The 41,936-nt window shown below is 67.5% G+C and carries 40 protein-coding genes and 1 pseudogene (1 of these 41 only partly in view); 20 read left to right on the top strand and 21 right to left on the bottom strand.

Annotation, left to right across the window (positions count from 1 at the left end; genetic code table 11):
- Positions 1 to 250: 250 nt before the first annotated feature.
- The gene (glnA, locus tag A5724_RS08570) at positions 251 to 1,687 is read right to left on the bottom strand and encodes a type I glutamate--ammonia ligase (protein ID WP_067799250.1); all 1,437 of its coding nucleotides are present in this window, start codon (positions 1,685 to 1,687) and stop codon (positions 251 to 253) included.
- A 159-nt stretch (positions 1,688 to 1,846) separates the two neighbouring features.
- Between glnA and A5724_RS08565 the strand changes: the two genes are divergently transcribed.
- The gene (locus A5724_RS08565; protein WP_067799249.1) at positions 1,847 to 2,320 is read left to right on the top strand and encodes an RDD family protein; all 474 of its coding nucleotides are present in this window, start codon (positions 1,847 to 1,849) and stop codon (positions 2,318 to 2,320) included.
- Here A5724_RS08565 and A5724_RS08560 read toward each other — a convergent pair whose 3' ends face one another.
- Genes A5724_RS08560 through sucB form a run of 5 tightly spaced genes read right to left on the bottom strand, consistent with a single transcriptional unit; the run spans position 2,321 to position 7,424 of the window.
- Entirely contained in the window at positions 2,321 to 3,073 is a 753-nt protein-coding gene (locus A5724_RS08560; RefSeq protein ID WP_067799247.1) for a DUF4191 domain-containing protein, read from the bottom strand.
- A gap of 4 nt (positions 3,074 to 3,077) precedes the next feature.
- Positions 3,078 to 4,037: a lipoyl synthase gene (gene lipA, locus A5724_RS08555; protein WP_067799244.1), complete on the bottom strand. Its 960-nt coding sequence runs from the start codon at positions 4,035 to 4,037 to the stop codon at positions 3,078 to 3,080.
- Positions 4,037 to 4,711 carry a lipoyl(octanoyl) transferase LipB gene (gene lipB, locus A5724_RS08550; protein WP_067799242.1) on the bottom strand — a complete coding sequence of 225 codons (675 nt, stop codon included), beginning with the start codon at positions 4,709 to 4,711 and terminating at the stop codon, positions 4,037 to 4,039. The genes lipA and lipB overlap by 1 nt, the downstream gene beginning before the upstream one ends.
- A 10-nt stretch (positions 4,712 to 4,721) precedes the next feature.
- A complete protein-coding gene (locus tag A5724_RS08545) occupies positions 4,722 to 5,633 on the bottom strand; it encodes a TIGR01777 family oxidoreductase (protein WP_067799240.1) in 912 nt (303 codons plus the stop codon).
- 6 nt (positions 5,634 to 5,639) lie between these two features.
- Positions 5,640 to 7,424 (bottom strand): 2-oxoglutarate dehydrogenase, E2 component, dihydrolipoamide succinyltransferase, encoded by a 1,785-nt coding sequence (gene sucB, locus A5724_RS08540; protein ID WP_067799237.1) that lies wholly within the window; start codon positions 7,422 to 7,424, stop codon positions 5,640 to 5,642.
- A 139-nt stretch (positions 7,425 to 7,563) separates the two neighbouring features.
- On the opposite strand from sucB, the gene A5724_RS08535 reads away from it, so the two are divergent.
- Positions 7,564 to 7,917 carry an oxidoreductase gene (locus tag A5724_RS08535; protein WP_067799230.1) on the top strand — a complete coding sequence of 118 codons (354 nt, stop codon included), beginning with the start codon at positions 7,564 to 7,566 and terminating at the stop codon, positions 7,915 to 7,917.
- A 46-nt stretch (positions 7,918 to 7,963) separates the two neighbouring features.
- Complete coding sequence (locus A5724_RS08530; protein WP_067799227.1) at positions 7,964 to 9,730, top strand: SDR family oxidoreductase; 1,767 nt, start codon at positions 7,964 to 7,966, stop codon at positions 9,728 to 9,730.
- Position 9,731: 1 nt separating this feature from the next.
- Here the strand turns inward: A5724_RS08530 and A5724_RS08525 are convergent, their stop codons facing one another.
- Together A5724_RS08525 and A5724_RS08520 are read right to left on the bottom strand one after the other, a co-directional pair.
- Positions 9,732 to 11,255, bottom strand: a complete 1,524-nt coding sequence (locus tag A5724_RS08525) for a leucyl aminopeptidase (RefSeq protein WP_067799224.1) — start codon at positions 11,253 to 11,255, stop codon at positions 9,732 to 9,734.
- Positions 11,256 to 11,273: 18 nt separating this feature from the next.
- Complete coding sequence (locus A5724_RS08520; RefSeq protein ID WP_067799221.1) at positions 11,274 to 12,359, bottom strand: adenylate/guanylate cyclase domain-containing protein; 1,086 nt, start codon at positions 12,357 to 12,359, stop codon at positions 11,274 to 11,276.
- A gap of 46 nt (positions 12,360 to 12,405) precedes the next feature.
- Here A5724_RS08520 and gcvT point away from each other — a divergent pair, with 46 nt between their 5' ends.
- Both gcvT and A5724_RS08510 read left to right on the top strand, forming a co-directional pair.
- Complete coding sequence (gene gcvT, locus A5724_RS08515; RefSeq protein WP_067799218.1) at positions 12,406 to 13,509, top strand: glycine cleavage system aminomethyltransferase GcvT; 1,104 nt, start codon at positions 12,406 to 12,408, stop codon at positions 13,507 to 13,509.
- Positions 13,510 to 13,531: 22 nt separating this feature from the next.
- Positions 13,532 to 14,638, top strand: a complete 1,107-nt coding sequence (locus A5724_RS08510) for a branched-chain amino acid aminotransferase (RefSeq protein WP_067799215.1) — start codon at positions 13,532 to 13,534, stop codon at positions 14,636 to 14,638.
- Between the two features lie 64 nt (positions 14,639 to 14,702).
- Here the strand turns inward: A5724_RS08510 and A5724_RS08505 are convergent, their stop codons facing one another.
- The 5 genes from A5724_RS08505 to A5724_RS08485 are packed head-to-tail and all read right to left on the bottom strand — an operon-like array spanning position 14,703 to position 18,999.
- The gene (locus tag A5724_RS08505; RefSeq protein WP_067799212.1) at positions 14,703 to 16,013 is read right to left on the bottom strand and encodes a DUF1254 domain-containing protein; all 1,311 of its coding nucleotides are present in this window, start codon (positions 16,011 to 16,013) and stop codon (positions 14,703 to 14,705) included.
- Between the two features lie 18 nt (positions 16,014 to 16,031).
- Entirely contained in the window at positions 16,032 to 16,763 is a 732-nt protein-coding gene (locus A5724_RS08500; RefSeq protein ID WP_067799209.1) for an adenosylcobinamide-GDP ribazoletransferase, read from the bottom strand.
- A complete protein-coding gene (gene cobT / locus A5724_RS08495) occupies positions 16,760 to 17,797 on the bottom strand; it encodes a nicotinate-nucleotide--dimethylbenzimidazole phosphoribosyltransferase (protein WP_067799206.1) in 1,038 nt (345 codons plus the stop codon). The genes A5724_RS08500 and cobT overlap by 4 nt, the downstream gene beginning before the upstream one ends.
- Positions 17,794 to 18,327 (bottom strand): bifunctional adenosylcobinamide kinase/adenosylcobinamide-phosphate guanylyltransferase, encoded by a 534-nt coding sequence (locus A5724_RS08490; protein WP_067799203.1) that lies wholly within the window; start codon positions 18,325 to 18,327, stop codon positions 17,794 to 17,796. The genes cobT and A5724_RS08490 overlap by 4 nt, the downstream gene beginning before the upstream one ends.
- A 6-nt stretch (positions 18,328 to 18,333) precedes the next feature.
- Complete coding sequence (locus tag A5724_RS08485) at positions 18,334 to 18,999, bottom strand: DUF3043 domain-containing protein (RefSeq protein ID WP_067799200.1); 666 nt, start codon at positions 18,997 to 18,999, stop codon at positions 18,334 to 18,336.
- Positions 19,000 to 19,022: 23 nt separating this feature from the next.
- Between A5724_RS08485 and A5724_RS08480 the strand changes: the two genes are divergently transcribed.
- Positions 19,023 to 20,078, top strand: coding sequence for a glycerate kinase (locus A5724_RS08480; RefSeq protein ID WP_067799284.1), 1,056 nt, complete (start codon positions 19,023 to 19,025; stop codon positions 20,076 to 20,078).
- Between the two features lie 81 nt (positions 20,079 to 20,159).
- Complete coding sequence (locus A5724_RS08475) at positions 20,160 to 20,516, top strand: iron-sulfur cluster assembly accessory protein (RefSeq protein WP_067799197.1); 357 nt, start codon at positions 20,160 to 20,162, stop codon at positions 20,514 to 20,516.
- A 1-nt stretch (position 20,517) separates the two neighbouring features.
- On the opposite strand, the gene A5724_RS08470 is transcribed toward A5724_RS08475, so the two are convergent.
- Positions 20,518 to 21,150, bottom strand: a complete 633-nt coding sequence (locus tag A5724_RS08470) for a hypothetical protein (protein WP_067799194.1) — start codon at positions 21,148 to 21,150, stop codon at positions 20,518 to 20,520.
- Positions 21,151 to 21,293: 143 nt separating this feature from the next.
- Between A5724_RS08470 and A5724_RS08465 the strand changes: the two genes are divergently transcribed.
- The gene (locus A5724_RS08465) at positions 21,294 to 22,277 is read left to right on the top strand and encodes a carbohydrate kinase family protein (protein ID WP_067799191.1); all 984 of its coding nucleotides are present in this window, start codon (positions 21,294 to 21,296) and stop codon (positions 22,275 to 22,277) included.
- 16 nt (positions 22,278 to 22,293) lie between these two features.
- Here the strand turns inward: A5724_RS08465 and asnB are convergent, their stop codons facing one another.
- Entirely contained in the window at positions 22,294 to 24,225 is a 1,932-nt protein-coding gene (asnB, locus tag A5724_RS08460) for an asparagine synthase (glutamine-hydrolyzing) (protein ID WP_067799188.1), read from the bottom strand.
- 160 nt (positions 24,226 to 24,385) lie between these two features.
- Here asnB and A5724_RS08455 point away from each other — a divergent pair, with 160 nt between their 5' ends.
- The 4 genes from A5724_RS08455 to A5724_RS08440 all read left to right on the top strand — a co-directional run bounded on the left by A5724_RS08455 (position 24,386) and on the right by A5724_RS08440 (position 27,441).
- Complete coding sequence (locus tag A5724_RS08455) at positions 24,386 to 25,384, top strand: cytochrome c oxidase subunit II (protein WP_067799283.1); 999 nt, start codon at positions 24,386 to 24,388, stop codon at positions 25,382 to 25,384.
- A 9-nt stretch (positions 25,385 to 25,393) separates the two neighbouring features.
- Complete coding sequence (locus A5724_RS08450; RefSeq protein WP_067799185.1) at positions 25,394 to 25,813, top strand: cytochrome c oxidase subunit 4; 420 nt, start codon at positions 25,394 to 25,396, stop codon at positions 25,811 to 25,813.
- A gap of 135 nt (positions 25,814 to 25,948) precedes the next feature.
- On the top strand, positions 25,949 to 26,815 hold the full coding sequence (locus A5724_RS08445) for an MmpS family transport accessory protein (RefSeq protein WP_067799182.1): 867 nt from the start codon (positions 25,949 to 25,951) through the stop codon (positions 26,813 to 26,815).
- Positions 26,815 to 27,441, top strand: coding sequence for a DUF2561 family protein (locus A5724_RS08440; protein ID WP_067799179.1), 627 nt, complete (start codon positions 26,815 to 26,817; stop codon positions 27,439 to 27,441). Before A5724_RS08445 ends, A5724_RS08440 begins: the two co-directional genes overlap by 1 nt.
- A gap of 87 nt (positions 27,442 to 27,528) precedes the next feature.
- On the opposite strand, the gene A5724_RS08435 is transcribed toward A5724_RS08440, so the two are convergent.
- From A5724_RS08435 to A5724_RS08420, 4 genes are read right to left on the bottom strand one after another with little or no spacing between them, the layout of a single operon-like run.
- Positions 27,529 to 29,217, bottom strand: coding sequence for a cytochrome bc complex cytochrome b subunit (locus A5724_RS08435; RefSeq protein WP_067799176.1), 1,689 nt, complete (start codon positions 29,215 to 29,217; stop codon positions 27,529 to 27,531).
- A complete protein-coding gene (locus tag A5724_RS08430; RefSeq protein ID WP_067799173.1) occupies positions 29,214 to 30,419 on the bottom strand; it encodes a ubiquinol-cytochrome c reductase iron-sulfur subunit in 1,206 nt (401 codons plus the stop codon). Before A5724_RS08430 ends, A5724_RS08435 begins: the two co-directional genes overlap by 4 nt.
- Positions 30,416 to 31,252 carry a c-type cytochrome gene (locus A5724_RS08425; protein ID WP_067799169.1) on the bottom strand — a complete coding sequence of 279 codons (837 nt, stop codon included), beginning with the start codon at positions 31,250 to 31,252 and terminating at the stop codon, positions 30,416 to 30,418. The genes A5724_RS08430 and A5724_RS08425 overlap by 4 nt, the downstream gene beginning before the upstream one ends.
- 11 nt (positions 31,253 to 31,263) lie before the next feature.
- A complete protein-coding gene (locus A5724_RS08420; RefSeq protein WP_067799166.1) occupies positions 31,264 to 31,875 on the bottom strand; it encodes a heme-copper oxidase subunit III in 612 nt (203 codons plus the stop codon).
- A 50-nt stretch (positions 31,876 to 31,925) separates the two neighbouring features.
- Between A5724_RS08420 and trpD the strand changes: the two genes are divergently transcribed.
- On the top strand, positions 31,926 to 33,002 hold the full coding sequence (gene trpD / locus A5724_RS32950; RefSeq protein WP_232004749.1) for an anthranilate phosphoribosyltransferase: 1,077 nt from the start codon (positions 31,926 to 31,928) through the stop codon (positions 33,000 to 33,002).
- Here the strand turns inward: trpD and A5724_RS08405 are convergent.
- A pseudogene (locus A5724_RS08405) lies at positions 32,940 to 34,721 on the bottom strand (DEDD exonuclease domain-containing protein); the annotation flags it as partial. The gene trpD and the pseudogene A5724_RS08405 sit on opposite strands and share 63 nt — an antisense overlap.
- Before the next feature lie 107 nt (positions 34,722 to 34,828).
- Between A5724_RS08405 and A5724_RS08400 the strand changes: the two are divergent.
- The 4 genes from A5724_RS08400 (at position 34,829) to A5724_RS08385 (ending at position 38,257) form a co-directional block, all read left to right on the top strand.
- Positions 34,829 to 35,044, top strand: a complete 216-nt coding sequence (locus tag A5724_RS08400) for a hypothetical protein (protein WP_067799153.1) — start codon at positions 34,829 to 34,831, stop codon at positions 35,042 to 35,044.
- Positions 35,045 to 35,197: 153 nt separating this feature from the next.
- A complete protein-coding gene (ripC, locus tag A5724_RS08395; RefSeq protein ID WP_369830616.1) occupies positions 35,198 to 36,334 on the top strand; it encodes a peptidoglycan hydrolase RipC in 1,137 nt (378 codons plus the stop codon).
- The gene (locus A5724_RS08390) at positions 36,303 to 37,133 is read left to right on the top strand and encodes a peptidase (protein ID WP_067799150.1); all 831 of its coding nucleotides are present in this window, start codon (positions 36,303 to 36,305) and stop codon (positions 37,131 to 37,133) included. The genes ripC and A5724_RS08390 overlap by 32 nt, the downstream gene beginning before the upstream one ends.
- A complete protein-coding gene (locus A5724_RS08385) occupies positions 37,130 to 38,257 on the top strand; it encodes a glycosyltransferase family 4 protein (protein ID WP_067799147.1) in 1,128 nt (375 codons plus the stop codon). Before A5724_RS08390 ends, A5724_RS08385 begins: the two co-directional genes overlap by 4 nt.
- On the opposite strand, the gene A5724_RS08380 is transcribed toward A5724_RS08385, so the two are convergent.
- Positions 38,254 to 40,050 carry a long-chain fatty acid--CoA ligase gene (locus tag A5724_RS08380; RefSeq protein ID WP_067799144.1) on the bottom strand — a complete coding sequence of 599 codons (1,797 nt, stop codon included), beginning with the start codon at positions 40,048 to 40,050 and terminating at the stop codon, positions 38,254 to 38,256. The genes A5724_RS08385 and A5724_RS08380 overlap by 4 nt on opposite strands.
- A gap of 96 nt (positions 40,051 to 40,146) precedes the next feature.
- Between A5724_RS08380 and A5724_RS08375 the strand changes: the two genes are divergently transcribed.
- The 3 genes in view from A5724_RS08375 to A5724_RS08365 are tightly spaced (at most 40 nt apart) and all read left to right on the top strand, a layout consistent with a single transcriptional unit that may run on beyond the window.
- The gene (locus tag A5724_RS08375; protein WP_067799279.1) at positions 40,147 to 40,536 is read left to right on the top strand and encodes a polyketide cyclase / dehydrase and lipid transport; all 390 of its coding nucleotides are present in this window, start codon (positions 40,147 to 40,149) and stop codon (positions 40,534 to 40,536) included.
- A gap of 40 nt (positions 40,537 to 40,576) precedes the next feature.
- A complete protein-coding gene (locus A5724_RS08370) occupies positions 40,577 to 41,014 on the top strand; it encodes an SRPBCC family protein (protein WP_067799140.1) in 438 nt (145 codons plus the stop codon).
- Positions 41,007 to 41,936, top strand: partial view of an ArsA family ATPase gene (locus tag A5724_RS08365; protein ID WP_067799137.1) — the 5' portion only. The gene runs 339 nt beyond the window's last position; 930 of the gene's 1,269 nt are visible here — the first part of the coding sequence; it begins with the start codon at positions 41,007 to 41,009; its stop codon lies off the right edge, out of view. Before A5724_RS08370 ends, A5724_RS08365 begins: the two co-directional genes overlap by 8 nt.

Below are 41,936 nucleotides of genomic sequence, written 5' to 3'. Positions count from 1 at the left end.
GGGAGGGGGGCGCGCCCCCCCCCCGGGGCGGGCCGGGGGGCCGGGGGGGGGCGCCCCCCCCCCCCCCCCCCCCCCCCCCCCCCCCCCCCCCCGCGGCTCCCCCCGAGGAATGACGCTAGGGGTTAGCCGGTCGCGAGGAATCGGGCGTTTCCCTATCTGACAGCATGATTCGTGCCGACAGGTCTTCGCGGATGCAAGCGAAACGCGGGGCGGAGGTGACCCTCCGCCCCGCGTTCGTTGAACCGATTGTCTACACGTCGAAGTACAGCGCGACCTCGTACGGGTGAGGCCGGATCTGCACCGGAAGGATCTCGTTCTCACGCTTGTACGAGATCCAGGTCTCGATCAGGTCCTCGGTGAAAACGCCGCCCTCAGTGAGGTATTCGTGGTCCTCCTCGAGCTTGTCGATCACCGCCGACAGAGACGTGGGCGCCTGCGGGATGTTGGCGGCCTCGTCCGGCGGCAGCTCGTAGAGGTCCTTGTCGACCGGCGCCTGCGGCTCGATCTTCTTCTTGATGCCGTCCAGGCCGGCCATCATCATAGCCGCGAACGCCAGGTACGGGTTGCCCGAGCTGTCCGGGCAACGGAACTCCAGACGCTTGGCCTTCGGGTTGTTGCCGGTGATCGGGATGCGGACGCAGGCGCTGCGGTTCCGCTGGCTGTACACCAGGTTGATCGGGGCTTCGTAACCCGGCACCAGGCGCTTGTAGGAGTTCACCGTCGGGTTGGTGAACGCCAGCAGCGACGGTGCGTGGTGCAGGATGCCGCCGATGTAGTGGCGTGCGGTGTCCGACAGTCCGGCGTAGCCCGACTCGTCGTGGAACAGCGGGCTGCCGTCCTTCCACAATGACTGGTGGCAGTGCATACCCGAACCGTTGTCGCCGAACAGCGGCTTCGGCATGAAGGTGACGGTCTTGCCTGCCTGCCACGCGGTGTTTTTGATGATGTACTTGAACAACAGCAAGTCGTCCGCGGCGTGCAGCAGTGTGTTGAACTTGTAGTTGATCTCGGCCTGGCCCGCGGTGCCCACCTCGTGGTGACCGCGCTCCAGCACGAAGCCCGCGTTCTGCAGGTTGGTGCACATCTCGTCGCGCAGGTCGACGTAGTGGTCGTAGGGTGCGACCGGGAAGTAGCCGCCCTTCGGCCGGACCTTGTAGCCGCGGTTGGCGCTGCCGTCGGACTCGAACGGCTCCCCGGTGTTCCACCATCCTGCCTCGGAGTCGATCTCGTAGAACGTGCCGTTCATCTGCGAATCGAAGGACACCGAGTCGAAAATGTAGAACTCGGCCTCCGCGCCGAAGTACGCGGTGTCGGCGATGCCGGTGCTCGCCAGGTAGTTTTCCGCCTTGCGGGCCACGTTGCGCGGGTCGCGGGAGTACGCCTCACGGGTGAACGGGTCGTGCACGAAGAAGTTGAGGTTCAGCGTCTTGGCGGCGCGGAACGGGTCGATTCGTGCGGTGTCGGGGTCCGGAAGCAGCATCATGTCGGACTCGTGGATCGACTGGAAGCCGCGCACCGACGAGCCGTCGAACGCCAGCCCGTCCTCGAACACGCTCTCGTCGAACACCGAAGCCGGGACCGAGAAGTGCTGGACTACACCGGGCAGATCGCAGAACCGGATGTCGACGTAAGCAACGTCTTCGTCCTTTATCTGCTTGATGATGTCGTCGGCGGTCTTTTCTGCCACTGAGAACTCTCCTTATATCTGGTAAACCCGCGGGTTGACGCTATGGACACGATGTTGCACGGTCGTCAACCGCATGTTGCGCGGACGTTACGCAATTTGCCTGCAGCGGCGGCCGATGGGCCCGCTTCTTCCAACCGGGGCCCCGCTTATCCTGACAGTATGGCTCGCGAGATCGGGTCCTGGCTGTCGGGTCCGTCTTCGGAGGGCGGCAGTCAGGGCCAAGCACCCAGTGAGTATCCGGGCCAGCGGCTGGGTTTGCCGCAATCGGGCCCCAGATCGCTTGCGAGGATGGGCAGGCGGATCGCCGCGCTGTTCGTCGACTGGCTGATCGCCTACGGGCTGGCGGCGCTGGCCATGTCGTTGGGGCTGGTGTCGATGTCGTGGCTGTCGACCGCGGTGTTGATCGTCTGGTTCGTGCTGGGCTCGGTGTCGCTGCGACTGTTCGGCTTCACCCCGGGCCAGTACGCATTGGGGTTGATGGTGGTGCCGGTCGACAACCGTCAGGACGTCGGCTTCGGCCGGGCCCTGGTCCGCGGCGTGCTGATCGCGGTGGTCATCCCGCCGCTGATCACCGACTCCGACCTGCGGGGCCTACAAGACAAGGTGACGAATACGGCCGTCGTGCGGCGATAGTCAGCGTCTGCGCACTGTGCGCTGCACGTTGCGCATCTTGGCCTGCGTCGGCAGCGGACCCTTGGGCATCGCGGCAGGGCCGGCCTTGGTGCCCAGCGCAGCGAGTCGCGACTCGAGTGCGTCCATCTGCTTCACCGTGATGTTCGCGGGCAGCTTCGTGAGGTGCCGTTCGAGCTTGGACAGCGGGACCTCGCCCTCGCCGTTGCCGACCATCACGTCATAGATCGGGGTGTCGCCGATCAGCCGTGCGGTGCGCTTCTTCTCCTGCGCCAGTAGGGGTTTGACGCGCGCGGCCGATCCTTCGCCGACGAAGATCACGCCGGGGCGGCCGATCACCCGGTGCACCGCGTCGAAGTGACCGGTGGCGGCGACACCGGGGGTGACGCGCCACTTACCCCGCAGGTTGTCCAGCGCCCACGCCGCGGCGCCGGTCTGGCCTTCGGCCTTGCGGTAAACCGACTTCTGCGCGCGGCGGCCGAAGATGATGAACGCGACCAGCGCACCGAGCACGATGCCGAGGGGAATCATCATGTAGCCGGTGAGACCGCCCGCGAGCACCCCGAAGGCAGCTGAAGCGCCCACGATCAGCACGAATGCGGCGATCATGTACGGCAGCAGCCGCTTGTCCTCTTTGCGCTGAATCTGAAACGCCTGCCACAACTGGCTGCGCCGCTGTTTGGAGGCCGCCTTGCGCGCCGCCTTGGCCTCGGCCTTGGCGGCCTTGACCTGATCGGGATTGCGGGTTTTCGCCATTACTTCAGGATACGGGCCGGGCCGCGACCGCCTGCGCGTACAGCCTGCCTGCCCGATACGAGGATCGGACCAGGGGGCCGGCGAGCACTCCGGCGAACCCGAGGGCTTTGGCGAAGTCCTCGTGCTCGACGAACTCTTCTGGTTTGACCCAGCGCTCGACGGGGTGGTGGCGCACCGAGGGACGCAGGTACTGGGTGATCGTGACCAGGTCGCAGCCCGCCTGGTGCAGGTCGGCCAGCGCGGTGCGCACCTCCTCGGGCGTCTCACCCATGCCCAGGATCAGGTTGCTCTTGGTGACCAGCCCGGCGTCGCGGGCCGCGGTCAGCACCGCAAGGCTGCGCTCGTAGCGAAACGCCGGACGGATCCGCTTGAAGATGCGCGGCACCGTTTCAACGTTGTGCGCCAACACTTCCGGGCGCGCATCGAACACCTCCTTCAACAGCGCAGGCTCGCCGTTGAAATCCGGGATCAACAACTCCACCCCGGTGTTGGGGTTCAGCGCCTTGATCGCGCGCACCGTCTCGGCGTACAGCCACGCGCCGCCGTCGGGCAGATCATCGCGGGCCACCCCGGTCACCGTCGAATACCGCAACCCCATCGCGGCCACGCTCTCAGCCACCCGCCGCGGTTCGTCACGGTCGAGTTCGGCCGGCTTACCGGTGTCGATCTGGCAGAAGTCGCAGCGCCGGGTGCACTGCTCACCGCCGATCAGGAAGGTGGCCTCGCGGTCCTCCCAGCATTCGAAGATGTTCGGACAACCCGCCTCCTCGCACACCGTGTGCAGGCCCTCACGCTTGACCAGCGCTTTGAGTTCCTGATACTCCGGACCCATCCTGGCGCGGGTCTTGATCCACGGCGGCTTACGCTCGATCGGCGTCTCGGCGTTACGGACCTCGAGACGCAGGAGTTTTCTGCCTTCCGGAGCCGGTGGGCCGGCGACATTGGATTCGGGAGCGACCGTCACTACGTCAACGCTACTACCAGGCGGCCGTCGAGCGCGTCACACACGGCCTCGGCCACCGGGGTCAACACGTCGTCGACGGTCACCCGGCGGCCCAATTCGGCGGTCAACGACGTCACGCCAGCGTCCGAGATGCCGCAGGGCACGATCGCGTCGAAGGCGGACAGATCGCAGTCGCAGTTCAGCGCGAACCCGTGCAACGTAGTCGCGCGCGACACCCGGATGCCGATCGCCGCGATCTTGCGCGCCGGGCGCCGTCCGTCGGCAGGCACCCACACCCCGGAGCGGCCTTCGACGCGGCCGGTGGACAGGCCCAGCCCGGCGCACACCTTGATGATCGATTCTTCAAGGCGCCGAACGAAATTCACCACATCGAGCGGTTCAGCCAAGCCGATGATCGGGTAGCCGACCAGTTGCCCGGGGCCGTGCCAGGTGATCTTGCCGCCGCGGTCGGTGTCGATGACAGGAGTGTCGGGCGCGCTGGGTCTTTCCTCGGGCAGCGTGCGCTTACCAGCCGTGTAGACGAACGGATGCTCCAGCAGCAGCAGGGCGTCGGCGCCCCCGGCCACCCTGGCGTCGGCGAGTTCGCGCTGCAGTTGCCAGGCCGTCTGGTAGTCGACGGTGCCCAGCCGCCGCACCTCGACCGGGGTTGTCGTCGACCGGATCGATGACGCCACGGCATCAACGCTACGCGTCACGGTTCCTCGCCGTCGCGAACGCCAGCGCCTCACCGATCGTGTTGTGCCGGAACTCGAAACCGGCGCGCTCCAGCACCGTCGGAATGGCCCGCTGGCCCGCGAGCAGCCCTTCGTCGGCGAACTCGCCGAACGCTGCGCGCAGCGCGAACCCGGGCGCGATTAACGGCGTCGGCCGGTTCATGGTGCGCCCGAGCGCGGTGGTGAACTCGGCGTTGGTCACGGGTGCCGGTCCGGTCAGGTTCACGGGGCCGGACAGCTCGTCGTGGTCGATCGCGAACAACAGCGCGCGGACCTCGTCCTCGACGCTGATCCACGGCATGTACTGGCGTCCGTCACCGAGGCGCGCGCCGAGCCCGAGCGCGAACAGCGGCTTGATCCGACCCAGCAGACCGCCCGCACGGGCCAGCACCAGCCCGCTGCGGGCCAGCACCAGCCTGGTGCCGTCCTGTTCGGCCACCGCCGTCGCCGCTTCCCAGTCCTGACACAGGCGTGCCATGAAACCTGTTCCGGCAGGCGCGGTTTCGTCGACGACCCGGCCGTTGGTGTCACCGTAATAGCCCACGGCGCTGGCGTTGACCAGCGTCGGGACACCGGCCTCTACCACCGCCGTCGACAGCACCTCCGTCGGCCCGATGCGGCTGTCGCGCAGACTCTGTTTGAACGCGCCCGACCATCGTTTCTCGCCGACGTTGACGCCGCACAGGTTGACGACGGCGTCGACCCCGGTCAGGGCGCTTGAGTCGAACTCACCAGTGTCGGGGTTCCAGAACACCTCGTCGGCATTGGACGGCGCGCGCCGAACGATGCGCATCACCTTGCGGTCGGTGGCCCGCAACGCGTAGACCAAGGCCGACCCGATCAGTCCCGAGGACCCCGCGATCGCGATGACGGCGTTGGTCACGACTGTCTACAGGCCAAGATCGGCCTCGAAGGCGCCCTCTTCGAGGCGACGCTTGATCGTGGTGAGGAAGCGTCCGGCATCGGCCCCGTCGATCAGGCGGTGGTCGTAGGTCAGCGGCAGGTAGCACACCGACCGCACGCCGATCGACTCGTTGCCGTACTCGTCGGAGATCACCCGCGGACGCTTGACGATCGCGCCAGTGCCCAGCATCGCCGCCTGCGGCGGGACCAGGATCGGGGTGTCGAAAAGGGCGCCCTGGCTGCCGATGTTGGTGATCGTGAACGTGCCGCCGGACAGTTCGTCGGGCTTGAGGTTGCCCGACCGGGCCCGCGCCGCGATGTCGGCGATGGCCCGCGCCAGTCCGCCCAGCGACAGGTCGCCGGCATTGTGGATCACCGGAGACAGCAGACCCTGGTCGGTGTCGACTGCGAAGCCGAGGTGCTCGGCGTCGTAGTAGGTGATCTCCTTGGTTTCCTCGTTGTAGCTGGCGTTGACGTTCGGGTGGATCTTGAGCGCATCGATCACCGCGCGGGCGATGAACGGCAGATACGTCAGATTGACGCCTTCGCGTTCGGCGAAGTCGCTCTTGGCCTTTGCGCGCAGCGCCACGATCTTGGTCATGTCGACCTCGTGGGTCTGCGTCAATTGCGCTGTGGCCTGCAGGGATTCGCGGGTCTTCTTCGCGGTGATCTGCCGGATCCGGTTGGCCTTCTGCGTGGTTCCCCGCAGATGCGCCAGGGCGGGTGCAGGCGCCGCCGCGGCAGGCTTGGCGGGTGCGGCGGCGGCCGGTGCTGCCGCGGGTTCCTGGGCGGGAGCCTTCTTGGCTTCGGCGGCGGCGAGCACGTCCTGCTTGCGGATCCGGCCGCCGACGCCGGTGCCCTTGACCGATGCGAGGTCAATGTCGTTCTCCGCGGCAAGCTTTCGCACCAGCGGGGTCACGTACGGGGAGCCGTCACCGGATGGTGCCTGCGCGGCGGCGGGTTTGGGTTCGGGCTTGGGCTCCGGTTTGGGTTCGGGTTTGGGCTCCGGCTTGGGTTCGGGTTTCGGCTCGGGCTTGGCCTCGGCCGCCGGTTCGGGTTTGGGTTCGGGCTTCGGTTCCGGCTTCGGTTCGGGCTTTGGCTCGGGGGCTGCGGCAGCCTCCGCACCCGCCTCACCGACCTTGGCCAGCTCACCGCCGACGGGTACGACATCGTCCTCCTCGGCGGTGATGGACAGCAGCGTGCCTGCGACGGGCGAGGGAATCTCGGTGTCGACCTTGTCGGTGGACACCTCGACCAACGGCTCGTCGACCTCGACCGAATCGCCGACCTTCTTCAGCCACCGCGTCACCGTGCCCTCGGTGACCGACTCGCCGAGTTCGGGCATCTTGACCGAAGTGGCCTCGCCACCGCCGGACGACTGGGCGGCGGGCTTGGCGGGCTCTGGCTCGGGGGCCTCCTGCTCCTCGGGGGCCTCCTGCTCCTCGGCCGCGGGCTCGGGCTGCGCCGCGGGCTCTTCGGCGGGCTTCTCCTGCGCTTCGGCGGCCGGGGCCTCGGCCTGACCGTCTGATTCGCCTGCCTCGCCGATCAGCGCGAGATCGCCGCCGACCTCCACGGTGTCGTCTTCCTGCGCGATGATCTTGGTCAGCACGCCCGCGGCGGGTGCGGGGATCTCGGTGTCGACCTTGTCCGTGGACACCTCGAGTAAGGGCTCATCTTGTTCGACCGTGTCGCCCTCTTGCTTCAGCCAGCGGGTGACAGTGCCCTCGGTGACGCTCTCACCGAGTGCGGGCATCTGAACAGAGATGGCCATAGTGTTTTCGACTCCTCGTCGTAACGGCTCGATTGTCGGTTCCCATCCTGTCACGTCTTGATGCTCTGCTCGCCTCGGACCTGGGGACTCGAAGCTCTGGCACTATCGATGGTGGTGAGAGTGAAGGAGCCGACTCCAGGTGGGACTGTTCGACAGGTTTCGTCGTGGTCGCCAGGCGCGGGGCGCAGCAGCCACTGACCCCGCTGCCGACCTGCGCTACCTGCAGAACTGGGTGGCCACACACACTGGTGTCGAGGCGTTCGTCGAGCCGAGGACCACGGTCACCGACGTCACCGTCGTCCTGGTCGCCGCCGACGGGGAGTGGACCCGCCGCCGGGCAGGGGGCGACGCGGGCGCCCGCCGGTTGAGCGAACGGCTCCGGATTCCGGTCTACGACGTCCAGAAGGTGGGCTATCCGCAGCGGATGCGGGACTACGACGCCCGCAGGCGGATCGAGCGTCAGCGCGCGATACGCGAAGAACTCGAGGGTTGACGGGCTGATACGGTACCCGCGGTCCCACTAACTGTGCGGAGGTGTCATGGACCAGACAATCGAGCGGTTCGTCGACAGCACTGACGGGGTACGCATCGCCGTCTACGAAGAAGGCAATCCCGAAGGCCCGCCCCTTGTGCTGGTGCACGGCTGGCCCGACTCGCACTTCCTGTGGGACGGGGTGGTGCCGCTGCTGGCCGACCGCTTCCGCATCATCCGCTACGACAACCGCGGCGTGGGGAAATCCAGTGTGCCCACCGCTGTTTCGTCGTACACGATGGCCGACTACGCCGACGACTTCGCCGCGGTGATCGATGCGTTGGCGCCGGGTCAGCCGGTGCACGTGCTGGCTCACGACTGGGGTTCGGCGGGCATGTGGGAGTACCTGTCCCGTTCTGGCGCAAGCGAACACGTCGCGTCGTTCACGTCGCTATCGGGCCCGAGCTCCGATCACATGAACCGGTTCATCATCGGCAATCTCAAGCGGCCGTACCGTCCGCGCCGGTTCCTCAGGGCGTTGAGTCAGCTGATGCGCTTCTCGTACATGGGCTTCTTCTCGGTTCCCGTGCTGGCGCCGCTGGTGGTGCGCCTGTTCCTGGCCGACGGCATCAAGCGGGCGCTGACGGTTCGCGACGGCATTCCCGCCGAACAGTTGCACCACTCGCCGACCTACAAGTCCGACGCCGTCAACAGCATGAAGGTTTACGGCGCCAACTACTTCCGCGCGATGCGCTCGGGCCGTTCCGACCATTACGTCGACGTCCCGGTGCAGGTAATCGTCAACACCAGGGATCCGTTCGTGCGTCCATGGGTGTACGACGAACTCAGGAACTGGGTGCCCCGGTTGTGGCGTCGCGACATCAAGGCCGGACACTGGGCCCCGATGTCGCACGCGCCCATGATCACCACGTCGGTGCACGAGTTGGTCGACCACCTGGAAGGCAAGCGCTCCGCACGAGCGCTGCTGCGCGCGGAGGTCGGCCGTCGGCGCGAATACTTCGGCGACACATTGGTTTCGGTGACCGGTGCGGGTAGCGGAATCGGCCGTGCGACCGCGTTGGCGTTCGCCCTGGAGGGCGCCGAACTGGTGATCAGTGACATCGACGAGGCCACCGTCAAGGAGACCGCCGCCCAGATCGCCGCGCGCGGGGGAGTGGCGCATGCCTACACCCTTGACGTGTCGGACGCCGACGCCGTCGAGGAGTTCGCCGACCGGGTGAGCGCCGAGCACGGTGTGCCGGATGTCGTGGTCAACAACGCCGGTGTGGGCCACGCCGGCATGTTCCTCGACACTCCGCGCGAGGAGTTCGACCGAGTGCTCGCGATCAACTTCGGCGGAGTCGTCAACTGCTGCAGGTCTTTTGGCCGTCGCCTCGTCGACCGCGGCACCGGCGGCCACATCGTCAACATCTCGTCGATGGCTGCCTATTCACCGCAGCAGTCGATGAACGCCTACTCCACCAGCAAGGCCGCTGTGTTCATGTTCGGCGACTGCCTGCGCGCCGAATTGGACAGGGCGGACGTCGGGCTGACGACGGTGTGCCCGGGTGTGATTGACACGAACATCGTGCACACCACGCGCTTCGACGTGCCCGCCGCCAAGCGGGACAAGGTGGACGCGCGACGCGCGCAGATCGAAAAGGCTTTCGCCGCACGCCGATACGGGCCCGACAAGGCGGCCAAGGCGATCGTGTCCGCGGTGAAGAAGAACAAGCCGATCCGGCCGGTGACGCCGGAGGCCTACTTCGTCTACGCCGTCGCGCACGTGCTGCCGCAGGCGATGCGCAGTTCGGCGCGCGCCAGCGTGATATAGCTCAGCCGTTCTCGGCGATATCCTCCAGCACCGCGAACATGGTGCGCGTCGGCACACCGGTGCCCCCCTTGCCGGTGTAGCCCCACGGCCCGCCGGTGTTGTACGCCGGGGCCGCGATGTCGATGTGCGCCCACTGCACGCCGTCGGCGACGAACTCACGCAGGTAGGTACCCGCGACAAGCATGCCCGCATACCGTGATCCGCTGACGTTGGCCAGATCGGCCACCGTCGACTTGAGGTCGTCCTTCAACTCCTCGGGCAGCGGCATCGCCCAGCCGTTCTCGCCGACCGCCTGCGACAGTTTTGCGACGCGGTCGCGGAACTCGTCACTGCCCATCACCCCCGGCGTGCGCGCGCCAAGCGCCACCGTCTGCGCGCCGGTCAGCGTCGACGTCTCGACCAGGTAGTCGGGACTGTCTTCGCATGCGCGGACGATCGCGTCGGCCAGGATCAACCGGCCCTCGGCGTCGGTGTTGAGCACCTCGACCGTGATGCCGCCGTACTGGGTCAGCACATCGCCGGGGCGCTGCGCTGTCGCCGACGGCATGTTCTCGGCCATCGGCACCGTTGCGATCACGTCGAGCGGCAGCCCCCGCTTGGCCGCCAGCACGACGGTGGCGATCACCGCCGCCGCACCGCCCATGTCCGACGTCATGTGGTGCATGTTGGCCGCGGGCTTGATCGAGATCCCGCCGGTGTCGAACGTGATGCCCTTACCGACCAGCGCGACCTTCTTGCCCTTGCGCTTGGCGCCCTTGTGGGACAAGCGCACCAACCGCGGCGGGCGCGACGAACCCTTGCCTACGCCGATTACACCGCCGTAGCCGTTCTTGGCAAGTGCTTTGTCGTCGAGCACCTCCACCTCGAGGCCTGCGGCCTCGCCCAAAGCCTTTGCCCGCTCGGCGAATTCGGCCGGAAACAGGTGACTCGGCGGGGTGTTGACGAAGTCGCGCGCGGTGGCCACGGCGGCGGCGATGTCGGTGGCGCGTTCCGCCGCCGCGTTGGTCTTGGCCTTGGTGTCGGCCGTCAGCACTGTGATCTCCTGCAGCCCCGCGTCCTTCGGCGCGGTCTTGGCGCTGCGGAAATCGGTGAACCGGTAGGCGCCGAGGATCAGGCCTTCGATCGTCGCGCTCAGGTCCAGATCCGACAGCGTTGTGATGGCCGACTCGGTGCCGTTGAGCGAACGTGCCGCCACCCCGGCGGCACGGCGGATCGCCTCGGCGGACCAGTCGTCGCGCTCCTTGCCGAGTCCGACCGCGAGCACACTGTCCACCGGCAGCGACGGCGCGACCACCCGGGTGACCTGATCGGTGCCGCCCTTCGCGCCGAGCGCCCGCAACGCGACGTCGATCTCGGCGATGGCCTCGGCGTCGAGGAACGGGTTGCCGACGACGGTCGCGGTGGCGTCGTCATCCTGGCCGCTGACGACCGGCACGATCAACACCGTCGAGCCTTTCGTGCGTTTCGGAAGTGACGAGGCGACGGTGACCGCGGGGGCTTGGTATCCAGGGGTTGCAGGGCTCACGAGCCCATACCCTAGCCCTCAGCGGCTGACGTGCAGGTCGTAGGCCATCACCGGCTCGTCGAAGCCCTTGAGCACCAACGGATCCTGTGGGATGGCTGACCAGTCCGGCAGCTCGTCTCGGACGTCGCTCGATGCCAGGATCTGGCCTGGAGCGGCGGCCGCCACCAGGCGGGCCGCCAGGTTGACCGGGGTGCCGAAATAGTCGCCGCCCAGCGCCAGCACCGAGCCGTAGCCGAGCCCGGCGCGTACCTGCAAACCGGCCTCGCGCGCTCGCGGGTACTCGACCAGGTCGACGGCGACCTTGGCCAGCAACTCCGGCCGCGCCGTCACCCACATCACTTCGTCGCCGATGAACTTGACTACGCGCCCGCCGTCGGCGTGCACCACGTCGCTGACGGCGCCGCCGAACTCGACGAGCAGGTCCGACAATTCGGCAGGCGTGAGCCGCTGCGTCAACACGGTGAATCCGGACAGGTCCGCGAACCCGACACCGCACGTGATGTTTGCGGTGGCGTCGCTGATGACACCTTCGAAATACGCTCTGGCACTTGTGATCTGATGACGGAACACCGAGTCCATCAGTGCGGTGAGGCCCGGCACCAGCTCGGCGACGGAGCGGTAGGCCACCGCGGTGGTGAGCTCGTCCTGGGTGTGCGTCATCATCAGTTCGGGCTGTGCGATCCGGATCATCGATCCGCTGGCCTCGGCGAGGCGGGCTATCGACGCACCGAGCACCCGCAGGAAGTTCCGCGCCGCGTCCTCGCCGGTGACTTTCCGCAGCGTCGCCCACGCGGCCAGTCCGTCGACGTCGGCCTGGCTCAATGACGGAGTGTCGTGATCGGCCAACGTCAGGCCGAGCGCCTCCCACGCGTGCACCAACTCGTCGTCGGACACACCGAGCGCCGCCGCGGCGCTGTGCAGCGTGTGAATCGGGCGGCCCGACCATTGCAGCGCGTCACCAGCCAGGCCGAACAGGCGGCCCCGGCGCTCGGCCTCGACCATCTCGTCGGCCGTGAACCCGAGACCGTCGAGATACTCGATGAGGCCGACCCGTTGCCGGGCATTGGCGATACCGGCAGCCTCCAGCGCGTCGAAATCGACCACGCACCCGAGTCTGCCAGCGCGGACCTTCCCACTAGGGTGGTTCGGCGTGAGCGAAGTTCTGCACGGCCCCCTCGAGGAACGGCATCGGCAACTCGGCGCGAGTTTCGCGGAATTCTCGGGCTGGCTGATGCCCGTGTCGTACGCGGGCACGGTCAGCGAGCACACCGCGACGCGGACCACGGTCGGCCTGTTCGATGTCAGCCACCTCGGCAAGGCCCTGGTGCACGGGCCCGGCGCAGCCGAGTTCGTCAACTCCGCGCTCACCAACGACCTGCGCCGCATCGGACCCGGTAAGGCGCAATACACGTTGTGCTGCAACGAATCCGGCGGCGTGATCGACGACTTGATCGCCTACTACGTCTCCGACGACGAGATCTTCCTGGTGCCCAACGCGGCCAACACGCCTGCCGTCGTCGCCGCGCTGCAGGAACGTGCACCGCAAGGCGTGACGGTCACCGACGAGCACCGGTCGTACGCGGTGCTGGCCGTGCAGGGCCCGAAGTCGACGGACGTGCTCGGCGGGCTGGGGCTGCCGACCGACATGGACTACATGGAATACGTCGACGCGGAGTTCCGCGGCGTGCCGGTGCGCGTGTGCCGTACCGGTTACACCGGAGAGCACGGGTACGAGTTGCTGCCGCCGTGGGACACCTGCCAGGTAGTCTTCGACGCGCTCGTCGACGCGGTCGGCGCGGCCGGCGGTGAACTTGCCGGGCTTGGCGCACGCGACACCCTGCGCACCGAGATGGGCTATCCGCTGCACGGCCACGAGTTGTCCCTGGAGATCTCGCCGCTGCAGGCGGGGTGCGGATGGGCGGTCGGGTGGAAGAAGGACGCGTTCTGGGGTCGCGACGCGCTGCTGGCCGAGAAGCAGGCAGGCCCGAAGCGGAAGTTGCGCGGCCTGCGCGCGGTCGGGCGCGGGGTGCTGCGGCCCGACCTCGCGGTGCTCGACGGCGACACGCAAATCGGGGTGACGACGTCGGGAACGTTTTCTCCCGGCTTGAAGGTGGGCATCGCGTTGGCGTTGATCGACACTGACGTAAAGGGCACGACCGTTGCCGACGGTCAGCACGTCGCGGTGGACGTTCGCGGCCGAAGCGTCGAATGCGAAGTGGTGAAGCCCCCGTTCGTCGCGGCAAAAACCCGGTAGCTAACGGATATACAATCGCTGCATGACCGACGGCCCCCTCGAATTCACCGTAGAGCGCAATGCGAACCCGGTGACCGACGAGGTACGGGCGTCGATCCTGAACGATCCGCCGTTCGGCCAATTCCACACCGACCACATGGTGTCCATCGACTGGGCGCAGGGCAAAGGCTGGCACAACGCGCGGGTGATCCCCTACGGGCCGATCGAACTGGACCCGTCGGCCATCGTGCTGCACTACGCCCAGGAGATCTTCGAAGGACTCAAGGCCTACCGCTGGGCCGACGGGTCGATCGTGTCGTTCCGGCCGGAGGCCAACGCCAGGCGGTTGCGCGCGTCGGCGCGTCGGCTCGCCATCCCCGAACTGCCCGAAGAGGTGTTCATCGAGTCGCTGCGGCAGCTGATCGCCGTCGACGAGCCGTGGGTGCCGCCAGCGGGCGGCGAGGAGTCGCTGTACTTGCGGCCGTATGTCTTCGCCACCGAGCCCGGTCTCGGGGTCCGGCCCGCCAACGAATACCGCTACATGGTGATCGCCTCGCCCGCGGGGGCCTACTTCAAGGGCGGCATCAAACCGGTCAGCGTCTGGTTGTCGACCGAATACGTGCGCGCCTGCCCCGGCGGCACCGGCGCGGCCAAATTCGGCGGCAACTACGCCGCGTCTCTGCTGGCCCAGGCGCAGGCCATCGAGAACGACTGCGATCAGGTGGTGTGGCTCGATGCCGCCGAGCGCCGCTTCGTCGAAGAGATGGGCGGGATGAACCTGTTCTTCGTGTTCGGCAGCGGCGGAACGGCCCGGCTGGTCACCCCCGAGCTGAGCGGGTCGATCCTGCCAGGCGTGACGCGGGATGCCTTGCTGCAGTTGGCAACTGACGCCGGATTCGCGGTCGAGGAACGCAAGATCGACGTCGAGGAGTGGCAGAAGAAGGTCGCGGCGGGCGAGATCACCGAGGTGTTCGCGTGCGGCACCGCGGCGGTGATCACCCCGGTCGCCCGGGTCAAGTACGGTGACGGCGAATTCACCATCGCCGACGGCGGACCGGGGGAGATCACGATGGCCCTGCGCGACACGTTGACCGGCATCCAGCGTGGCATGTTCGCCGATACGCACGGCTGGATGGCCCGGCTGTCCTAGCCGACCAGCCCCTCGTGAGGCCGAGGGCGGACGCGGCGGCGGCGGTGCCGTTCGGGCGGGTCAGCTAACTGATGTTGCGGACCGCGGGTGGATGCCACCGACCGAGGATGACCTCACGTTTCGGTGCGTAAAGCCGCATCGTCACGCCCAGTGGGCCCAACGGCGCGGGCAACCAGTTCGATTCGCGATCGGGCCCGGGGCTGTGGTGTTGCAGATAGAGGTCCAGCGAGCCGTCCGCGTTGTAGGCCAACTGATCGCGATCACCGATGGCGAACCGGTTGAGCTCATTGGCCACCTGGTAACCCTCGGCGTCGTACATCGTCACCGACCAGAACGCATACGCCGGCGGCAGTTCGTCGGCCTCGAAGTGAAGGACGTAGCTGCGGTCCCCGGTCAACGGCCGGCCGTCGGCGTCGGCGGTCAGCAGCGGGTACACCGCGTCCTCGGGTTGGTTGGCGCCAAGGCCCACCAAGGCGACCGCGGCGCGCCGCAGATAGGAGTTGCCGTACACGCCGACGGTGTCGGTCATCGTCATCCAGCCATTGACGCTGGGCGCCAGCGCGGGGGCCGCGGCCATCAACGCTGCGAATGCGTCGTCGCGGCCTGCCTGTATCTCGGCTTGTTGGCGGGCGTCAAAACGGTTGGCGTCGAACGGCTTACCGGGCTCGATTCCGAGATGACGCAGCCGCGCCAGGATCGCGTAGTCGGTGGCGTGCGGTGGGTTGACCGCCAGCAGTTGCGCCGCGTACGTCAGGTACGCGAGCGCACCCATGCCGTTGACCACCCGCAGCGGTTCGGTGGTGGTGTCGACGTCGGGATCGATGCGGTGCTGCGGGTTTTCGCGCAGCGGTGCCAGGGTCAGGCCGTCCTGCACCTTGTGGACGGCGGCGTAGTCGTCGGGCCCATTGGTCTGTGTACGGCCGATGAGCCACACATACGGGGTAGGCGCCTCGAGCACGGGTACGCCCTCGGGCAGTTCGCCGGGATCGCCCGGACCGGTGATGACGAACCGCTGCGCATCGGTGCCCGTCGTGCGCTTGCCAGGGCAGGCGAACACGTCGGTCCACATGTCCAGCATCGGCAGTAGGTAGTACCGATCCTCGGTGTCGGGTGCGGTCAGCATCATTGGGCCTGCTGTCAGGTCCAGAAACGCCGACGAGTACAGGGTGTCGAAATTCGGCCGCACCACCGAGCGGAAGTCCGCGGTCGGATATTCGCGGACGTGGTGGAAGGTGTTGGGTGGGCCGAAGCCGGGCTTGGTGTCCTGCGGCGTGTTGATGGTCTGCGTGCGGGTGACGTCCATGATCACCAGCGGATAGAAGAAGATGAACGCTTCGTAGCTCAACGTCCGCAGATCCACCGACAACGTGCTCACAGCAGGACACTAACCGCGCTAACCGCTTCCCGCGGCCAATCCGACGGCGGCCACCGTCGTCGCCACCTCGACGGCGGCACCGAGCACGTCGCCGGTGATCCCGCCGAACCGGCGGACGCAATGCGCGACGAGCACCATCGCGCATGCCAACGCGACGACGACGGCCGCCGGGCCCTGCCACCGTCGCGAATCCGCCAGTACCGCCAGCGCCGCGACCGCGGTCACCCAAACCAGCACCACCGCGACCGGTTGGGTTCCGGCGGCCCGGCCGCCGAGCGAACTGCCCTGAGCCGCAGGCACTGAACGCCTGCACGCCGCGACCGCGGCCACCCGTCCGGCCGCCACGGCGACGATCACCGCGACGACGCCGAGTCCGGTGAACGCCAAGGCCTGAAGCAGAATCGCCACCACCGCGGCGGCCACTCCGAACGGTCCCGCGGAACCGTCGCGCATCACAGCGAGCGCGCGCTCCGGCGGCCCATAACAACCCAGTGCGTCGGCGGTGTCGGAAAGCCCGTCGATGTGCAGGCCGCGGGTGACGAGCAACAGGACCGCCACCACCAGCACGCCGACGAGCGGATTTCCCGCGCCGAACACCGACGACGAGACCCACACGGTTGCACCCGCCAACGCCCCGAGTGCCAAACCGACGACGGGCAGCGCAGTGATGACGCCGCGGCCGACGCCGGCCGAGCTGCGCACGGGCAGGACGGTCGCAAACGCCAATGCGCCTGTGACCGAGCGGATCACGTGCTGACGCCCGCCTCGTCGAACGTCGCCATCGACGCCAGTGCGGCGACGGCGGCCCGCACGATGGGCAGCGCGACCACGGCGCCGGTGCCCTCGCCGAGCCGCATCCGCATGTCGACGATCGGTTCGAGCTGGAGGTGCTGCAACGCCAGCGTGTGCGCGGGTTCGGTCGACCGGTGTCCGGCCTGCCACCACTGCTGTGCGCCCGGCGCCATCCTGTCGGCCACGAGTGCAGCCGCTGTCACCACCACACCGTCGAGCAACACCGGCGTGCGGCGGACCGCGGCCTGCGCGCAGAACCCGGCCATCGCAGCGAAGTCGGCGCCACCGCAAACCTGAAGCAACGCAACAGGATCCGAGGTGAACTTGCGGGCCCGATACAGTGCGTCGCGAACCGCGGCGGTTTTGCGTATCCAGCCTGCGTCGTCGATGCCGGTGCCCCTGCCGACCACGGCGACGGGTTCGGCGTTGGTCAGCGCCGCGATCAAAGTCGTTGCCGCCGTGGTGTTTCCGATGCCCATATCGCCTGCGATCAGCAGGTCGGCGCCGGAGTCCACCTCCTCGTCGGCGATGCTGCGGCCCGCCTGGATCGCGGCGGTCGCCTCTTCGGGACTCAGCGCATCCTCGACCGCGATGTTGCCGCTGCCGCGCCGCACCTTGTGCGCGCCGATCGACGGCGAGCGCGGTTCGTCGGTGTCCACCGCGATGTCGACCACCCGGACGCTGGCGCCCGCGACCTCGGCGAGCACGTTGATGGCCGCGCCGCCCGAGTCGAAGTTGGCCACCATCTGCGCTGTGACCTCCGCCGGGTAGGCCGATACGCCCGCGGAAGCGACGCCGTGGTCGGCGGCGAAGACCACCACCCGCGGGCGTGTGAACTGCCGCGGCGGGCACACCCCCTGGCAGGCCGCCACCCACACCGACAGGTCTTCGAGCCTGCCGAGTGAGCCGGGCGGTTTGGTCAGCCGGTCCTGGCGGGCGCGCGCCGCCGCGGCCGCGTCGAGATCGGGTGCAGTGATGTCGAATTCGGTCACGACGGCGCCTTCACAGTCAATGGCTGGCCCGCGACCACCAGCACCACGCGATCGCACACCTGCGCCAACCGCTGGTTCAGGGTGCCCAACTCGTCGGCGAACCGTCGGCCCGCCGCCGTCGGCGGTACCACCGTCAAACCCACCTCCGGGCTGATGAGCGCGAGCAGCGAGGGATACGCCCGCACCGCGTCGACGAGATCGGCCACGTCGTCGTCGACGGATCCCGCGGTCCACGCGTCGCGGCGATCCATTGTCGCGGTCAGCCAGCCGCCGACGTCGTCGACCAACGTCGCAATGGTGCCGTCAGTCCGCAGTTGTGTTGCCACCTCGACGGTTTCGACGGTTTCCCAGTGCGCCGGGCGCCTGACCCGATGCGCTGCGATGCGCGCGGACCATTCGGCATCGTCGTGGTGCTGTGCGCCGGTGGCCAGATAGCGCACGGGCCGCCCGCCACCAGCCGAATCGGCGACCGCCGACTCCGCCCACCGTGATTTACCCGACCTGATACCCCCGAGCACCAGTGTCCGCACGGGCGGTCAGGACACCTTGGCGCCGCGCTCGACCTGCGGCCGCGGGGCACGCATCCGGCGCAGCTGCGAGGCGCGGCTGGCGGCGTAAAAGCCGAGTTTCCAACCGCTTTCGGTGTTGTCGGGGAACTTGGCGTCGACCAGCTTGTTGACCTTGCGGCCCACCCAGAAACCATCGATCACCATGATCAGGACCAGCACCAGCATGGCGGGGGACAGCAGCCGCTGAACCTGCAGGGACGGCACCGCCAGCATGATGAAGATCAGGCCCAGTGCCGAAGGCATGAACAGGCCGAGCACATTTCGGCGGGAATCGACGACGTCGCGGACGTAGCGCCGCACCGGACCCTTGTCCCGCGGCAGCAGGTAGGCGTCCTCACCCGCCATCATCTTCTCGCGGCGCTCGGCCATGTCGGCGCGGCGGGCGAGGCGCTCGGCCTTGCGTTCCTCGCGGCTCAGCTTCGCGCCCATCTCCTTGCGACGGCGCCGCGCCTCGGCCGCGGTCATCGGCGCCGGAGCCACCGGGCCGCGCCTGCCCTGATTGCGCTTGGGGGTCGGCTTGCCCTTCGGCGCCGTGGTGCCCGTGCGCTGCGAGCCGGTCTCGGCTTCGGATGCGACCTCGTCGAGGCCCTTGTCCGAGTCCGGGTTGTCCTTCTTGCGGCCCAGCAGTTTCACGTGTGCCAGATTAGTCTGCCGTGGTGCAGGTGTTGATCGCCCCCGACAGCTTTGGCGACAGCCTGACCGCGGTGCAGGCCGCCGAGGCCATCGCACGCGGTTGGCGTCGCGCCCGCGACGGTGACGCGCTCACCCTGGCGCCGCAGTCCGACGGCGGCCCGGGTTTCGTCCGGGTGCTGGGCAGCCGGTTCGGTGAGGTGCACAGCGCGCGGGTGAGCGGCCCGCTGACTGACGAGGTGTGCGCGGAATGGGTGCTCGATCCGGCCCCGCCGCGGACGGCCTACATCGAATGCGCGCAGGCGTGCGGGCTGGCCCTGCTGCCCGGCCCGCCGACGGTGCAGACCGCGCTGGCCGCGCACAGCCGCGGAGTCGGTCAGCTGATCGCGGCGGCGGTGGCCGCAGGCGGGGGGCGGATCGTCGTCGGCATGGGCGGCAGCAGCTGCACCGACGGCGGAAAGGGCATGATCGAAGAACTCGGCGGACTCGCCAAAGGCCGCGAGCTGTTGGCCGACATCGAGCTCATTGCCGCCACCGACGTCGAGCATCCGTTGCTCGGGCCGATGGGCGCCGCGGCGGTGTTCGGCCCGCAGAAGGGCGCCGATCCCGACACCGTGCGGGTACTCGAGCAGCGACTGAGCGACTGGGCGGTGGAACTGAACGCCGCGGCAGGCAGACCGGTCAGTGAGGAACCAGGCGCGGGTGCGGCCGGGGGCCTCGGCGCCGGGCTGCTCGCGCTGGGCGGCCGCCGGGAATCGGGCGCCGCGGTGATCGCCGAGCACACCCGACTGGCCGACGACGTCGCCGCGGCGCAACTGGTGATCACCGGCGAGGGCCGGTTCGACGACCAGTCGCTGCACGGCAAAGTGGTCAGCGCTCTCGCCGCGGGCGCCCGGTCGCACCAGATCCCGGTGCTCGTGCTTGCCGGGCAGGTCACGCTGGACGACGCGGCGCTGGCCGATGCGGGCATCGCGGCGGCGCACTCGATTGCCGACCACGCGGGTTCTGTCGAACTGGCCATCGAGGACGCGGCGAACCAGCTGGAAAGCCTGGCCGAAGCGACCGCAGCGACCTGGGGATAACTCGGGAATAGGCCGCGAACAAGGTACCGTTGATGGTGTGGACCCAACGGTCTGCCCACGAACATGTACAGGGGAGAAGCAATGACTGTTCAGGACGAGACGGCCACCAGCACGCACGGCGTCATCCTGACCGATGCCGCTGCCGCCAAGGCCAAGGCGCTGCTGGATCAGGAAGGCCGTGACGACCTGGCGCTGCGCATCGCAGTCCAGCCGGGCGGTTGCGCTGGCCTGCGCTACAACCTCTTCTTCGACGACCGGTCCCTCGACGGCGACCTGACCGCGGAATTCGGCGGCGTCAACCTGACCGTCGACCGGATGAGCGCACCCTACGTCCAGGGCGCCACCATCGACTTCGTCGACACCATCGAGAAGCAGGGCTTCACCATCGACAACCCGAACGCCACCGGCTCCTGCGCCTGCGGCGACTCGTTCAACTGAGCTAGTACTGGCCCGCCGTTCGCGGCAGGTAGGAGCAGACCAGGGTTTCGTTGTCCTGGTGCAGCAGTTGTGCGACGGCCTGTTCCTCACCGTCCCTCGGCGTCTGGCCGCGTGTCGACCCGGACGCCGGGGCGACCTTCATGGTGAACAGCACCTGCGCCTGATTGGGTGACCAGAGCACCATCTTGTCGATCGACGTCACCTCGGCGCGGCTGTATTGCTTGCGGAAGGCGTCACTGCTGAGGTTCGCCAGCGCCAGATCGGAGCGACGCTCCTTGACCGAGTCGTACAGCCCACACAGCGTGTGCCGCGCGACGGTCTGGTCGTCACCCTTCGACAGGGCGTCCAGGTACTCCTGAATCGCCGCCTTCGCCGACGACTCGGTCAAAGCGCTGTGACCCGAACCGCTGTCGTTGCGCGACGCCAACACGATCGCGGCGATGATCGCGGCGATCACCACCACGGCAGCCACCACCGCGAGGACGGGTTTGACCCACCGCCGTTTCGGATATGGCAGTGGCGGTGGCAGCATCGAGGGGTACGGCGATGGCACATTCTCCGGATATGGTTGGGGGCCATACATTTGCGGGCCGACCGGTCCAGCGCCGTATTCGGGCGGGTAAGGGCCAGTCATGTATTTGCTCCCCCGAGATGTGTCGATGGATTTGCCTGTCTACAGTGACCGAGCGGGCACTTGTAGGCAGGTTAGCGCACCGTCTGCGGGAACTCCGTCGGTAAGGTTATGTAGACGGCTTAATAAATGAAGGGTGACGTTTCGTGACCATTGCGGTGACCGGATCGATTGCGACCGACCATCTCATGCGTTTTCCTGGTCGGTTCTCCGAACAGCTGCTGCCGGATCACCTCCAGAAGGTGTCGTTGAGCTTCCTCGTCGACGATCTGGTCATCCACCGTGGCGGCGTGGCGGGAAACATGGCCTACGCCATCGGTGTGCTCGGCGGTGACGTCGCGCTGGTCGGCGCTGCAGGCAAGGATTTCGATGACTACCGGCAGTGGTTGACGGAGCACGGCGTGGACTGCGACAGCGTGTTGATCTCCGAATCCGCCTACACCGCACGGTTCGTCTGCACCACCGACGACGTCATGGCCCAACTCGCGTCCTTCTACCCCGGAGCGATGTCGGAGGCCCGCAACATCAAGCTCGCTGACGTTGTATCCCGCACGGGCACAACTGATTTGGTGATCATCGGAGCCAACGATCCCGACGCGATGTTCCTGCACACCGAGGAGTGCCGCACGCTCGGGCTTGCGTTCGCGGCCGACCCGTCGCAGCAGTTGGCCCGGTTATCCGCCGATCAGATCCGCCAACTGATCGACGGCGCGACCTACCTGTTCACCAACGACTACGAATGGGACCTGCTGTTGCAGAAGTCCGAGTGGTCGGAGGCAGAGGTGATGCGTCAGATCGAGATGCGCATCACGACGCTGGGGGAGAAGGGCGTTGACATCGTCGGCCGCGACGGCACCTTCGTTCACGTCGACGTGGTGCCCGAGACGCACAAGGCCGACCCCACCGGCATCGGTGACGCGTTCCGTGCCGGCTTCCTCACCGGCCGCAGCGCAGGTCTGAGCCTCGAGCGGTCCGCTCAGCTCGCCTCGATGGTGGCGACCCTGGTGCTCGAGGCGCCGGGACCGCAGGAATGGGTGTGGGACAAGGACTCTGCGGTCAAGCGGCTGTCCGACGCCTACGGAGCCGACGCGGGTGCCGAGATCTCGGAGGCGCTCGGCGCTGACAGATAGCCGGCGCAGCCCTGAGCTAGAGCTGCACCGGGTAGGTCGGTTCGCTGATCTGCGGGGTCACGCTGCGCTCGACGAAGATCGCGTGCCAGAGCATGAAGATCAGCACCGTCCACAACCGGCGGCTGTGATCGGCGGCGCCGCCGCGGTGTTCGTCGAGCATGGCGCGCACCGCGGTGAGGTCGACGTGTTCGCCTGCCTGTGAGGCGGCGATGGTGGCGTACGCCCAGTCCATCAACTCGCCTGCGCGCAGCCAATGCCGGATCGGCACCGGGAAGCCCAGCTTCGGCCGGTTGAGCACATGGCCGGGCACGATGGGCTCCAGCGCCTTGCGCAGCGCGTATTTCGTTGTGGCCCTTGTGATCTTCTGATCGGCGGGAAGTCGGGACGCGACCGCGAAGACTTCGGGATCCAGGAACGGCACCCGCAGTTCGAGTGAATTGGCCATGGTCATCTTGTCGGCCTTGACCAGGATGTCGCCGCGCAGCCAGGTGAACAGGTCGATGTGCTGCATACGCGCCACCGGGTCCCAGCCGTCCGAGGTGGCGTAGATGGGCGCGGTGATGTCGGTGTGCGTCCATTCCTGACGGAAGCCGGGCAGCACCGCCCGCAGTTGGTCGTCGGAGAAGCTGCGGGCGTTTCCGTAGTAGCGCTCCTCGAGGGTGAGCGACCCGCGGTGCAGCAGGCTCTTGCCGCGCATGCCTTCCGGCAACGGTTTCGACGCCTTGCCGAGCGAGCGTCGGACAGGGCGGGGGAGATAGTCGAAAGGACGCAGCGACAACGGTTCCCGATAGATCGTATAGCCGCCGAACAGCTCGTCAGCGCCCTCGCCGGACAGCACCACCTTGACGTGCTTGCGGGCCTCCCTGGCGATGAAGAACAGCGGCACCAGTGCGGGGTCGGCGACGGGTTCGTCGAGATACCAGACGATTTCGGGCAGGGCAGCGACGAACTCGGCTTGACTGACTACCTTCGTCACGTGGCGCGCACCGATCGCCTCGGCCGATGCGACCGCGACGTCGACCTCGGAGAAGCCCTCGCGTTCGAAGCCGGTGGTGAACGTGATCAGTCTGGGGTTGTGGCGCATCGCCAGCGCGGCGATCGCGGTGGAATCGATACCGCCCGACAGGAAGGCGCCGACGGTGACGTCGGCGCGCATGTGCTTGGCGACCGAATCCTCGAGCACCGCGGTGATCTCGTCGTAGCGGCTCTGCTGGGCGCCAGCGGCGAAAGGCACCGCGGCGAAGCGCGGCGTGAAGTACCGCGTCACCTCCGGCGGCTGGCCCGGCCGCACCCTGGTGTAACTGCCCGACTCAAGACGCCTGATGCCGAGGTGCAACGACTCGGGTTCCGGCACGTATTGCAACACGGTGTAGTGCTGCACGGCGCGCTCGTCGATGCCCAGATCGATGCCAAGGCTGTCGGCGAGTTCCAGCAGGCATTTCTTCTCGCTGCCGACCGCGGTGCCACCGGGCCCGGTCGCCATGTACAGCGGCTTGATGCCGAACGGGTCGCGGGCGCACAACAGTTCCTGCGCGACCGTGTCCCACAACGCGAACGCGAACATGCCACGCAACCGGGTCAGCGCGGCGGTGCCCCAGTGGTGGTAGGCGGCGATGATGGCTTCGCCGTCGCCGTCGGTGGAAAACACCGCGCCGAACTCGGAGCGCAGCGCTTCACGCAATTCCAGGTAGTTGTAGATCTCGCCGTTGAACACCAGCACGTAGCGGTCCGGGGACTCGGGCGGACCCCAGCGCAACGGCTGGTGGCTGTGGGCGATGTCGATGATCGACAGCCGGTTGAAGCCGAGCACGACACGGTCGTCCGACCATGTGCCAGGCTCGTCGGGGCCGCGGTGCCGCATCAGATGCGACGCCCCGGAAACGGTGTCGACCAGCGCGTCCGAGACGTCAGCGGACGGGTCGGTAAGCAGGGCCAGCAGTCCGCACACCGCGCCAGTATGCCGAATAGACGGAGTGTGTCGAGACCGGCGTCGCGGCGTGGTCTACGCTGCGTAGTATTCACTGCGGCAAGTGACCGCTCGGCGGTCTATCGACTTCGTAGGAGGCTTCAACGTGGCACGTCGCGGGCTGAAGACGGTCGCGTTGTCGATGATCCTCGGCGGCGCTGCGGTGCTGCTCAGCGGATGTAGCTGGTCCGAGGTTCTCGGTCTTGGCTGGCCGGAGGGCATCACGCCCGAGGCGCACGCGAACCGCGAACTGTGGATCGGCTCACTGATCGCGGCACTGGTGGTCGGTGTGATCGTGTGGGCGCTGATCTTCTGGAGCTCGGCGTTTCACCGGCTCAAGAAGGGCGACACCGAGTTGCCGCGCCAGTTCGGCTACAACATGCCGCTGGAACTGGTGCTCACCGTCACGCCGTTCCTGATCATCTCGGTGCTGTTCTACTTCACCGTGGTGGTGCAGGAGAAGATGCTGCACAAGGATCCGAACCCCGAGGTCGTCGTCGACATCACGGCGTTCCAGTGGAACTGGAAGTTCGGATATCAGAAGGTCAACTTCGGCGACGGCACCTTCACTTACGACGGAGCCGACAACGCGCGCAAGGCCGCGATGGAGTCGAAGCCCGAGGGTGTGGACGAGCACGGCCAGGAGCGCGTCGGCGCGGTGCGCGGGCTGAACCCGGAAGACCGCACCTACCTGAACTTCGACAAGGTCGAGACGCTGGGCACCTCCAGCGAGATCCCGATCCTGGTGCTGCCGAAGGGTAAGCGCATCGAGTTCCAGCAGGCCTCCGCCGACGTCGCGCATGCGTTCTGGGTGCCGGAGTTCCTGTTCAAGCGCGACGTGTACCCCGATCCTGAGGCCAACCACCAGGACAACAAGTGGCAGGTCAGCGAGATCACCAAGACCGGCGCATTCGTCGGCCGCTGCGCCGAACTCTGCGGCACCTACCACTCGATGATGAACTTCGAGGTTCGCGTGGTCGAACCCAACGACTTCAAGGCTTATCTGCAGCAGCGGATCGCCGGTAAGTCCAACGCCGAGGCGTTGCAGGCGATCAACCAGCCGCCGACGGCCGTCACCACGCATCCGTTCGACACGCGCCGCGGCGAACAGGTCGGCGTGCCCCCGCAGGCAAGCAAGTAGGGACACCACATGCACATCGAAGCCAGGTTGTTCGAGTTCCTCACCGCCTTCTTCGTCCTGTCGGCGGTGGTGTACGGGGTGCTCACCGCGCTGTTCGCCAACGGTGGTGTGGAGTGGGCAGGCACCACGGCGCTGGTGATGACGTCCGGGTTGACCCTGATCACCGGGACGTTCTTCCGGTTCGTCGCCCGCAGGCTCGATACCCGGCCCGAGGACTACGAGGACGCTGAGGTCAGCGATGGCGCGGGCGAACTCGGCTTCTACAGCCCGCACAGCTGGTGGCCGGTGGCCATCGCGTTGTCGGCCTCTGTCACCGCCGTCGGCGTCGCGCTGTGGTTGCCGTGGCTGATCGCGGCGGGCGCGTGCTTTGTGCTCTTCACGGCCGCAGGTTTGGTTTTCGAGTACTACACCGGCCCCGAGAAGCACTGACTTCACCAAGGTCACAATCGGGACAACAGTTCGCCCGCGGACCGCATTGTGAGAGCCGATCGGCCAATGGCTTTGGGTAGTGTTGCCGGGGCACGGTCAACCGCGCCGGAGAGTAGTCGAAAAGGATAGGCGTAGATGAGCGGGCCGAATCCCCCAGGATCTGAAGGGTCGGATAAGCCGGGTCAGGAGCCAGGCGATCAGCCCACGTCGGACCAGTCCGCGGCACCCGAAGCGGGTGAGACCGAGTTCTATTCGCAGGCCTACTCCGCCCCTGAGTCCGAACAGTTCACCAGCGGTCCCTACGTGCCCGCCGACTCGTCGTTGTACGACTACGACAGCTATGAGCCTGCGGCCGATCTGGCCGAGCAGGGCAGGCCGCCGCGCTGGCCGTGGGTGGTGGGGGTGGCGGCCATCGTGGCCGCGATCGCGCTCGTCGCCTCCGTATCGGTGCTGGTGACCCGGACGGACACCGACAACCTCGCGACACCCGCGACCAGCACCACCACTCCGCCGCCGGTGCAGGACGAGATCACGACGACCACACCGCCGCCACCGCCACCACCGCCGCCGGAGACGACGACCGAAGCGCCGCCCCCGCCACCGCCACCTGAGACCGTGACGGTGACGCAGGAGCCCGCGCCGCCGCCTCCGCCCCCTGCCGCCGAGGCGCCGCCGCCTCCGCCGGCCACGTCCGCGGCGCCGCCACCGCCGACCACCACGACGCCCGCGGGGCCGCGGCAGGTCACCTACTCGGTCACCGGCACCAAGGCGCCCGGCGACATCATCACGGTCACTTACATCGACGCGTCCGGCCGCAGCCGCACCCAGCGCAACGTCTACATACCGTGGTCGCTGACGGTGACACCGATCTCGCAGTCGGAAGTCGGCTCGGTGCAGGCGTCCAGCCTGTTCCTGGTCAGCCGGCTCAACTGCTCGATCACGACGAGCGACGGCACCGTGCTCTCGTCGAACACCAACAACGCCGCGCAGACCAGCTGCTGATGGGCGAATTCGACCGTACCGACCGCATTTTGGTGGGCGCGTGCGCCGGCGTGTGGCTGGTCGCCCTCGGCGCAGGCGTGGCAGCGACTGTGGCGCTCGTCGACCTGGGCACCGGGCATGCGCAGTCGACGGGGGACTCTGAGACGCCGTGGCTGCTGTACGCGGTGATCGCGATCTCGGCGGCGGTGATCATCGGCGCGGTGCCGCTGCTGCTGCGCGCACGCCGCGCCGCGCTCGAAGAGCCGCCGGCACCGGTGCGTACCCCGGTCCGCGCTGCCCCGATTCACCCGCAGGCCCCGGTGCGCGGCGCGGAGGCGCCGACGGAGAAGATCCGGATCGGCGCACCGCCTGCCGCAGGGCCCGGCTATCCCACCCGGGAGGCGATCGTCGCGCCGCCAAATCCGTTGGAGGAGGCCATCGATCGGGTTTGGCTGCGGTGTGCGGTGGTCATCGCGATCGCGATGGGGTTGGCCGTCATGGCCGTTGGCGTCGCGACGTATCTGATGGCCGTCGACCACAACACCGTGGCGTGGGTGTGCTACGCCGTCGCCGGCCTGATCACGTTGGGAATGCCCGCGATTCCGTGGTTCTACCTACGCGAACTGCGCGCTGTTGTGGAGCAGTAAACGCGACGAGATCAGACCCGACACACCCGCGCAATCGCGCGGATGGTGTGCGTCAGGTCTGATCCCGATGTCGCTTCTTACGCCAGTTCAGTGATGCCCGTTGGTCTCGCCGTTGGACGAGCCGTTGCGGCCCTGGTGCTCACGCAATGCGGTCAGCGCCCTGCGCTCTGACGCGTGCGCCGCTTCGGTGAGCGCCTCATGCTCCGAGACCGGGTCGGCGGTCAGGAAGCTGCCCGTGCCCGGTGCACCCGCGGAGCCCAGCTTGTTCATCCGCTTGGGCACGGCTGCGCCCTGGTACTCCAACGGAATCGGGTGGCCGTGCTCGTCGACCGGCCCGAGCGGTTGGTGCAACTCGATGTAGGCGCCGTGCGGCAGTCGCTTGATGATGCCGGTCTCGATGCCGTGCTCGAGCACCGCACGGTCGCTGCGCTGTAGTCCGACACACCACCGGTAGGTGATGTAGTAGACGATCGCGGGCAGCACCACCATGCCGATGCGGCCGATCCACGTCGTCGCGTTCAGCGAAATGTGGAACTTCAGCGCGATGATGTCGTTCATCGCCGCCAGCGTCAGCACCATGTAGAACGCGATCGCCATCGCGCCAATCGAGGTGCGTACCGGTGCGTCTCGCGGTCGCTGCAACAAGTTGTGGTGCGCCTTGTCGCCAGTTAGCCGCTGCTCGAGGAACGGGTAGGCGATCAACAGCACGAACACCAGACCCATGATGAGCGCCACCCAGACGGGCGCCGGGATGGTGTGCCCGAAGGGATAGAACTCCCACGGCGGCCAGATACGCGCCAGGCCTTCCGTCCACATCATGTAGAAGTCGGGCTGGCTACCCGCCGACACCTGCGACGGCTTGTACGGGCCCAATTGCCAGATCGGGTTGATCTGCAACAAGCCACCCATCAAGCCGAGGATGCCGGTGACCATCGCGAAGAACGCGCCCGACTTGACGGCGAACACCGGCATGACGCGCACACCCACCACGTTCTTCTCGGTGCGGCCAGGGCCGGGGAACTGGGTGTGCTTCTGGAACCAGACAAGCGCCAGGTGAACACCGATGAGCGCCAAGATGATTCCTGGAATCAGCAGGATGTGCAGTGCGTACATACGGGGCAGCAGGACGCCGTCCGCGGAACACTGGTAACCCACGCCGCCGCAGGGGAAGTCGCCACCGAACAGTGCCCAGTGCAACCAGGTGCCGATGACGGGCATGCCCAGCGTGATCGACGAAAGCGCGGCACGCAGGCCGATGCCCGACAGCAGATCGTCGGGCAGCGAGTAGCCGAAATAGCCCTCGAACATCGCCAGGATCAACAGCAGTGAGCCGATCACCCAGTTGGCCTCGCGGGGTTTGCGGAATGCGCCGGTGAAGAAGATGCGTGCCAGGTGCACCATGATCGCGGCGGCGAACATCAGCGCCGCCCAGTGGTGTACCTGCCTGACGAACAGGCCGCCGCGGATCTCGAAGCTGATGTCGAGGGTGGACGCGTAGGCCTTTGACATCTCGACACCGCGCAGTGGTTGATATACGCCGTTGTAAGTGACCTCGGCCATCGACGCGTCGAAGAACAGGGTCAGATACACACCGGTGATCAACAGCACGATGAAGCTGTACAACGCGATCTCGCCCAGCAGGAACGACCAGTGGGTAGGAAACACCTTGTTCAGCTGGCGACGCACCGCCGCGGACGGGTGGTATCTCGAATCGATCGCATCGCCTTGTGCCGCGGCGATTTCAGCCATGTTCGGCTTTGGCAGTTTCGGACTCATGAGCTCCGCTCCCAGAATGCCGGTCCGACAGGTTCGATGAAGTCGCCGTTGGCGACCAGGTACCCGTCTTTATCGATGGTGATGGGCAGCTGCGCCAACGCGCGCGCAGCAGGACCGAATATGGGCTTTGCAAAGTGCAACGCGTCGAACTGCGACTGGTGGCACGGGCAAAGGATGCGATAAGTCTGCTGTTCGTAAAGTGAAGCGGGGCAACCCAAGTGCGAGCACACCTTCGTGTAGGCGAACAACTCGCCGAAGTTGAAACTCTCCTGGCCCTTGCGCTTGACCACCTTCGGCATGTCGGTGGACTTGATACGGATCAGCATGACGGGGTTACGCACACCCATCGCGATCTCGGAAAGCCGCTCGTGCGAATGGACGTCGGTGCCGTCGCCGTCGGATTCCCGCCACGGGAACACCGTCTCCATGCCGCCCGCGTCGATGTCCTCGGGCCGCATCTTCACGAACGGCGACTCGCCCGGCCTGCCGGTGGCCCGCGCAAGGAAGATGGTTTCGCCCTCGAAGCGGGGAGTCCAACCCGACGTCCACAGCACGGCTTTCTTGCCGTCCGCGGTCTGCACCACCGGCTTCCACGGATTCTTGATCAGCCCGCCGATGAACGCGACCAGCGTGCCGAGCCCGAACGCGCCGAGGCCGATGCCCAGCGAAAGGCCGATCACCTTGCGCCGCTTAAGCGTTGAGCCCTCCAGCGCATCGGTGAGGTTGGCGGCGACTGTCCTGCGCTGGAGTTCGGGGGAGCGGCCGTCGTGGCGCTCCTGAATCGAGATCTCCTCGGGGATGAACTTCTTCTGGAACAGCACCGCGCCGATGCCGATCGCGAGGATCGACAGGCCGAACGTCAGGCCGTACAGCGGGGTGGCCAGCTGATACCAGATCTCGCCCGCATCACCCGTCGGCCTGTACTCCCACGGCCAGAACAAGAAGATCAGCAGCAGCGCCAGACCCGAAATACCGCCGAACAGAAGCCAATATGCGACCGAACGTTCGGCCCGCTTCTCGGCCTTGGTGCCGGGGATCGCCCAGCGGTCCTCCTTGAAGACGGTCTCGACGCCGTCCAGCTTCCCGCCGAGCGCGACCAGTTCCTCACGGCTCATCGCAGCCAGTTCGGCGTCGGTCGGCTGTCCCGGCACACCCTGCTGGCCGGGGGTGTCGCTGCCCTTGACGCCTGACGTTTCGCTCATGCTCGCGCTCCGATCCACAGCGCAACTGCCACCACACCGACAATGCCGATGATCCACATCGCCATGCCTTCAGACGACGGTCCGAAGCCACCCAGGCCGTAGCCGCCCGGATTCGCCGCATGCGTGGCCTCGCGAACGTAGGCGACGATGTCGCGCTTCTCGTCGGGGCTCAGTTGGCGGTCGGAGAACTTCGGCATGTTCTGGGGACCGGTCAGCATTGCGGTGTAGATCTGCGCGGGCTCGGCAGGTGCGAGGTCGGGTGCGTACTTGCCCGACGACAGCGCACCGCCCTTACCGGTGAAGTTGTGGCAGGAGGCGCAGTTCAGCCGGAACAGGTCGCCGCCGCGCGCGACGTCGTTACCCAGCAGCGACTCGTTGGCGATCTGACCGTTTTCGTCGCGGGGGGCCGTCGGCCCGCCGCCGTTGGCCTGGACGTAGGCGCCCAGCGCGTCGATCTGCGACTCGTCGAAGATCGGTGGTTTGCGCGCCGCCTGTGCCTCGCCGCGCATCGCGGGCATCCGGCCGGTCGACACCTGGAAGTAGACGGCGGCCTCGCCGACGCCGATCAGGCTGGGGCCGCGGTCCGGCACACCCTGCAGGTTGGCGCCATGGCAGGTGACACACGAGGTGTCGAACAACTGCTTACCGGTGCGCAGCAGCGCGGACGACGCCTCGTCGGCGACCGCGACCTGCGGGGTCGGCGTGAGGGTGGCCGCCAGGCCACCGGCGACTGCCAGCCCGACCAGCAGCAGCAGTGCTGCCGATAGACGCCGGCGCAGCCGACGCTGTCTCAAGGTCGCCGGCCTTCCGGCCCCGGGCGCCTTCTCGGTCATCGAACCCCTTCTCATCGGACAAAGTAGATGGTGGCGAACAGCGCAATCCAGACGATGTCGACGAAATGCCAGTAGTACGAGACGACGATCGCGGCGGTGGCCTGCGCCGGAGTGAACTTACTCATCGTGGTGCGCGCAAGCAGGAAGATGAAGGCGATCAGACCGCCGATGACGTGCAGGCCGTGGAAGCCGGTGGCCAGATAGAAGACCGAACCGTAGGCGCTGCCGGCGATCGTGGTGCCGTGCTCCACCAGGTGCATGTACTCGTAGCCCTGCCCGGCGACGAAGAAGGCGCCCATCAGGAAGGTGATGAAGTACCAGCGTCGCAGCCCGAACACGTCGCCACGCTCAGCGGCGAACACGCCCATCTGGCAGGTGAACGACGAGGCAATCAGCACCAGCGTCACCGGAACCGCCTGATACAGGTTCAGTTCGGTGGGGTGCGGCGGCCAGTCGCCTTGCGCCTGAGCACGTGCCGTGAAGTACATCGCGAACAGCCCAGCAAAGAACATCAGCTCACTGGACAACCACACGATGGTGCCGACACTGACCATGTTCGGTCGGTTCAGCGAATGTACTCGCGACGTGATGGCGGTTCCCGAGGTCCCTACAGCGCTCGTCACAGGAGCAAGTATGACGCTTTGTAGTTGTTGAACTCCACCCGGGTCAGGCAATTCGACATAATCGGCGGGTGACTTCTCCCGACGCGTTCACCTGGCCCCACATTCTCGGCCGCTTGACCACAGGTCAGGCGCTGCTTTCAGGGCAGGCCGCGTGGGCGATGGACCAGATCATGACCGGTGTCGCGACGCCGGCTCAGATCGCCGGCTTCGGCGTGTCGATGAAGATGAAGCGCCCGACCTCCGGCGAGGTGACTGAGCTGGCCGACACGATGCTCAAGCACGCGCGCCGGGTGCCCACCGATGTGATCGGCAACGAGACCGTCGACATCGTCGGCACCGGCGGTGACGGAGCAAACACCGTCAACCTGTCGACGATGGCGGCGATCGTGGTGGCTGCGGCCGGGGTGCCGGTGATCAAGCACGGAAACCGCGCGGCGTCGTCGCTGTCCGGCGGGGCCGACACGCTCGAGGCGCTGGGGGTGCGCATCGACCTGGGGCCTGATGAGGTCGCGCGCAGCGTGGCCGAGGTCGGGATCGGCTTCGCGTTCGCGCCGCAGTTTCATCCGTCGTACCGGCACGCCGGGGTGGTGCGCCGCGAGATCGGGGTGCCGACGGTCTTCAATCTGCTCGGGCCGCTGACCAATCCGGCCTCGCCGCGGGCGGGTCTGATCGGCTGCGCGTGGGGTGAGCTGGCCGAGGTGATGGCGGGTGTGTTCGCCACCCGCCGGTCCAGCGTGCTGGTGGTGCACGGCGACGACGGGCTCGACGAGCTCACCACGACGACCACCAGCACCATCTGGCGCGTGCAGGCAGGCACCGTCGAGCGGCTGACGTTCGACCCGGCGGCGTTCGGTTTCGCGCGGGCGCACATCGACGAGTTGGTCGGCGGTGACGCGGAATCCAATGCCGCGGAAGTCCGTTCGGTGTTCGGCGGGGCAAAGGGTCCCGTCCGCGATGCCGTGGTGCTCAACGCGGCGGGCGCGATGGTGGCGCACGCGGGGCTAGCCAGCGACGCCAAATGGGTGCCCGCCTGGGAGTCGGGCCTGGCTCGCGCCACCGAGGCCATCGACTCCGGGGCGGCCGAAAAGCTGCTCGCGCGTTGGGTGAGGTTCACCCAGAAAGCCTGACGAGTCCGTCCTCTCGAGTTGTTCGGCCGCCGCACGCGCCGACCGCGCCGTCGCCGCCCACTGCGCCCACCGGCCCGCCGCCGCCAGCGGCGACGCCCAGCCCGGTTCGGCGCGCACGATGCGCACCCCTGGCTGCGCCAGCCAGCGCGCGATCAACGCGGTCTCCTCGACCAGTGCGCCGCCCAGCGGCGCAGACGTCGGCAGAACCGCTTGCGCGCCAACGCATATCGCGTCGATGACCGGCATCGGTGGCACACCGCGTTGCGCGTTGCCCGCCGCGGCCAGCTGTCCGTGCCTGATGACCGCGAGGTGCCAGCCGCCGTCGCCGTCCGGGCGCGCGGCGACGAGTTCCTCCACCGCGGCCAGGGTACGCAGCCGCTGACCGCGCCACAGCACGTCGATGGCCGCTGCGGCGTGGTCGCGCAACCGGGCGGCCGTCTCGTAGCGGTTGCGCTCGGCGAGGTCGGCGATCTGGGCGAGCACACCGGCGAGCGCCCGGTTGTCGCTGCCCTCGATCAACTCGACGGCGCGGGCAGGCGCGGCCGCGTACTGCGTGGCGGTGACGCCCTGCGGGGCGGGGCACGGCGACAGTTCGCGTTCGGGGCACACATGCAGCGCCGAGCGGCTCAGCCGGGCCGTGCAGGTCCGCACGCCGGTGAACCGGGCCAGCAGCGCGGCGGTCTCGACTGCGTCGGCACGCCCGCGAAACGGGCCGATTGCGTTGGCGCGCTTCGGATTACGGACGACGGAGAATCGCGGGAACGGCTCGTCGGTCAGCGTCACCCACCACCACCGGCGCGGGAACTTCGACTTGCGGTTGTAGGGCGGCGCGTGCGCGGCGAGCAGGCGCAGTTCACGCACGCCCGCCTCCAGTTCGTGCGCGCACTCGACGTGATCGACGGCGGTGGCCAGCGACGCCATCTCCTTGATTCGGGTGCGCGGATCGGCGCCGTTGAAGTACTGGCCGACGCGGCGGCGCAGATCCACCGCGGTGCCGACGTAGAGCACCTCGGCCGACGGGCCGCGGAACAGGTAGACGCCGGGCCGGTGCGGTAGCGCGGTGGCGAGATGCCGCTTACTGCGCTGCGCGGGCGTCACATCGGGCAGATAGGACCGCAGATCGGCGTAGGTGTGCACGCCTTGATTGCCGACCCGCTCGATCAACCCGTGCAGCACGTCGACGGTGGCGCGTGCGTCATCGAGTGCCCGGTGCGTGGGCGTGGTGGCGGCGCTGAACAACCGCGCCAGCGCGGACAGCCGCACGCTCGGGGCCTCGTCGCGGGTGAGCACCCGGCGGGCCAGCTTCACCGTGCACAGCACCTGCGGCTTTGGCCAGGTGATGTGGCAGCGTTCGGCGGCCGCGCGCAGGAAGCCGATGTCGAAGCCGGCGTTGTGCGCGACGAGCACCGCGCCGCGGGAGAACTCCAGAAACGACGGCAGCACCGCCTCGATCGTCGGCGCGTTGCACACCATCGCCGACGTGATGCCGGTCAGCGCGACGATCTGCGGGGGGATGCCGCGCTGCGGGTCGACCAGGGTGGCCAACTCGCCGAGCACCACGCCGCCGCGCACCTTGACCGCGCCGATCTCGGTGATCGCGTCGTGGTTGTCACCGGAGGCTCTACCGCCCGTGGTCTCGAGGTCGACGACGACGAAGGTGGTCTCTCGCAGGGGCACACTCAGCTGAGCGTCGACATCCGCGAAGCTCAGCTGGCCCATGCGCTGAAGGTAGGCACCTGCACTGACAGCAACGGGTTGCCACGCGGACGAACTTGTCGGTGGGCCTCGATACCGTGCGGACAACACCGATTGAGAGGACGGGCCAGATGGGCAACCAGACAGGCACGGTGAAGATCGACTGCGACGACTGCGCAGTGCGTGGTCCCGGATGTCAGGACTGTGTCGTCAGCGTGTTGCTCGGCGTCCCCGAGACACTGCTCGACGACGAGCGGCGCGCGCTCGAGGTACTGGCCGATGTCGGGTTGGCGCCGAGATTACGGCTGGTGCCGATTCGCCGGCACGGCGATTCCGGCGTGGCGTAAGGACATTCGTTTACGAGGCCGTTGATAACGATCTCTGAGGCAGCTGTTAAATTTGCGTCTTCTGTTGGACAAGCCCGAGGCCGTTTCGTAACCTATCTGAGACCTAAGAGCAGTTTGACGCGGTTTCGTCACGGCATCTGAAGGACGCAAATCTTGAGGTTCAGCCGCACGCGCGGGATCACACGTGGTTTTCACGCACTTCGGAAACCAGTTGTAGGGGCGATAGCCGGGTTAACGGTATTCGGAGGCATTCTCGCCGGGCATGTGCAGGCCGATCCGGCCGACGACGCGCTGGCAAAGCTCAATGAATTGTCTCGGCAGGCCGAGCAGACCACCGAAGCCATGCACTCGGCGGAGCTGGACCTGAACAACAAGCTGGCAGCGCAACAGGCCGCCGAGGCCAAGCACGGCGCAGACGTCTCGGCCCTCGAATCGGCCAAGGCCCAATTGGCAACGTTCCAGGGCGCGGTCGACAAATTAGCTGCCGCACAGTACATGGGCGGCAGGACCGACGGTCTGGACGCGATGCTGACGGCCAACTCGCCGCAGGGCCTGATCGATCAGCTTGCGGTGCAGCGGGTGATGGCATCCGAGATGTCGGCGCAGATGAAGAGCTACCGCGACCTCGGTCAGAAGGCCACGCTGGCCGCGCAGGCGTCGGCCAAATCGGCCGCCGACGCGAAGACCGCCGCCGAACAGGCCGCCGCGGTGCGCGCTGACCTGCAATCCAAGCAAAGCAAGCTGCAGGTCCAGATCGCCGTGGTCAAGTCCCAGTACCAGGCGCTGACTCCCGCACAACGTGACGCGCTCGCGGCGCTGCCGCCGGCGCCTGCGCCGACACCGCCGCCTGCCGACGCGCCGCCGCCACCGGCGGATCCCGGCGTGCTGGCCGCGCCGCCGAACGGCATCCCGCCGGGCGATGTGGCGCCACCGGGCGGCGGATCGCCCGAGGCCGCCACCGTCATCCAGGCCGCGCTGAGCCGGATCGGCTCACCGTACGTGTGGGGCGGGTCGGGCCCAGGCCAGTTCGACTGCTCCGGATTGGTGATGTGGTCGTTCCAGCAGGCCGGCATTTCGCTGCCGCACTCCAGCCAGGCGCTTGCACAGGGCGGGCAGCCGGTGTCGATGGATCAGATCCAGCCCGGCGATCTGGTGACGTACTACTCAGACGCTTCGCACGTGGGCATCTACATCGGTGACGGCATGATGGTGCATGCCTCCACGTACGGCACGCCGGTGCGCGTCGCTCCGGTCGACAATGCGCCGATCCACAACATCCGTCGCTACTGACCGTCGCCGGCTGGCGGCCATCCTGATCACGGAGTTGATCTGTGGGGTGCTGCTCGTCGGCGGGCCGCAGTCGGAGCCCGAGCGTCCGGTCGTCGCCGCGCCCGCGTCGCTGACCACACCGACCGCCGCGTCAACCATTGAGACCCTTGGCGACGGCCGCACCGTTCACCTCGTCGGCATGGGTGGCCCGCGCACGGCGCCGTTGCTGGCCCGCATCGGGGCCGAGATGGACGGTGCCGCGAATGCCGTCACCGCGTTCTGGGGCCCCGACTGGCCGCGCGACATCGTGATCGTTGCTGCGGGATCAGACGCCGAGTTCGGCACTCTCGCTGACGGCGGCCCCGACACGGCCGCCACCACCACCGCCCAACGCATCATGTTCGCTCCCGGCGCGTCGGGCATGAATGATGCTTCGTTACGAATTGTGCTGCGCCACGAGCTGTTCCACTTCGCGTCGCGTGCCGTCACCGCCGCCGACGCGCCGCGCTGGCTGACCGAGGGCGTCGCTGATTACGTGGGCCGCCCACCGGCGACCCGGCCTGGCTCCGCCGCAACATGGCGGCTGCCGACCGACGCGGACCTGTCCGGACCCGAGCAGTCCCAGGCGTACGACCGGGCCTGGTGGTTCAGCCGGTTCGTCGCGGACACGTACGGCGCCGACTCGTTGCGCGCGCTTTATCTGCGGGCGTGCAGTCCCGGCCATCCGGACGCGGCCACCGCCGTGCGCGAGACCCTCGGCGCCGACCTGCCCGCGGTGCTGGCCCGGTGGCGGCAATGGTTGTCCGGCCCGCCTCGATGACCCGGGTTCTGTTGGTCACCAACGACTTTCCGCCGCGCCGCGGCGGCATCCAGTCCTATCTGCAGAACCTGGTCGACCGGTTGGCCGCCGCAGGTACGCACACGCTGACCGTCTACGCGCCGAAATGGAAGGGCGCAGACGAGTTCGACCGGGCCGCCGGTTACGAGGTGGTGCGCCATCCGACCACGCTGATGCTGCCCGAGCCGTCGGTGGCGGGCCGGATGCGCACGTTGATCAAACGGCACAACGCCGACACGGTCTGGTTCGGCGCTGCCGCGCCGCTGGCGCTGATGGCACCGCTGGCGCGCCATGCGGGCGCCGACCGTGTCATCGCCAGCACCCACGGCCACGAGGTCGGCTGGTCGATGCTGCCGGTAGCCCGAACTGCGTTGCGCCGCATCGGAACTGGCACCGACGTCGTCACCTACGTGAGCAAATACACCCGCGGCCGGTTCGCCTCGGCGTTCGGCGCGGACGCCGCGCTCGAGCACCTGCCGCCCGGTGTGGACACCGACCGCTTCGCACCCGACGAGGTGGCCAGGGCCGACTTGCGTGCCCGCTACCGGCTCGGTCAGCGGCCGGTCGTGGTCTGCGTATCGAGGCTGGTACCGCGCAAGGGCCAGGACATGCTGATCCGGGCGATGCCCGCGATCCGGCAACGGGTGCCCGACGCCGCGCTGGTGATCGTCGGCGGCGGCCCGTATCTGACGTCGCTGCGCCGGCTGGCGCACAGCTTCGGGGTGGCCGAACACGTGGTGTTCACCGAAGGGGTGCCGGGCGACGAACTGCCCGCCCACCACGCCATGGCCGACGTATTCGCGATGCCCTGCCGAACCCGCGGCGCCGGCCTCGACGTCGAAGGGCTGGGCATCGTGTTCCTGGAGGCGTCGGCGACGGGCGTGCCGGTGGTCGCGGGCCGCTCCGGCGGCGCACCCGAGACGGTTCGCGACGGGGAGACCGGCGTGGTGGTCGACGGCTGGGACGTCGGCGCGATCGCTGCGGCGATCAGCGATCTGCTCGCCGAGCCGGACCGCGCCGCGCGGATGGGCGAAGCCGGCCGACGCTGGGTGGTCGAGAACTGGCAGTGGAGCAGCAAGGCGCAACGCCTCGCCGAATTGCTCTAGCCGTACAACGCGTCGATGTCGCTGGCGAACTTCTCGGCGACCACCTTGCGCTTGACCTTCAACGTCGGCGTCAGCTCACCGGTGTCCTCAGTGAAATCGACTGGCAGGATGCGGAACTTGCGGATCGCCTCGGCTTTGGACACCGCCTGATTGGCCTCCTTGACGGCCCGCTCGACCTCGGCCATCAGATCAGGGTCTGAGGCCAGATCGCCGACGGTGGCTGCCGCGTCCTTGCCGTTGCGCTCTTTCCAACCGGGAAACGCCTCGGGGTCGATGGTGATCAGCGCGGCGATGAACGGCTGCTTGTCGCCGACGGCCATCGCCTGGCTGATCAGCGGATGCGCCCGCAGCCGATCCTCGAGGATCGCGGGCGCGACGTTCTTGCCGCCCGCGGTGACGATGATCTCCTTTTTGCGGCCGACGATGGTCAGGAAGCCGTCGTCATCGATCGCGCCGAGATCACCTGTGTGGAACCAGCCGTTGGTGAAGACCGCGTCGGTCTCCTGGTCGTTGTGCCAGTAGCCGCTGAACACCACGCCGCCCTTGACGAGCAGTTCGCCGTCGTCGGACAGCCGCATGTTGTTGCCGGGCAACAACTTTCCAACGGATCCGATCTTCACATCGTCGATCTTGTTGACGGTGACGGCCGCGCTGGTCTCGGTGAGTCCGTAACCTTCGTAGATGGTCAGCCCGACGCCGCGGTAGAAGTGTCCGAGCCGGGCACCAAGCGGTGCACCGCCGGAGATCGCGCCACGGCACTCGCCGCCGAGGGCCGCCCGCAGCTTGCCGTACACCAACCGGTCGAACACGGCGTGCTTCGCGCGCAGCAGCAGCCCTGCGCCGCCGGAATCCTGTGCCTGGCTGTATTCGATGGCGGTGTTGGCCGCCATGTCGAAGATTTTGCCCTTACCGTCGTTGCGGGCGTTCTGCTCGGCGGTGTTGTACACCTTCTCGAATACCCGCGGCACCGACACCACGAGCGTCGGTTTGAACACCCCGAACGTCGGCACCAGGTTCTTGATGTCACTGGTGAAGCCGAGCGTGACCTTGTATGCGAAGCACGCCAACGTGATGGCGCGGGCCAGCACGTGTGCCAGCGGCAGGAACACCAGCATCCGCTCGCCCTTGTCCAGCAGCGTCGGGAAGCAGTCCTTCGCGCCGCGGATCTCGTACATCAGATTGGAGTGGGTGAGTTGGCAGCCCTTCGGCTGGCCCGTGGTGCCCGAGGTGTAGATCAGTGTCGCGGGGTCAGCGGATCTGATCCCGGCCAGCCGGTCGTCGAGTTCCTTCTCGTCAACCGACGCGCCGGCCTCCGCCAGTGCATCGAGCGCCTGCGGGCCGGAACCGTCGATCCGGAAGACTTTGCGGAGCTCGGGCAGTTCCTGCGCCAAATGCTCGATCTTGTCGGCGTGGGCGTCCGTCTCGGCGAAGATCAGCACGGCGCTGGAATCCTGCAGCACGAACCGCACCTGCTCGGCCGAGTTGGTCTCGTAGATCGGCACAGTCAGCGCGCCCACCGACAGGATCGCGAGGTCAAGGATCGGCCATTCGTAGCGCGTCGCCGAAAACACCGCGACCCGATCACCGGGCCGGACGCCTTCTGCAATCAAACCCAGTGCAGTCGAACGGATCTGACTCGCGGCTTCCTTACATGTGACATTCGTCCATGCGCCGTCGACGAGGCGCTGGAAGATCACGTGATCCGGGTCGTCACGCCCGTGGCTGAACACCGAACTGACGATGCTGTCGTGCTCACCGACGGTGAATGTTGCGGGAACACTGTATTCGCGCACGCTGCTAGCCTCTCAACGATTCACTGGCGACCTTGCCGTTTTCAGCGTAGTCGGCCACCGTCGGGGGCGGTCGGGGCATATGTGAAGCTTGACGCCATGAACAGCGTCCAGATCGCCGACGAGACCTTCATCGCGGCCGATCCCGTCGAGGTGGGCAGGGCCGTCGGCGATCCCGCCAGTTGGCGACGCTGGTGGCCCGACCTGCTGCTCACCGTGGTCGAGGACCGTGCCGACAAGGGCCACCGCTGGACGGTGGCCGGTGCGCTGACCGGCACCATGGAGATCTGGCTGGAACCCGTACTGGACGGGGTCGTGTTGCATTATTTTCTGCACGCTGAACCATCGGGGGTGGCGGCGTGGCAACTGGCCAAGATGAACCTGGCGAAGATGAACCATCGCCGCCGCGTGGCCGGCAAGAACATGGCCTTCGAGGTGAAGCGGATACTAGAGGCGACACGTCCGGTGGGCGTCTCTCGGCTGGCCTGATACCTGGGCCGGAGCAACCAGAGGGGGGTAGGTTTTTAACGTGGCGGACAAGACGGCGCAGACCATCTACATCGATGCCGATCCTTCCACCGTGATGGACGTCATCGCCGATATCGGCTCCTACCCGGACTGGGTCGCCGAGTACAAGGAGACCGAGGTGCTCGAGGCCGATGCCGAGGGTTACCCGAAGACCGCCCGCCTGGTGTTGGACGCCACCGTGTTGAAGGACACCATGGTGCTGTCCTACGACTGGCCCAAGGACCGCACGTCGGTGAAGTGGAGCCTGGTTTCCAGTTCGCTACTGAAGTCGCTGGACGGCGCATATCGGTTGGTGCCCAAGGGTTCCGGTACCGACGTCACCTACGAACTTTCGGTCGATCTGATCATCCCGATGATCGGGCTGCTCAAACGCAAAGCCGAGCGCAGGTTGACCGACACCGCATTGAAGGACCTCAAGAAACGAGTCGAGACTGACTGAGTCTGGCGCCCCGACCAGTGCCCGGATCAGTCTCTTCGTCGGCAAGGGCGGGGTAGGTAAGTCGACATTGGCCACCGCCACCGCGGTGCGTGACGCGCGCGCGGGTCAGCGGGTGCTGATCGTCTCGACCGACCAGGCGCATTCGACCGGAGACGTGCTCGGTTGCCCGATCGCTCCGACGGGGCTGCGCGAACCCACTCGGGTGTTCGCCGACCTCAACACCGGGCGCGACGCCCGAGAAGGTGGTTTCCTCGACGCGCTCGCGCTGGACACATTGGCTCTGATCGCCGCGCGGTGGGCCGAGATCGCGGGCCTGTTGGCCGACCGGTTCCCCGAGTCTGAGTTGGGAGTCGTTGCGCCGGAAGAACTCTCGGCCCTTCCCGGCATTCAGGAGGTGCTCGGGCTGCATGAGGTCGGCGAACTGGCGGCCTCGGGCCTGTGGGACCACGTCGTCGTCGACTGCGCGTCCACCGCGGACGCCTTGCGGATGCTGACCCTGCCCGCGACGTTCGGCCTGTACCTGGAACGCGCGTGGCCGCGGCATCGGCGATTGTCCAGCGACGACGCCCGCGCGGCGGCCATCGTCGCGCTGATCGAACGCATCAGCGCAGGCACCGAGCAGTTGAGCGCACTGCTCACCGACGGCGAACGCGTCAGCGCGCACCTGGTGATGACCGCCGAACGGGTGGTGGCCGCCGAGGCCGTCCGCACACTGGGTTCGCTGGCCCTGATGGGGCTGCGCACCGACGAGCTGATCGTCAATCAGATTCTGGTACAAGATGATTCGTTCGAGTACCGCAATCTGCCCGAACATCCTGCGTTCGACTGGTATGCGGAACGCATCTCCGAACAGCAGGCCGTGCTCGACGAGTTGGACGCCAGCATCGGCGACGTGCAACTGGTGCTGGTGCCGCACCTCGCG

The organism is Mycobacterium sp. ACS1612 (assembly GCF_001667505.1).
Lineage (GTDB): Bacteria > Actinomycetota > Actinomycetes > Mycobacteriales > Mycobacteriaceae > Mycobacterium.
Note: the sequence above shows the minus strand (reverse complement) of the source record. Positions and strands in the feature narration are given on the sequence as shown.

Coding starts and splice junctions, on each gene's coding strand:
- A5724_RS08425 (WP_067799169.1), bottom strand. CDS start 31,252: ATGACCGAGAAGGCGCCCGGGGCCGGAAGGCCGGCGACCTTGAGACAG.
- A5724_RS08375 (WP_067799279.1), top strand. CDS start 40,147: ATGAACAGCGTCCAGATCGCCGACGAGACCTTCATCGCGGCCGATCCC.
- A5724_RS08400 (WP_067799153.1), top strand. CDS start 34,829: ATGGGCAACCAGACAGGCACGGTGAAGATCGACTGCGACGACTGCGCA.
- A5724_RS08565 (WP_067799249.1), top strand. CDS start 1,847: ATGGCTCGCGAGATCGGGTCCTGGCTGTCGGGTCCGTCTTCGGAGGGC.
- A5724_RS08470 (WP_067799194.1), bottom strand. CDS start 21,150: ATGACTGGCCCTTACCCGCCCGAATACGGCGCTGGACCGGTCGGCCCG.
- A5724_RS08455 (WP_067799283.1), top strand. CDS start 24,386: ATGATCCTCGGCGGCGCTGCGGTGCTGCTCAGCGGATGTAGCTGGTCC.
- A5724_RS08445 (WP_067799182.1), top strand. CDS start 25,949: ATGAGCGGGCCGAATCCCCCAGGATCTGAAGGGTCGGATAAGCCGGGT.
- A5724_RS08430 (WP_067799173.1), bottom strand. CDS start 30,419: ATGAGCGAAACGTCAGGCGTCAAGGGCAGCGACACCCCCGGCCAGCAG.
- A5724_RS08530 (WP_067799227.1), top strand. CDS start 7,964: ATGGACCAGACAATCGAGCGGTTCGTCGACAGCACTGACGGGGTACGC.
- A5724_RS08390 (WP_067799150.1), top strand. CDS start 36,303: ATGCGCCGATCCACAACATCCGTCGCTACTGACCGTCGCCGGCTGGCG.
- A5724_RS08435 (WP_067799176.1), bottom strand. CDS start 29,217: ATGAGTCCGAAACTGCCAAAGCCGAACATGGCTGAAATCGCCGCGGCA.
- A5724_RS08560 (WP_067799247.1), bottom strand. CDS start 3,073: ATGGCGAAAACCCGCAATCCCGATCAGGTCAAGGCCGCCAAGGCCGAG.
- A5724_RS08510 (WP_067799215.1), top strand. CDS start 13,532: ATGACCGACGGCCCCCTCGAATTCACCGTAGAGCGCAATGCGAACCCG.
- sucB (WP_067799237.1), bottom strand. CDS start 7,424: ATGGCCATCTCTGTTCAGATGCCCGCACTCGGTGAGAGCGTCACCGAG.
- A5724_RS08475 (WP_067799197.1), top strand. CDS start 20,160: ATGACTGTTCAGGACGAGACGGCCACCAGCACGCACGGCGTCATCCTG.
- A5724_RS08440 (WP_067799179.1), top strand. CDS start 26,815: ATGGGCGAATTCGACCGTACCGACCGCATTTTGGTGGGCGCGTGCGCC.
- A5724_RS08385 (WP_067799147.1), top strand. CDS start 37,130: ATGACCCGGGTTCTGTTGGTCACCAACGACTTTCCGCCGCGCCGCGGC.
- A5724_RS08450 (WP_067799185.1), top strand. CDS start 25,394: ATGCACATCGAAGCCAGGTTGTTCGAGTTCCTCACCGCCTTCTTCGTC.